The organism is Streptomyces sp. NPDC087845 (genome assembly GCF_044742755.1).
Classification (GTDB): Bacteria; Actinomycetota; Actinomycetes; order Streptomycetales; family Streptomycetaceae; genus Streptomyces.
Window position 1 is genome coordinate 1 of record NZ_JBIUVC010000030.1, and the last position, 54,229, is coordinate 54,229.

General features: G+C 68.3%; 59 protein-coding genes and 9 pseudogenes (1 of these 68 cut by a window edge). 35 read left to right on the forward strand and 33 right to left on the reverse strand.

Annotated elements, in window-relative coordinates:
- Positions 1-605 precede the first annotated feature (605 nt).
- Positions 606-998 carry a transposase gene (locus tag ACIOMQ_RS38960; protein WP_402192502.1) on the forward strand — a complete coding sequence of 131 codons (393 nt, stop codon included), beginning with the start codon at positions 606-608 and terminating at the stop codon, positions 996-998.
- A 31-nt stretch (positions 999-1,029) separates the two neighbouring features.
- On the opposite strand, the gene ACIOMQ_RS38965 is transcribed toward ACIOMQ_RS38960, so the two are convergent.
- Both ACIOMQ_RS38965 and ACIOMQ_RS38970 read right to left on the reverse strand, forming a co-directional pair.
- On the reverse strand, positions 1,030-1,614 hold the full coding sequence (locus ACIOMQ_RS38965) for a hypothetical protein (RefSeq protein ID WP_402192505.1): 585 nt from the start codon (positions 1,612-1,614) through the stop codon (positions 1,030-1,032).
- Positions 1,611-1,916, reverse strand: coding sequence for a transposase (locus ACIOMQ_RS38970; protein WP_401988802.1), 306 nt, complete (start codon positions 1,914-1,916; stop codon positions 1,611-1,613). Before ACIOMQ_RS38970 ends, ACIOMQ_RS38965 begins: the two co-directional genes overlap by 4 nt.
- A gap of 248 nt (positions 1,917-2,164) precedes the next feature.
- On the opposite strand from ACIOMQ_RS38970, the gene ACIOMQ_RS38975 reads away from it, so the two are divergent.
- A complete protein-coding gene (locus tag ACIOMQ_RS38975; RefSeq protein ID WP_362212538.1) occupies positions 2,165-2,428 on the forward strand; it encodes a hypothetical protein in 264 nt (87 codons plus the stop codon).
- Between the two features lie 88 nt (positions 2,429-2,516).
- Positions 2,517-2,723 (forward strand): hypothetical protein, encoded by a 207-nt coding sequence (locus ACIOMQ_RS38980; RefSeq protein ID WP_401760275.1) that lies wholly within the window; start codon positions 2,517-2,519, stop codon positions 2,721-2,723.
- A gap of 544 nt (positions 2,724-3,267) precedes the next feature.
- Here ACIOMQ_RS38980 and ACIOMQ_RS38985 read toward each other — a convergent pair.
- The 3 genes from ACIOMQ_RS38985 to ACIOMQ_RS38995 are packed head-to-tail and all read right to left on the reverse strand — an operon-like array spanning position 3,268 to position 6,351.
- Positions 3,268-4,383 carry a hypothetical protein gene (locus ACIOMQ_RS38985; protein ID WP_389986798.1) on the reverse strand — a complete coding sequence of 372 codons (1,116 nt, stop codon included), beginning with the start codon at positions 4,381-4,383 and terminating at the stop codon, positions 3,268-3,270.
- Positions 4,380-5,579, reverse strand: coding sequence for an MFS transporter (locus ACIOMQ_RS38990; protein ID WP_362212530.1), 1,200 nt, complete (start codon positions 5,577-5,579; stop codon positions 4,380-4,382). Before ACIOMQ_RS38990 ends, ACIOMQ_RS38985 begins: the two co-directional genes overlap by 4 nt.
- Positions 5,580-5,625: 46 nt before the next feature.
- On the reverse strand, positions 5,626-6,351 hold the full coding sequence (locus ACIOMQ_RS38995) for a FadR/GntR family transcriptional regulator (RefSeq protein WP_362212527.1): 726 nt from the start codon (positions 6,349-6,351) through the stop codon (positions 5,626-5,628).
- 378 nt (positions 6,352-6,729) lie between these two features.
- On the opposite strand from ACIOMQ_RS38995, the gene ACIOMQ_RS39000 reads away from it, so the two are divergent.
- From ACIOMQ_RS39000 to ACIOMQ_RS39010, 3 genes are all read left to right on the forward strand, one after another.
- The gene (locus tag ACIOMQ_RS39000) at positions 6,730-7,308 is read left to right on the forward strand and encodes a carboxymuconolactone decarboxylase family protein (RefSeq protein WP_401941688.1); all 579 of its coding nucleotides are present in this window, start codon (positions 6,730-6,732) and stop codon (positions 7,306-7,308) included.
- A complete protein-coding gene (gene sigJ / locus ACIOMQ_RS39005) occupies positions 7,305-8,165 on the forward strand; it encodes an RNA polymerase sigma factor SigJ (RefSeq protein WP_402192507.1) in 861 nt (286 codons plus the stop codon). Before ACIOMQ_RS39000 ends, sigJ begins: the two co-directional genes overlap by 4 nt.
- Positions 8,166-8,891: 726 nt before the next feature.
- Complete coding sequence (locus ACIOMQ_RS39010) at positions 8,892-9,449, forward strand: hypothetical protein (RefSeq protein WP_402192509.1); 558 nt, start codon at positions 8,892-8,894, stop codon at positions 9,447-9,449.
- Positions 9,450-9,492: 43 nt separating this feature from the next.
- Here ACIOMQ_RS39010 and ACIOMQ_RS39015 read toward each other — a convergent pair.
- Positions 9,493-9,603: pseudogene (locus ACIOMQ_RS39015) on the reverse strand (serine/threonine-protein phosphatase); the annotation flags it as partial.
- 32 nt (positions 9,604-9,635) lie between these two features.
- Positions 9,636-9,782, reverse strand: coding sequence for an SDR family NAD(P)-dependent oxidoreductase (locus ACIOMQ_RS39020; RefSeq protein WP_401988733.1), 147 nt, complete (start codon positions 9,780-9,782; stop codon positions 9,636-9,638).
- A 216-nt stretch (positions 9,783-9,998) separates the two neighbouring features.
- Between ACIOMQ_RS39020 and ACIOMQ_RS39025 the strand changes: the two genes are divergently transcribed.
- From ACIOMQ_RS39025 to ACIOMQ_RS39035, 3 genes are all read left to right on the forward strand, one after another.
- The gene (locus tag ACIOMQ_RS39025; RefSeq protein WP_402192511.1) at positions 9,999-11,426 is read left to right on the forward strand and encodes an erythromycin esterase family protein; all 1,428 of its coding nucleotides are present in this window, start codon (positions 9,999-10,001) and stop codon (positions 11,424-11,426) included.
- A gap of 205 nt (positions 11,427-11,631) precedes the next feature.
- Positions 11,632-12,141, forward strand: coding sequence for a hypothetical protein (locus tag ACIOMQ_RS39030; protein ID WP_402192513.1), 510 nt, complete (start codon positions 11,632-11,634; stop codon positions 12,139-12,141).
- A protein-coding gene (locus ACIOMQ_RS39035; RefSeq protein ID WP_402192515.1) for an IS5 family transposase occupies positions 12,026-12,843 on the forward strand; the annotation gives its coding sequence in 2 pieces (ribosomal slippage) (positions 12,026-12,368 and positions 12,368-12,843; 819 coding nt in all). Before ACIOMQ_RS39030 ends, ACIOMQ_RS39035 begins: the two co-directional genes overlap by 116 nt.
- Before the next feature lie 219 nt (positions 12,844-13,062).
- On the opposite strand, the gene ACIOMQ_RS39040 is transcribed toward ACIOMQ_RS39035, so the two are convergent.
- The 3 genes from ACIOMQ_RS39040 to ACIOMQ_RS39050 all read right to left on the reverse strand — a co-directional run bounded on the left by ACIOMQ_RS39040 (position 13,063) and on the right by ACIOMQ_RS39050 (position 18,323).
- Positions 13,063-14,337 (reverse strand): hypothetical protein, encoded by a 1,275-nt coding sequence (locus tag ACIOMQ_RS39040; protein ID WP_402192517.1) that lies wholly within the window; start codon positions 14,335-14,337, stop codon positions 13,063-13,065.
- Between the two features lie 15 nt (positions 14,338-14,352).
- On the reverse strand, positions 14,353-17,718 hold the full coding sequence (locus ACIOMQ_RS39045; protein ID WP_402192519.1) for a PQQ-binding-like beta-propeller repeat protein: 3,366 nt from the start codon (positions 17,716-17,718) through the stop codon (positions 14,353-14,355).
- 251 nt (positions 17,719-17,969) lie between these two features.
- Positions 17,970-18,323, reverse strand: a complete 354-nt coding sequence (locus tag ACIOMQ_RS39050) for a hypothetical protein (protein WP_402192522.1) — start codon at positions 18,321-18,323, stop codon at positions 17,970-17,972.
- Positions 18,324-18,609: 286 nt separating this feature from the next.
- On the opposite strand from ACIOMQ_RS39050, the gene ACIOMQ_RS39055 reads away from it, so the two are divergent.
- Together ACIOMQ_RS39055 and ACIOMQ_RS39060 are read left to right on the forward strand one after the other, a co-directional pair.
- Positions 18,610-18,936, forward strand: a complete 327-nt coding sequence (locus ACIOMQ_RS39055; protein WP_362210605.1) for a hypothetical protein — start codon at positions 18,610-18,612, stop codon at positions 18,934-18,936.
- A gap of 191 nt (positions 18,937-19,127) precedes the next feature.
- Positions 19,128-20,186, forward strand: a complete 1,059-nt coding sequence (locus ACIOMQ_RS39060; RefSeq protein WP_402192525.1) for an aminoglycoside phosphotransferase family protein — start codon at positions 19,128-19,130, stop codon at positions 20,184-20,186.
- A 156-nt stretch (positions 20,187-20,342) separates the two neighbouring features.
- Here ACIOMQ_RS39060 and ACIOMQ_RS39065 read toward each other — a convergent pair.
- Positions 20,343-20,423: pseudogene (locus tag ACIOMQ_RS39065) on the reverse strand (VOC family protein); the annotation flags it as partial.
- A gap of 126 nt (positions 20,424-20,549) precedes the next feature.
- Between ACIOMQ_RS39065 and ACIOMQ_RS39070 the strand changes: the two are divergent.
- Positions 20,550-21,035, forward strand: a complete 486-nt coding sequence (locus tag ACIOMQ_RS39070; protein ID WP_401988746.1) for an NUDIX domain-containing protein — start codon at positions 20,550-20,552, stop codon at positions 21,033-21,035.
- A gap of 631 nt (positions 21,036-21,666) precedes the next feature.
- Complete coding sequence (locus tag ACIOMQ_RS39075) at positions 21,667-22,341, forward strand: hypothetical protein (RefSeq protein WP_401941662.1); 675 nt, start codon at positions 21,667-21,669, stop codon at positions 22,339-22,341.
- Here ACIOMQ_RS39075 and ACIOMQ_RS39080 read toward each other — a convergent pair.
- Positions 22,268-22,570: pseudogene (locus ACIOMQ_RS39080) on the reverse strand (hypothetical protein); the annotation flags it as partial. The gene ACIOMQ_RS39075 and the pseudogene ACIOMQ_RS39080 overlap by 74 nt on opposite strands.
- 179 nt (positions 22,571-22,749) lie before the next feature.
- On the opposite strand from ACIOMQ_RS39080, the gene ACIOMQ_RS39085 reads away from it, so the two are divergent.
- A complete protein-coding gene (locus ACIOMQ_RS39085; protein ID WP_401941659.1) occupies positions 22,750-23,088 on the forward strand; it encodes a hypothetical protein in 339 nt (112 codons plus the stop codon).
- A 100-nt stretch (positions 23,089-23,188) separates the two neighbouring features.
- Here the strand turns inward: ACIOMQ_RS39085 and ACIOMQ_RS39090 are convergent, their stop codons facing one another.
- From ACIOMQ_RS39090 to ACIOMQ_RS39100, 3 genes and pseudogenes are all read right to left on the reverse strand, one after another.
- Positions 23,189-23,581, reverse strand: coding sequence for a hypothetical protein (locus tag ACIOMQ_RS39090; RefSeq protein ID WP_362210611.1), 393 nt, complete (start codon positions 23,579-23,581; stop codon positions 23,189-23,191).
- Between the two features lie 205 nt (positions 23,582-23,786).
- The gene (locus ACIOMQ_RS39095; RefSeq protein WP_362210614.1) at positions 23,787-24,110 is read right to left on the reverse strand and encodes a hypothetical protein; all 324 of its coding nucleotides are present in this window, start codon (positions 24,108-24,110) and stop codon (positions 23,787-23,789) included.
- A 171-nt stretch (positions 24,111-24,281) separates the two neighbouring features.
- Positions 24,282-24,410 (reverse strand): annotated as a pseudogene (locus ACIOMQ_RS39100) (IS5/IS1182 family transposase); the annotation flags it as partial.
- 258 nt (positions 24,411-24,668) lie between these two features.
- Between ACIOMQ_RS39100 and ACIOMQ_RS39105 the strand changes: the two are divergent.
- The 4 genes and pseudogenes from ACIOMQ_RS39105 to ACIOMQ_RS39120 form a co-directional block, all read left to right on the forward strand.
- Positions 24,669-25,106, forward strand: a complete 438-nt coding sequence (locus tag ACIOMQ_RS39105; RefSeq protein WP_401271321.1) for a hypothetical protein — start codon at positions 24,669-24,671, stop codon at positions 25,104-25,106.
- 314 nt (positions 25,107-25,420) lie between these two features.
- The gene (locus ACIOMQ_RS39110; RefSeq protein WP_401941654.1) at positions 25,421-25,663 is read left to right on the forward strand and encodes a hypothetical protein; all 243 of its coding nucleotides are present in this window, start codon (positions 25,421-25,423) and stop codon (positions 25,661-25,663) included.
- A gap of 248 nt (positions 25,664-25,911) precedes the next feature.
- Positions 25,912-26,088, forward strand: a complete 177-nt coding sequence (locus tag ACIOMQ_RS39115; RefSeq protein ID WP_362210623.1) for a hypothetical protein — start codon at positions 25,912-25,914, stop codon at positions 26,086-26,088.
- Positions 26,079-26,234, forward strand: a pseudogene (locus tag ACIOMQ_RS39120) (transposase family protein); the annotation flags it as partial. The gene ACIOMQ_RS39115 and the pseudogene ACIOMQ_RS39120, both read left to right, overlap by 10 nt.
- Here the strand turns inward: ACIOMQ_RS39120 and ACIOMQ_RS39125 are convergent.
- The 4 genes from ACIOMQ_RS39125 to ACIOMQ_RS39140 form a co-directional block, all read right to left on the reverse strand.
- Positions 26,165-26,497, reverse strand: coding sequence for a hypothetical protein (locus ACIOMQ_RS39125; protein WP_402192528.1), 333 nt, complete (start codon positions 26,495-26,497; stop codon positions 26,165-26,167). The pseudogene ACIOMQ_RS39120 and the gene ACIOMQ_RS39125 overlap by 70 nt on opposite strands.
- Before the next feature lie 388 nt (positions 26,498-26,885).
- Positions 26,886-27,440 carry a telomere-protecting terminal protein Tpg gene (gene tpg / locus ACIOMQ_RS39130; protein ID WP_401941648.1) on the reverse strand — a complete coding sequence of 185 codons (555 nt, stop codon included), beginning with the start codon at positions 27,438-27,440 and terminating at the stop codon, positions 26,886-26,888.
- 3 nt (positions 27,441-27,443) lie between these two features.
- Complete coding sequence (locus ACIOMQ_RS39135) at positions 27,444-27,839, reverse strand: hypothetical protein (RefSeq protein WP_402192530.1); 396 nt, start codon at positions 27,837-27,839, stop codon at positions 27,444-27,446.
- Between the two features lie 52 nt (positions 27,840-27,891).
- Positions 27,892-28,341, reverse strand: a complete 450-nt coding sequence (locus tag ACIOMQ_RS39140; protein WP_402192532.1) for a hypothetical protein — start codon at positions 28,339-28,341, stop codon at positions 27,892-27,894.
- Positions 28,342-28,412: 71 nt separating this feature from the next.
- Between ACIOMQ_RS39140 and ACIOMQ_RS39145 the strand changes: the two genes are divergently transcribed.
- Complete coding sequence (locus ACIOMQ_RS39145) at positions 28,413-28,637, forward strand: hypothetical protein (RefSeq protein ID WP_402192535.1); 225 nt, start codon at positions 28,413-28,415, stop codon at positions 28,635-28,637.
- On the opposite strand, the pseudogene ACIOMQ_RS39150 reads toward ACIOMQ_RS39145, so the two are convergent.
- A pseudogene (locus tag ACIOMQ_RS39150) lies at positions 28,634-28,798 on the reverse strand (hypothetical protein); the annotation flags it as partial. The gene ACIOMQ_RS39145 and the pseudogene ACIOMQ_RS39150 sit on opposite strands and share 4 nt — an antisense overlap.
- Positions 28,799-29,014: 216 nt before the next feature.
- Here ACIOMQ_RS39150 and ACIOMQ_RS39155 point away from each other — a divergent pair.
- The 5 genes from ACIOMQ_RS39155 (at position 29,015) to ACIOMQ_RS39175 (ending at position 34,269) form a co-directional block, all read left to right on the forward strand.
- Positions 29,015-29,767, forward strand: a complete 753-nt coding sequence (locus tag ACIOMQ_RS39155; protein WP_390940671.1) for a TnsA-like heteromeric transposase endonuclease subunit — start codon at positions 29,015-29,017, stop codon at positions 29,765-29,767.
- Positions 29,767-31,833, forward strand: a complete 2,067-nt coding sequence (locus ACIOMQ_RS39160; protein ID WP_402192538.1) for a Mu transposase C-terminal domain-containing protein — start codon at positions 29,767-29,769, stop codon at positions 31,831-31,833. Before ACIOMQ_RS39155 ends, ACIOMQ_RS39160 begins: the two co-directional genes overlap by 1 nt.
- Positions 31,818-32,873 carry a TniB family NTP-binding protein gene (locus ACIOMQ_RS39165; protein ID WP_390940667.1) on the forward strand — a complete coding sequence of 352 codons (1,056 nt, stop codon included), beginning with the start codon at positions 31,818-31,820 and terminating at the stop codon, positions 32,871-32,873. Before ACIOMQ_RS39160 ends, ACIOMQ_RS39165 begins: the two co-directional genes overlap by 16 nt.
- Positions 32,870-33,514: a hypothetical protein gene (locus ACIOMQ_RS39170; protein WP_390940665.1), complete on the forward strand. Its 645-nt coding sequence runs from the start codon at positions 32,870-32,872 to the stop codon at positions 33,512-33,514. The genes ACIOMQ_RS39165 and ACIOMQ_RS39170 overlap by 4 nt, the downstream gene beginning before the upstream one ends.
- A 110-nt stretch (positions 33,515-33,624) precedes the next feature.
- Positions 33,625-34,269 (forward strand): methyltransferase domain-containing protein, encoded by a 645-nt coding sequence (locus ACIOMQ_RS39175; protein WP_390940663.1) that lies wholly within the window; start codon positions 33,625-33,627, stop codon positions 34,267-34,269.
- A 161-nt stretch (positions 34,270-34,430) separates the two neighbouring features.
- Here the strand turns inward: ACIOMQ_RS39175 and ACIOMQ_RS39180 are convergent, their stop codons facing one another.
- The 3 genes from ACIOMQ_RS39180 to ACIOMQ_RS39190 all read right to left on the reverse strand — a co-directional run bounded on the left by ACIOMQ_RS39180 (position 34,431) and on the right by ACIOMQ_RS39190 (position 36,628).
- Positions 34,431-34,604, reverse strand: coding sequence for a hypothetical protein (locus ACIOMQ_RS39180; RefSeq protein ID WP_362210629.1), 174 nt, complete (start codon positions 34,602-34,604; stop codon positions 34,431-34,433).
- A 97-nt stretch (positions 34,605-34,701) separates the two neighbouring features.
- On the reverse strand, positions 34,702-35,301 hold the full coding sequence (locus ACIOMQ_RS39185) for a cysteine hydrolase (protein WP_362210632.1): 600 nt from the start codon (positions 35,299-35,301) through the stop codon (positions 34,702-34,704).
- Between the two features lie 82 nt (positions 35,302-35,383).
- On the reverse strand, positions 35,384-36,628 hold the full coding sequence (locus ACIOMQ_RS39190) for an MFS transporter (protein ID WP_401988756.1): 1,245 nt from the start codon (positions 36,626-36,628) through the stop codon (positions 35,384-35,386).
- Between the two features lie 126 nt (positions 36,629-36,754).
- Between ACIOMQ_RS39190 and ACIOMQ_RS39195 the strand changes: the two genes are divergently transcribed.
- A complete protein-coding gene (locus tag ACIOMQ_RS39195) occupies positions 36,755-37,690 on the forward strand; it encodes a LysR family transcriptional regulator (protein WP_362210638.1) in 936 nt (311 codons plus the stop codon).
- Between the two features lie 484 nt (positions 37,691-38,174).
- Here ACIOMQ_RS39195 and ACIOMQ_RS39200 read toward each other — a convergent pair.
- Positions 38,175-38,721: pseudogene (locus tag ACIOMQ_RS39200) on the reverse strand (GNAT family N-acetyltransferase).
- Positions 38,722-38,875: 154 nt separating this feature from the next.
- Here ACIOMQ_RS39200 and ACIOMQ_RS39205 point away from each other — a divergent pair.
- The 4 genes and pseudogenes from ACIOMQ_RS39205 to ACIOMQ_RS39220 all read left to right on the forward strand — a co-directional run.
- Positions 38,876-39,322, forward strand: a pseudogene (locus tag ACIOMQ_RS39205) (maturase); the annotation flags it as partial.
- A gap of 27 nt (positions 39,323-39,349) precedes the next feature.
- Positions 39,350-39,634, forward strand: a pseudogene (locus ACIOMQ_RS39210) (GNAT family N-acetyltransferase); the annotation flags it as partial.
- Between the two features lie 251 nt (positions 39,635-39,885).
- Entirely contained in the window at positions 39,886-40,017 is a 132-nt protein-coding gene (locus tag ACIOMQ_RS39215) for a hypothetical protein (protein WP_362210641.1), read from the forward strand.
- Positions 40,014-40,574 carry an isochorismatase family cysteine hydrolase gene (locus ACIOMQ_RS39220; RefSeq protein ID WP_362210644.1) on the forward strand — a complete coding sequence of 187 codons (561 nt, stop codon included), beginning with the start codon at positions 40,014-40,016 and terminating at the stop codon, positions 40,572-40,574. Before ACIOMQ_RS39215 ends, ACIOMQ_RS39220 begins: the two co-directional genes overlap by 4 nt.
- Positions 40,575-40,659: 85 nt before the next feature.
- Here ACIOMQ_RS39220 and ACIOMQ_RS39225 read toward each other — a convergent pair whose 3' ends face one another.
- Complete coding sequence (locus ACIOMQ_RS39225; protein ID WP_402192542.1) at positions 40,660-40,998, reverse strand: hypothetical protein; 339 nt, start codon at positions 40,996-40,998, stop codon at positions 40,660-40,662.
- An 84-nt stretch (positions 40,999-41,082) separates the two neighbouring features.
- Here ACIOMQ_RS39225 and ACIOMQ_RS39230 point away from each other — a divergent pair, with 84 nt between their 5' ends.
- The 3 genes from ACIOMQ_RS39230 (at position 41,083) to ACIOMQ_RS39240 (ending at position 43,076) form a co-directional block, all read left to right on the forward strand.
- Positions 41,083-41,415, forward strand: coding sequence for a Tn3 family transposase (locus tag ACIOMQ_RS39230; RefSeq protein WP_402192544.1), 333 nt, complete (start codon positions 41,083-41,085; stop codon positions 41,413-41,415).
- Positions 41,416-41,520: 105 nt separating this feature from the next.
- Positions 41,521-41,910, forward strand: coding sequence for a hypothetical protein (locus ACIOMQ_RS39235; protein ID WP_401941625.1), 390 nt, complete (start codon positions 41,521-41,523; stop codon positions 41,908-41,910).
- Between the two features lie 251 nt (positions 41,911-42,161).
- Complete coding sequence (locus ACIOMQ_RS39240; RefSeq protein ID WP_402192547.1) at positions 42,162-43,076, forward strand: serine protease; 915 nt, start codon at positions 42,162-42,164, stop codon at positions 43,074-43,076.
- Positions 43,077-43,153: 77 nt separating this feature from the next.
- Here the strand turns inward: ACIOMQ_RS39240 and ACIOMQ_RS39245 are convergent, their stop codons facing one another.
- The 4 genes from ACIOMQ_RS39245 to ACIOMQ_RS39260 form a co-directional block, all read right to left on the reverse strand.
- Positions 43,154-43,495 (reverse strand): group II intron maturase-specific domain-containing protein, encoded by a 342-nt coding sequence (locus ACIOMQ_RS39245; RefSeq protein WP_402192570.1) that lies wholly within the window; start codon positions 43,493-43,495, stop codon positions 43,154-43,156.
- Between the two features lie 334 nt (positions 43,496-43,829).
- Positions 43,830-44,609 (reverse strand): class I SAM-dependent methyltransferase, encoded by a 780-nt coding sequence (locus tag ACIOMQ_RS39250; RefSeq protein ID WP_402192550.1) that lies wholly within the window; start codon positions 44,607-44,609, stop codon positions 43,830-43,832.
- Between the two features lie 625 nt (positions 44,610-45,234).
- The gene (locus ACIOMQ_RS39255) at positions 45,235-45,696 is read right to left on the reverse strand and encodes an NUDIX hydrolase (protein WP_402192552.1); all 462 of its coding nucleotides are present in this window, start codon (positions 45,694-45,696) and stop codon (positions 45,235-45,237) included.
- Between the two features lie 97 nt (positions 45,697-45,793).
- Positions 45,794-46,909 carry a DUF6923 family protein gene (locus ACIOMQ_RS39260; protein WP_362210668.1) on the reverse strand — a complete coding sequence of 372 codons (1,116 nt, stop codon included), beginning with the start codon at positions 46,907-46,909 and terminating at the stop codon, positions 45,794-45,796.
- Positions 46,910-47,364: 455 nt separating this feature from the next.
- On the opposite strand from ACIOMQ_RS39260, the gene ACIOMQ_RS39265 reads away from it, so the two are divergent.
- Positions 47,365-47,538: a hypothetical protein gene (locus ACIOMQ_RS39265; RefSeq protein WP_362210670.1), complete on the forward strand. Its 174-nt coding sequence runs from the start codon at positions 47,365-47,367 to the stop codon at positions 47,536-47,538.
- Positions 47,539-47,850: 312 nt separating this feature from the next.
- Here the strand turns inward: ACIOMQ_RS39265 and ACIOMQ_RS39270 are convergent, their stop codons facing one another.
- From ACIOMQ_RS39270 to ACIOMQ_RS39285, 4 genes are all read right to left on the reverse strand, one after another.
- Complete coding sequence (locus ACIOMQ_RS39270) at positions 47,851-48,249, reverse strand: DJ-1/PfpI family protein (protein ID WP_402192555.1); 399 nt, start codon at positions 48,247-48,249, stop codon at positions 47,851-47,853.
- A 26-nt stretch (positions 48,250-48,275) separates the two neighbouring features.
- A complete protein-coding gene (locus ACIOMQ_RS39275) occupies positions 48,276-48,821 on the reverse strand; it encodes a hypothetical protein (RefSeq protein WP_402192557.1) in 546 nt (181 codons plus the stop codon).
- A gap of 268 nt (positions 48,822-49,089) precedes the next feature.
- A complete protein-coding gene (locus ACIOMQ_RS39280) occupies positions 49,090-51,183 on the reverse strand; it encodes a DUF6351 family protein (protein ID WP_402192559.1) in 2,094 nt (697 codons plus the stop codon).
- Between the two features lie 298 nt (positions 51,184-51,481).
- On the reverse strand, positions 51,482-52,624 hold the full coding sequence (locus ACIOMQ_RS39285) for a mandelate racemase/muconate lactonizing enzyme family protein (protein WP_362210682.1): 1,143 nt from the start codon (positions 52,622-52,624) through the stop codon (positions 51,482-51,484).
- Positions 52,625-52,858: 234 nt separating this feature from the next.
- Here ACIOMQ_RS39285 and ACIOMQ_RS39290 point away from each other — a divergent pair, with 234 nt between their 5' ends.
- Together ACIOMQ_RS39290 and ACIOMQ_RS39295 are read left to right on the forward strand one after the other, a co-directional pair.
- Positions 52,859-53,860 (forward strand): LacI family DNA-binding transcriptional regulator, encoded by a 1,002-nt coding sequence (locus ACIOMQ_RS39290; RefSeq protein WP_362210685.1) that lies wholly within the window; start codon positions 52,859-52,861, stop codon positions 53,858-53,860.
- A 114-nt stretch (positions 53,861-53,974) separates the two neighbouring features.
- A protein-coding gene (locus ACIOMQ_RS39295; protein ID WP_402192561.1) for an ABC transporter substrate-binding protein crosses the window boundary here: on the forward strand, positions 53,975-54,229 show its start. It continues 1,086 nt past the right edge of the window; the window shows 255 of its 1,341 coding nt (coding positions 1-255); the start codon lies at positions 53,975-53,977; the stop codon falls past the right edge of the window.

Sequence of the window (54,229 nt, forward strand, 5' to 3'; positions counted from 1 at the left end):
CCGGGCAAGGACGAGGACGAGGACTTCGAGAAGGGCGAGCACCACAAGAACAGGCACCACGAGAAGATGAATGACGGCGTGAAGGTCAAGAACGGAGTCGTCGCCAGCTTCCGCGTCATCAAGCGCCACCACGACGAGAAGGGCGAGGGCGGCGAGGGCGGCGATTACTAAACCAGCAACCGCCTGAGACGCATGCTGGAGAACTCCGGCCCGCCGTAATCAGGCCGCGGCCCTCCGGCCAGGCGCACAACACAGAATCCCGGCCCGCCGTAATCGGGCCGGGATTCTCGTCTGGCCCCCAGCCGGAGGATATCCCTTCCCGGAACATCCAGCTCGGGACCGCGGCGTCCGGGTGTACTGGGTGTCCCCGCCCGAACGGCCGCCACATGGATCAGCGCGGTGCCGGCGATTCGGGTCCGTGCTCCGGAAGAACGAAAGCAGCCCTGGGTGGTGGACGACGGCCTCGCCGGGTTCGACTTCGCCGCCGGCCGCTGGACGTTCCGTCAGGCTCCGCTGTCTCAGTTCGTGCGCCGGCGCTGCACGAGCAGCTCGTCCCTGCGTCAGTCCTGCCGCGGTACCGGCGGGTCTACCTGGCCACCGGCAAGATGTACTACCGCGTACGGCCCCGCAAACGGTGGCGCGAGTTCCTGGCGCTGCTCAATGCCCTGTGTGCCCGCTGGCCCGGCGAGAAGCTGTACGTCGTCCTGGACAACTTCTCCCCGCACAAGCACCCCAACGTGCGGGCCTGGGCGGCAGCGAACGACGTCGAGCTGATCTTCCTGCCGACCTATGGATCGTGGCTGAACTGGATCGAGTCCGAGTTCGCCGCCCTGCGCTACTTCGCCCTCAACGGCACCGACCGTCGCAACCACGGCGAACAGAACGCCGCCATCGCCGCCTACGTCCGCTGGCACAACTCCCATGCCGAACCGAAGACGAACTTCGCCCCCGACTCACCGATCCGCACCTGGACCGACTACCCGACGAAGGCAGCATGAGAGGACCGCAGCGAGCCGACCAGGGCACGGATCACAAGGCCCGGGGGGCCAGTCCACCGTCCAAGACGATCCCCGAGCAGGGATTAACGAACACTGGGCAAGAGTTCCATAGCTCCACCCCGGCCCTGATCAACTCCAGTACCGCGCGTTGTTCATGGGGAGTCCAGGTGGCGCACTCGCCTTCGAACAGCTTCTCGTATGCGCTGTTCTGTACTCTTCCCTGCTGGGGCAGCTGGTGGACCGCGTCGAGGCCTCGGGCCAGATCCTCGAAAAAGTTCCAAGCCTCCAGCACCGCGCCTGGCGGAATTTTTCGATGCACCGGATCCTCCAGCCAGTGCTGGACACGGGAGAGCTCCAGCGTGTTGGCCTCAGAAGTGGCGAGCTCCCGGCCTCGTCGGCGCACGTACACCCGCGCCTGCCGAACAGTCACAAACACCGGCAGTTGCCAGCGGCCGGCTTCTGGCACCGCAAACACCTGGTCGGGTTCGTCGCCCCGCCCACCGATCCACAGAACTACGGCGCTGCGTGCGCGCCCACGCACCCGGTACGCATAGAGACTCCCACCTCCACCGCGGCGTCCGGTCGCGAACACGTCTGCCATCTCGATCTTTGTCACGCCCTCACACTGACAGGACCCGCAAGAATCCGTCGCGGCATTTCTCTGCAGAGTCCGGCGGATCGGACCTGAACCGCGTCACCACCAGGCTGCGGCGCCGCCGCGGGCGTGGAGTGAGCGCCGGACCGGCGTCCGTCAGCGGCCCGGATCCAGTTCCGCAGCGTCTGGGTGTTCACTCCGAGGTCGGTGGCAACCGACTTGATCGTCGCCCCCGGACGCGACCGATACAGCGCGACCGCATCCGCCTTGAACTCGGCGGGGTAGTGCTTCATCCCCACAGGGACTCCGTTCTCCTGGACCATCAAGATCCAAGTCTCTCCGGTGTCCAAAACCCGGGGTCAGGGCCCCCTCCGTCGCCTTGAGCTCCCTGTCTCTCTCTAGGCTCGGAATGCGCCAGGCGCTCGCCCGGCTACTCCGTCGGGACCAGATCCAGCGGGCAAGGGCGTTCGTGTACGGACTCAAGGGGGAACCAACCACCGTGGCTAACCCTCGGGCAATTATCCGAGACGACGTGGTCTACGGGCTCCCGGCCGGACTCATGGCCGGACACATGGATGGGCTCACGGACGACCGCATGGGTGGGCTCACGGGCAGGATCATTGTTGGACTTGTGGTCATGCTCGCGGGCGGGTTTGTGGGTGCGGCGCGGAGGTACGGGGTATTCCTGCTGTGCTCACGCGGCAAGCTGCCCTTCCGCCTCGGCGTCTTCCTCGACTGGGCCGTCACCGCCGGTCTCCTTCGCTACAACGGGCCCGGCTACCAGTTCCGCCACCGCGAACTTCAGCAATGGCTCACCCAACACCCCCACGCCTGAACTCCGGCGCCAGGCATTCACACCGCCTGTGGCCCCAGGCTGCCGAAGTGGCCTGGGACCTACGGCACGTGCCGACACCTACGAAACCGTGCCCCAGAAGGGGGTGGCCCCCGCAGCCATCAGGCATGACCAGGAGACGACGGCGCAGGCCACCGTGGTATCGAGGCCGGCCGCCTTCCGTTCCACGGTGAAGCTCGGGGTGTTCTTGAGTAACAGCAAGAGCAGGCGTGCCAAGCTCGCCGCCGACAAGCTCCAGGCGCTGGCCGACCTCCGTCTTGCCTGGGCGGCGGTGTGATGCCGACATCGCGAAGTTGTTGAACAGGACGAAGCCCTGAGAGGGCGTACAGGGGGGATGCGTGTGCCGTGCGGCAGAGCACCACCTGGCCGTGACCCGTCCCTGCTGAGGCCACGGCAGCGGTCGTCGGCCAGACGGTGCCCTGGTGCAGGATCACCGACCACAGGTGCGTGTAGGGCGCTGTTCTCCTGGCGCGCCTGACAGACTCCGGGCCCCAATGCCTCGCAAGCCCTGCACAAGGCACGGCGTGTTCTGTGCTGGGCGCTACGCACGGGCCCACGGGCAGAGCACGAGAATCGCAATTCGGCGGTGTGGGTTTCGTGCCGGGCAGCGGTCACCCGAGCTGCATGCTCTTGCTTGTTTGGTCGAAGGGGCGTCAGGCCGGCCAGCAACGCGACCGCGAGGGGTGGCCCTCGCGGTCGCGTTCCCCAAGGCCCATGTCCAGGGCGTCCAGGACGAGTTGGGTTTCCTTGGACGTCGATGCGGACAAGAGTTCAGCCTCGGCAGCCATGCACAAGGTCTTGGGGCTACCGCAGGGGGTTAATTAATACCGCGTGTATCTGGCAGGTAGCACCATTCGGGGATTGGAGTCGAGGAGCACATCGGCGGGACCGAACCATGCGGCCAGTTCGCGGATTTCGGGATCTTCGAGAAGGCGGAGGCGGCCGTCTTCAATAAAAGGTGTGCCGTCGATGGTGATGGTCGGCTTGTCGAACTGGCAGTCGCAGTGGGCGTGTCCTGGCCCGCTACGGTCAGGCTCCCCCTCCTCGGTCAGGGCGTCCAGGCCAAGGTAGAACGCACCGGCGTGCTTCTCCCGTTCGAACTGGGTGCCACCGCTTGAGCGCACTTTCGGGTTGAGTCCGATCAGGGCGTGCCGCAGGTAGTAGCCCCTTGGTGAATAGTGACGTAGCTCGGTGGCGGCAGTCGCGCCCTCGATCGCTGTTACCACGTTGTTGGTGAGTTCGATCGTGGTGGGCTCGGCCGGTGTGCCGGTGACCGTGGACTCCTCGATGACCAGCAGCCCGTCGGTGCGGTTGGGGTAGAAGTTGACGCCACCGTAAGGGAAGGGCCGCCACATTCCAGCGATGAGAGGAGCGTGATGGCCACTGGTGGCGAAGTCACGGAAGGTCACATCGGTGCCTGCAGCGGTGGTTACCCGGATCTCGCTGGCTGCGGCGAGTTGTGCGGTCGCCTTAGCTTCCAAGGCGAAATACAGCTCCAGCGGGAAGCGGGCGCCGGTGGCCAGAGCCGATGCGGTCGCGGTCTGGTGCAGTGAGAGGAACCGGGCCTTGCGCTTGGCAACCTCGTCGAAGAACAAGCGGTCGCTGTGCACCTCACCCCACCATGTGCAGGACAGCACCACATCAGCCTCGGCGTGGATGGCCGACAGCATTGGTGATGGCCGCTCGGAGTCCCAGCCACCCGCGCTGAACGGGGGAACGGCCAGAACGTGTACCTCGGCGTTGCGATAGGCGGCTGCTGCCGCCAGTGCCTGCACCACCACAGGGTCCACCGAGTTCTCCGTCAGGATCAGCACCTGTTCGCCGGCGGCAACGGCGGTGTACTCCATGACGTTGTAGGCGCCGGGCATGAGTTCGGTGATGGACAGCGGTGCTGCCATGGGAGTGTCCAAGTAACTGAAGCAGGTCGTTCCGTTCATGCGGATCGAATCCTTTCCGGTGCCAGCTGGGCGGTCGTTGATTGCGGGAGGCGGACCGCGCGACCAGCTCCAAGGCCGAAGAGGCCCTGAACGAGGGTCAGCGCGACAAGAAGGCCGAGCGGGACAGTCCACCCACCGGCGAGGTCGTGGGCTGAGCCGAACAGCAGAGGCCCAACGGCGGCTAGGAGGTAGCCGACGCTTTGGGCCATGCCGGACAGCGCGGCGGCCTGGGATGCGTCGGCCGCACGCTGGCCTTGGAACGTCAGCGCCAGCACCAGGCAGGCGCCGCCGCCAAGGCCGATCAGCACACTCCACGCGGTCGCCATCTCGGGGGCCAGGAGCAGCCCCAGGTATCCGGTGGCGCACATCAATGAACCGCTGACGGCCAGCAGCCGTTGGTCAGTGAGTTTTCGGGCGAGTATCGGCACAGTACTGCTGGAGACCAGACCGGTCACCTGGAGCAGGAACAGCTGCCAGCCGGCGGCGCCTTCGGAGGCGCCGTGGTCGTGCACGATGCTGGGCAACCACGCGATCGTGGTGTAAAAACCGAGGGACTGCAGTCCCATGAACGCACTGACCTGCCAGGCCAGTGGGTAACGCCACAGAGTATGCGCCTGCCCCGCTCCGGGGGCGGTGGATGTTGCGGGCCGGCGACGGGCCAGTTGCGGTGCCCAGGCCAGGACCCCGAGTAGCGCCAGCACCGCCCAGCAGCCCAACGCGGTATGCCATCCTCCGGGAAGATGGTCAGCCAGGGGCACGGACACCCCGGAGGAGACCGCGGCTATCAACCCCATGACAGTGACGTAGAGCCCGGTGACTGCGGCGATCCGCCGTTCGGGAACAGTGCTCTTGACCAGCGACGGCAGCAGCACGTTGCCGTAGGCGATCGCTGCTGCCATGACCACGGTGCCGGCGAACAAGGTCACCACGCCTGGCAGCGAGCGCAGCACAATGCCGACCGTCAGCACCAGCAAAGCGATCCACAAGACACGCTCGGTTCCGTGGCGCTGCGCACTCCTGCCAACCAGCGGTGACGTGGCCGCGAAAGCCAGTAGTGGCAAAGCGTTGAGCAGTCCTGCCGCGGTGCTGGACAAGCCGGTGTCGTGTTCGATCATCGGCAGCACCGAGCCGACGCCTGTCAGCGGCGCCCGCAGATTCGCCGCAACAAGCAAGATCCCAACCAGGAGCAACCCCACGCGAGGCGCTCCGCCCTGGTGACCGTCGGATTCGACCCCGGGAGCGTCAGCGCCCTTCGGAACAGTCACGCTCATGCACCCCCTCTTGCCCCAGCGCGGCGCGACGGCTGATCCGCACGAGCGTGGAGGCGGCGGAGCGGGCAGTCACCGCATCTCCCGCCGCAATGGCCTCTACGAGGGTGGTGTGCCAGTGGTCGTGTTCGGCGGCGATATCCCTGCCCCAGGTCAGCCCGGCGACCACTGAGGCCAGCGCGCTCCCCAAGTGCTTGTAGACCTCGGCAAGCAACCCGTTCCCGCCGGCTTCCACCACCGCCAGGTGGAATGAGCCATCGACGTCAGCCAACGCGGTCATCTCACCGGCACAGTTGGTCTCCTGCGCCTTGTGCAGCAGCTCCCGCAATCGCTTCACGTCTGCGCTCGTCCGACGCTGCGCGGCCAGCCCCGCAGCATGCTCCTCCAATACCGCGCGCAGCTCGAAGACATCGGACAGGTGTGCCGTTGCCGCCCTGCGCACCAGCACTGCCTCCAACTCGCTGGTGACCCGGACGTAGGTGCCGTCTCCGGCACGGGCTTCCAGCAGGCCCAGATGCACCAAAGCGCGCAAGGCCTCTCGCACGGTGTTGCGACTGATTCCGAGAATCGCGACCAACTCGTGTTCGGGAGGTATGCGACTACCGACCGGCCAGCGGCCGGAGGCGATCTGCTCCCGTAGTTGATCAGCGGCCTGGGCGGACAGGGTCGCTGCACGGCGCGGCTCTCTCAACCCCTCCATACAAACCTCCAAATGTTGGACAGCTGTAGATAAACACATGACGCCCCCAATGTGACAAGGTGACCTATGTCACATCACGCGATGTGTGGTCGACGTACACCTCTCGGTGCCCCAGCCAGGCACACGGGAACGTGCCCATGCGGCCGGGGCGGCGGCATCGCCGGCCCCTCGCAGGGGTTCGGTGTCGCAACGGGGTTCATGAACGCATGCCCGATGAATCGAACCTGTTGTCAGGCCTGGGTGCAGAAGGCCATGTACGAGCAAGAACAGCAGCCCGGCCGGGGCACGCCGGGGCGGCGGTGGTTGTCACATGCGTGGGCCGGGCGGTGTCTTCATGCCGAACAGCCCCACAAGGGGCGCATAGCAAGGAGAGACAGCATGACGCTGCGCCTGCCGAAGGCCGAGCTCCCCGCCGAGCTCAAGGAGAACATGATCAAGCAGCTGGGCGTCGTGCCCGAGAACGTCGAGGTGCTGTGGCACAGCCCCCGAGTGACCCAGGACAACCTGGAGTTCGGAGCCAGGGTGGGAACGTGGGACGCGGTCGACCCGGGCCTGAAGTCGTTCGCGCACATGGCCGTCGCGTCGCAGGTCGGCTGCAGTTGGTGCCTGGACGTCGGCTATTTCCAGGCACGGAACGAGAACCTGGACCTGGCCAAGGCGAGCCAGGTGCCGCGGTGGCGGGAGGCGGACGTGTTCACTGCGCTGGAGCGCGACGTCATGGGGTACGCCGAGGCGATGACCAGCACCCCGCCGACCGTCACCGACGAGCAGTACGCCGCCCTTCTTGAGCGACTCGGGCTGCCGGCCATGGTGGAGCTCACCGCGTTCATCGCCTACGTCAACCTGGCGACCAGGGCCAACGTGGCGAACGGGGTCACCTCGCAGGGCTTCTCCGACGCCTGCGAGATCCCGCTGGCCAACCGCCCGGCGACATCCCGCGTCGGGTCCACGGCGTGATCGTGGACCCGTGCGTCGCCCACCGCAGCCTGCTGTTCACCGTCGCCTACGAGATGCTCGGCTCCGCGGCCGATGCGGAGGACGTACTGCAGGAGACCTGGCTGAGGTGGGCCGACGTCGACCGGTCACAGGTCCACGACCCGCGGGCGTACCTCGTCCGGGCCGTCACCCGGCAGGCACTCAACCGCATACGCACACTCTCCCGCCGCCGCGAGGACTATGTGGGCGAGTGGCTGCCGGAACCCCTGCTGACCCACCCCGACGTCGCCGACGACGTCGAACTCGCGGAAAGCGTCTCCATCGCGATGCTGACCGTCCTGGAATCGCTCGGCCCCACTGAGCGGGCCGTGTTCGTGCTCCGCGAGGTCTTCGACGTCCCGTACGAAGAGGTCGCCGAGGCCGTGGGCAAGACCCCCGCTGCGGTTCGGCAGATCGCCCGGCGGGCCCGAAGCCACATCGCCGCTCGGCAGTCACGCGTCAGCGTGAGCCGGTCGGAGCACAAGGCCGTGGTGGCCCGGTTCGTCACCGCGCTGCACACCGGGCGCATCCAGGACCTGATGGAGATCATGGCGCCGGACGTGGTCTTCATCGCTGACGGCGGCAGGCTTGCCGGCGCCGCACTGGCCCCCGTCCACGGGGCCGACCTCGTGGCGACGATGCTCGCCGGCACCGACCGGGCCGCCTTCGAGACCACGGCGGTGTGGCTCAACGGCGCCCCGGCGATCCGGATCGAATCCGACAGCGGGCGGGCCGCGGTCAGCCTTGTGGTCGAGAACGGGCGCATCACCCGGATCTACGCGACATCCAACCCAGAGAAGCTGACGCGACTCGACAAACCGGCCGACCTCACCAGGTAGACCGCAGCGCGGGTGTTCCGGGCATGACGTACCCGGAACACCCGCGCCGCGGCGGCATCAGTCGAGGATCGTCACTGGCCCAATGAGAAGGCGCGGGCGTATCCCGAGGCGATCGAGGCGGCTCACGCCGCCTTCGTTGTCCTCCAGGACGCTGCCGATGTCCCGCACCCCCGTCCGGCCCGCACCCTCACGCCGGACGCCGAGTCGTAACGAGCCGCCCAGGCTCCAAGATCATCCCGCGGCGGGATTCTGGCGCCTCTGGGTCACACCCCTACGACGCCCGGGAGAAGACCGTTCAGCAGATCGCCGACATGTTCAACGTGCCCCGTTCCACCGTGTACGGACATCTCGACAAGACCCCAGCGACGTTACCCTCCTGCTCCTGGCCAACAACGGCGTCGTGCGAGAGTCCCCGGCGGCCTCCATGGCCACATCCCGCCGCCTGCTCGCCTACTTCCTCCAGTCCTGCCTGCCGACGGACGGCACACCCCTGCCCCAGCCCGCGCCACTCCGCCTTGACGACCTCTACAAGCCACTGCATCGAACGGGGTGACCGCCGGCGTCCGCCCGGGGGCACGTGCCCCTGACGTGGATGTTCCTCAGACCCCACCACCGCACTGCCGTCATTTCTGCTCGACATTTCGGAGCCTCGTGATCGCCAACCGCCTCCGAAGACCGTCGACAAACGCTTTCCTAGAAAACAACGAAGCCAACTGGGAGGTGCTGTTGTACGGGCACCTACTCAAGGACCGCTCCACGATGTACGACCTGACCAGCCACCTGGAACTTACGGCGACCTCCGAGGACAGCCGCGTCCTGGACGCGCTCGGGCACGCCCGCCGGTACAAGACCTCCCGCGACTACATCCCGGAACGGCACGAGAACGGCCGCACGGTCGATATCTCCTTCGCCACGCTGAACTGGCAGAAGACCGTCCGCGACAAGAACCGGCCCGGCGCCTTTGTCCGCAAGCACTTCGAGGCGATGGTCTTCGCCGCCCTCGCCGAGGAACTGCGCACTGGTGACGTCGCGGTGGCCAGCTCGGAAGAGTACGCCGACTGGAGCGAGCAGCTGCTCCCCTGGGAGGACGTCGAGGCGAAGCTGGGTGCCTACCTGCTGGAGGTCGGCCTCGCCGAGCCCCGGCGACGCGGTGCCGTACGACGCGGTCGCCTTCCGACGGCAGCTGGAGGACAACTGCTTGAGCAGTCGGGACGGGGAGCCCGCGTCCCACTGTCTCGCGTGCTGCACCAGCGGGAAGAATGCGCCGGTGCGGTCGTGGGGTGACCTCGCGGACCGCTCCCGCGTGGAACAGCAACGGAGGAGGGTGTCCGCAGTTGACGATCCCGACGGCCGATCCGTCGTCGGGAATCTCGGCGAGCACGGCCGTGGCGAAGGACTCCGTGTGGTCGCCGGGCAGCAACGCGGTGTAGCGGCCCATGCTGACGACGGGTTCGGCGCCGGCCAGGCAGGTCAGGGTCTTGTTCCGGTCCCGCGGAGGTCGTTCACCACCACCCGGGCACCCTCCGCGGGGAATCGGCGGGCCAGCGCGGCACCGATCCCGCTGCCCGCCCCGGTCACCACAACTCCCGCACCTCGCAGCGTGTCCACTGTCGGCACTCCCTTGGCCGGACGACGTCACCGAGGCGCGTACTAAGCGGTCGGTTATCCTCCCTGGAAGGGGGCGTACCGGGGTGTCGGAGGCGCGGGGGGCGTCACGCGCACAGCAAGCAGCGGGGTGGGGCTGCCTCCACCCCGCGGTGGACCCAGCCCCACCCCCGGATCCGGGGGTGGGGTGGATGGATCATCACCGGGCCGCTCGCCACGCTGGAAGCCATGACACGACTAACGCGAAAGCAGAACAGGCTCCTGGTCTCCGCGGCCCTGTGCACCAGCGCACTGGTGGTGGCCGCCGCCCCGGTCCAGGCGATGGGGCCGGCACCGACGCACGCCCCCGCCACCACCTCCGCGGCTCACCTCCGCGGCCCGGCCACCCCCGGCGATCCGCAGGAGAAGGACGCGGTGCGCGCCATCGAGCGCGCCGCGCATTCGCTGCTGTCCGCCGAACCCACCGGCGGCTTCCGCGATCTGCGCCCGTTCGGGCGGATGGTGGGGAACGCCACCATCGTGGGCGTCGGCGAGGCCACCCACAGTTCACACGAGTTCTTCTCCTTCAAGCACCGCGCGTTCCGCTATCTGGTTCAGGAGAAGGGCTTCCGCACCTTCGCGCTGGAGGCGCCCTGGAGCACCGGTCAGCGACTCAACGACTATGTGCGGTACGGCAAGGGTGACCCGCGGCAGATCATGCGGGACGAGTTCCGCAACTCCTACCAGGTCTGGCAGAACCAGGAATACCTGCGGCTGATCGAGTGGATGCGCTCGTGGAACGTGGCGCACCCCGGCGACCCGGTGCAGTTCATGGGCAATGACTTCGGCTACGCCGGGCCCGACCTGTACGACCGGGTGACCTCGTACGTCGGGCAGCGCTTCCCCGCACTACTGCCCCAGTTCACCGCTCTGTACCAGGGGCTGCGCCCGACCACCGACGTGGACACCTATGTCCACGCCTATCTGGCCAAGCCGATCGCCGAGCGGAAGGAGATGGCGCAGCGCACCGGGCAGGCGTTGGCACTGTTGCAGGGCCAACGGCCGGGCGGCGGGAAGGCCGAGCAGGAGGCGTACACCTGGGCGGTGCAGCATGTCCGGGCCATCGACCAGACCGCCACCGGGTACAGCTACGACTTCACCAAGCCCACCCAGGGCGCCGCGGCCATGCGCTACCGCGACCAGGTGATGGCGGACAACACGGTGTGGTGGCAGCGGCACACCGGGGACCGGGTGCTGCTCTCCGCGCACAACGCCCATGTCGCCTACGGCACCTACTCCCCGAATGAGTACCCGAGGATGCAGGGCGCGTTCATCCGCGACAAGATCGGCTCGTCCTATTTGAGCGTGGGGTTCACCTTCGACCAGGGCTCGTTCAACGCCGACGGGCCGAACGGCGCGCTGACCCGGTACACCGTCGGTCCCGCCGAGCGGGGCAGCAACGAGCGCACCCTGGACGCGGTGCGCTACCGGGACTACATGGTGGACCTGCGCACCGCGCCGGCGGCGGCCCGCAACTGGCTGGCGGTCGCCCGGCCGACCCGCAGCATCGGCACCTCGTACCCGGATCACGCGGTGTACGCCGTATCGCTGCTGCCCTCGCACGATGTGCTCATCCATCTGCACCGGATCAACGCGGCCGGTCTGCTGGACCACTGAGCTCGGCGCCCTGGTGGCGGGCGTGCTCGCGGCGCAGGGCCGCGAAGTACCCTGCACACGGCGCCCCCGCCGCTTCGGTTCCGGCCGCCGCGCCGCAGCCGAAGCTGCCGGAGACGTTCACCGGTTCTGCCACCCCCAGGCCACCGAGACGGAGACCGCCGCACCGGTTCAGGCCCCGGCCTTCCAGACTGCTCCCGAGCGTCCGGTGACATCGCGCCGCCCGGCGGCGAAGAAGGCGGTGAAGCCCGCGACCGATCCGCGGTTCCCGCACGGCCCGCTCGCGGTGCTGGACGGTGACGGCTCTGCGTACGGCGTCGACGGCATCGTGCTCGACTGCCCGGCCACCACCGTGCCGGAGCTGGTGGAGTGGACCCTCAAGGAGTCCGGCCTCGGCGCCGCGAAGCTCAACCGCTACGGCAAGGACTCCGACCCGCTGATCGTGCTCACCACCGCGGCCGCCGTGAAGCTCGGCCTGCCCGAGCGCCTGGTAGTCCACGAGCAGCGCCGCTCCCTGCGTCTGCCCGAGGGCCACCCGGTCGTCAAGCAGGTCACCAAGGCCAAGAGCGTGTCCTATGTGGGGTTGGCTCGTTGGGCTGGTCATGGGGCGGGATACGTGGAGTTGGATTGTTCCGGACGGGCTGTGGGAGATCGCGAAGCCGCTGGTCCCGCCGTCGAAGGTGCGGCCGCAGGGCGGTGGAACGCAGGACACGCCTGATGAGACGCTGTTCGCGGCCATCGTCTACGTGCTGGTGAGCGGGTGTGCCTGGCGGGCTCTGCCGCCGTGCTTCGGGATCTCGAAGTCCACCGCCCACCGGCGCTTCGTCATCTGGTCCAGAGCCGGTGTCTGGGGCCGGCTGCACGAGGCCGTCCTCGACCGTATCGACGAGTGCGGACTGCTCGACCTGTCACGCGTGGTCCTCGACTCCGCCCATGTACGGGCGAAAAAGGGGGCGAACACACAGGCCCGAGCCCCGTGGACCGGGGTAAACCCGGTTCCAGGATGCACGTCCTGTCGGACGCGGCCGGACTGCCCCTGGTCGTCGGGCTCTCCGCCGCCAACACCCACGACAGTCACGGTCTGAAGCCCATGGTGGGCGGTCTCCAATCGAGACACGATCCCCACCACGGCTGGAACCACAAACCCGGCAAACTCCACGCCGACAAGGCTTACGACCTACCTGACCTGCGGAGATGGCTCCGCGGTAAACGGATCGGCGTCCGTATCGCCCGCAAAGGAATCGAATCCAGCGAACGGCTCGGACGCCGCAGATGGGTCATCGAGCGCACCATGTCGTGGCTGACCGGCTACCGCCGACTCAAACACCGCTACAAACGCCACCCCCGCAACTACCGGGCATTCCTCAGCCTCGCCGCCACCCTCTGCTGCTACAAACAACTCCTCCGACTCACCACATAGGACACCGTCCAAGCCCCGTCGAATACGAGACCGCACTCGCAGCCTGACCAACACACCAAGGATGTCCGTCAAAGCGGAACAAGCTCGCTCCGAGGCCGTCCTGGTTACCGGTCTCGCGCCGTCCGACCTGCCGGAGCAGGTCGCCCCCGCCCGGTTTCAGGCCGGACGGGGGCGCCTTTGCCGTACGGGGACGTCACGGAACTCACAGAGCTACCGAGATCACGGAGCGAGGAGGTGGCCTGCGGCAACCGCCGACGCCACCGTCCCTCCGGCCACCACCGCCGAGGCCGCGAACAGCGGAACCCTCGGCGCCCACGTCCGCAGCGTCCTGGAGCGGGAGACGCGGTCCAGTAGGGCGTCCCGGCCACGCAGCACGATCAGGCCGACGCCCGTGAGCGTCAGCGCCATGCCGAGGCCGAAGGCGACAACCATCGCAAGGGCGATGCCGACCTTGTCGGTCAGCAGGCCGGTGAGCAGGACGAGGAAGGCGGATGGCGAGGGGAGCAGGCCGCCCGACGCGCCGAGGAGCACGAGGCCTCGCCAAGTGAGGAGGGACGGGGCATCCGGGATGTGATGGCTGCGATCGTGCCCGTGGTCCTGCCCGTGGCCATGGCCGTGATCGTGATCAGGCCCGTGATGGGAATGGTGATGGCTTCGGTGACGCAGATGCCGCCGCAGCAGGCTCACCCCCACCCCGGCCACCACCAGCGCCGCGATCAGCTGGAGCCACCCCGTCAGCGCCGCGATGTCCGGCGTGCTGTTCGCCGCCAGCCACCAGCCGACCGCCAGGGCGGCGACCGAGAACGTGTGCATCACTGCGACGATCCCGCCCAGCCACACCGCGTCGCGCGGCCTGCCCTTGGCGCCCACCAGATACCCGGCGGCCAGCGACTTCCCGTGCCCCGGAGCGCAGGCGTGGAGCGCACCCACGGCCGCGGCCGCGAGCAGAGCCAGCGGGAGGGCCGCTCCGTGGTCGAGCAGTGAGGTCAGGTCGGTTGTCCAGGCCCGCCAGCCCGAAGCGGCCGGTGAGGCCACGGCGGTCCCCGCGGCCGCCGGTTTCAGGGTCAGCGTCCGCGTCGGCTCCTGTGCCGTGTGCAGCCCGCCGGAGCCCGTGCCCGTCACCGACAGTGTCCGGTACGCCGGGTCGACGTCCGTCAGCGCCGTGACCGTCAGTTCGATGCGGTCCACCGGCCGCGGGCAGACGAAGTGGAGCTTCACGCCGTCCGCCCGGTTCACACGGCAGGGGCGGCCGTCCTGGCGTACGACGATGTGCGAGCGCAGATAGCCCGCCTCGTCACCGCCGGACTTCTTCTTCAGGACGGCGATGTCGTCCCGCTGCGCGGACCAGGTCGCGTCGACGGCGGCGCCCGCCGCCTCGATCTTCACGACGGGAGGGGCTCCGAAGGGGTGCGCCTGCGCCGTCCCCGCGCTGCCCAGGAGCAGCGCGAGGACGGCAGCCAGCAGGAGCAGCACCCCGCTGCAAGGTGATCGCACGGTGGTGCTTCCCCTCTACTTCCGGCGTGCGGCGAGCGCGTGGACTGTGCCGTCGTCCGTGAGGGCGAAGACCCAGTCACCGCTCACGGAGAGGGCCGAGGCCACTCCCGCGCCGAGGTTGTACGAGGCGACCTGCGCCCCGCTTGCCCGGTCCAGGACGAGCAGGCGACCGTCCCACGTCCCGACGTACACATGGGACTTCGTCACCAGCGGGTGCATGGTCGGCGAACCGGCACCGGCCGAACAGCCCATGGCGACCCGCCACTTGTCGTCCAGCGGGCTCTCCCCCGCCAGATAGCCGGACTTGGTCTCCCACACCGGCTTCGACGGATCGGTCGCGCTCGTGTCGTACGCGCGTACGACACCGTCCCGGCCCGCGGCATAGGCGATGTCGCCCCACACGGCCGGACTGGTGAGCGGAGCGCGCCCCGGCTCGCAGGTGCTGCCGCCGCCCAGCTTGGACTCCCAGGTCACCGCGCCCGTCTTCGGGTCGTGTCCGCGGACGCCGTACGCCGTGAACGTCACCAGCTTCGCCTCGCCCGTGGCCGGGTCGGTCAGGACGGGCGAGGAGTGGCTGTCGATGTCGCCCGCGGTGTCCTTCACCCACAGCTGGGTGCAGGTCTCAAGGTTCATGCCGATGACGGTGTTGCTCGACATGGACTGCAGGTAGGCGGTGTTGGAGCCGGGCTCGCGGATCACCGTGCTGTGGGCCTGCCCCCAGGAGAACGCGGCGTCGAAGCCGCCGGGCAGCATGCCGCCGGTCTCGGCGTCCCGGCAGCGGACCGCGTAGGCGTCCTGGTAGACGGCGACCGAGCGGCTCTCCGCGCCCGCCAGCGCGAAGACGCTGACAGGTCCGCCCGCGCGGCCGTAGCGGCGCACGGTGTCCCCGTGAGTCTCCTCTCGGTCGATCGACTGCCAGACTATGCGGCCACTCGCCGCGTCCAGCGCGTAGATCCGGCCGACGCCGGTGGTCAGATAGACCATGCCGCCGTGGAGCGTCGGCGCCGACTCGGCATCACCGTCCAGGTACGTACGCCACAGCTCACGCCCGGAGGCGATGTCGTACGCGAGCATCATGCTGTACGGCGAGTCGAAGGCGCGGGACGAGACAATGAGCTTGTCGTCCGCGACCACCGAGCCGTTGAGGTTGAACTGCTCGCCGGTGTGGCGGGCCCACCTGAGGTCGAGCTTCGCGCCGGGTTCGTCGCCGCTCGCGGACCGCCCGGCCTCGTCGCCTCCCTGCCGCAGCCAGTCCTGCCCGGTCCTGGGCTTCGCGAGCTCGGAGTCGCGCACGATCTCGAAGGTGTTCTTCACGACGGGGAACCGCTTGCCCCGGGTGTCGTACGCGACCGACTCGGCGGTGTACGTGCCGGGCCGCAGCCCGCGCAGTGTGCCGCTCGCCCGCGTCCAGGCCCCGCGTGCGTCGGGGCAGGGCTCCGGCGTGCCACCGGCCGGGGTGTAGCAGTTCTCGATGCCGGGTCGGGACGCCCCCTTGCCGAAGCGCACGTCCTGACGCTTCACCAGGTGCCCTCGGCTGTCGCGGACGGTGAGTACCGCCTTGACAGGCGTGCGGCCGTCGTCCTCCGCGTACACCTCGACGGGCACTGCGGCCTTGGCGCCGTGCACGCTGCCCTGCGCGGGGCTGACCAGCGCGGCGTCGTCGTCGATTTCGAACTGCCGGTGGATGCCGGTCACATGGCCGGTGTCCTCGTTGCGGTGCGTGCGCCGATCGTCCGTGATCGCGCTGAAGTCGAGCACCTTGTAGTCGGGATGGGCACCGTCGATGCCGTACGTGCCCTGGTTGTTGATCTCGACGGACCGTTCGAAGGCGCCGCGCCGGAACTCGGCCTGCTGGTTGTGACCGGCGGCGACCATCCGTACGTCGTACTTGGCGAGCTCGTCGATCGTCGGCTGCATGCCTGCGCCCGGGCCCCACTGGGTGAACAGAGAGCGGTGAGCGAAGACGAACACCTGCTTGCCGACCGCGTGCCGGGCGAGGTCCCGACGCAGCCACTCCAGCTGCGGCTTCAGCCCGCTCGCGTCGTAGTTGTCCTCAAGGACGACGATGTGGCGGCCGTCGCGATCGAAGCTGTACCACTCGGGGGCAATGTTGCGGCGGTAGTACTCCATGCTGCCGGCGTATCCCTGAGAGGTCGCCGTGCCTCCGAAGTCGTGGTTACCCATCACCGGATAGAAGGGGTGACCGAGCCGCCCTTCCTCCAGGCCCTTGCTGAACATGTCGTACCCGCCCTGGCGGCGCGGCTCGTCAGCGTAGTCCGTGACGGTGAGGTCACCGGTCGCGATCTGCATCGTCGCGCCGTCGACTTCGGACATCGCCTGGACCTGGCCGGTCCACTGGGGCAGGGCGCCCCGGGCCTGGGCGTCGGAGGTGTTGCTGATCTCGGGGTCGGAGTTCATGACCCACTTCTCGGTGGGGTTCGAGGCGTTGCGGTCGGGTACGAGCGCGAAGTCGACGTCTCTGCCGCCGGTCTCGGGGACCTTGTGGAAGAACTGCGGGATGTAGTCCTTGCGCAGCGCGGGCGTGTATCCGTCGGGCGAGACGATGCTGACGAGGTCGGTCTCGCGCCGCTTCGGGTCGATCTGCAGGCTGTATGAGCCGTCCGCGCCGGTCGTGGTCCACACGGCGCCGTCGGTGACGTCGATGCCGGGCATGGGCCACTCGCCCCTGTCCCGCTCGCCGTTGCCGTTGCGGTCCTTGAAGACGGTGCCCGCAACGGTGACGGTGTCGACCGGATCCGCACTGTCGTCGGCGAAGGCCGCCTGGGGCGCGAGGAAGGACAGCGCGACGGCTCCGGCGGTCGCCAGCTGCCAGCGCCGCCGGTTACGGCGCAGTCCGCGGACGAGGAACGGCAGTCGCCAGGCAACGAGCAGCAGTACGACACCGGCGGCCGTGACAAGCGCGACGGTGAGCCAGGGGAACGACGGCAGGGCGTGCGCGCCGCGGACGTCGACGAGCGGGGCGGCGGCAGAGGCGTCGACCGCCGTGCCGTCGAACTCGACGACGACCTGGGTCAGTCCGCCCTTGGCGAGGAGCGGGCTCAGGTCGAGCGAGTCGACGTGGCAGCTCCACGCCAGCTCGATGACGACTCCGCCGGGCACGCCGCCGTTGTCACCGGGCACGCCCGAGCCGGTGGCCGGGCAGGGGGCCGAGAGCAGCCCGGCCGCCCACGCGCCGGCCTGCTCGGGAGCCACGACGGCGTTGTGCACGATGAGGCGACCGCTGGTGACGTTGTCACCGGGCGCGACTACGAGTTCCGCATGCTCGCGCGTGACATGCGCGGACGCGGCCTGGGCGCCGATGCCCAGCACGAGGAACAGCAGCGCGAGGGCGAGCCCGGCTGTTCTGCATATGTGTTTCATAAAGCGGACGTTAATGATCCGCTGTTCGGTTACCGATCGGTCCTGAGTGACTTCACGGAGCCGCCCGGAAATGTTCAGCGTCCCGTTCATGGCTGTTGGGTCACGCGGGGCGCTTGAGACGTGCCACCAGCGCTTTCATGTCCTCGATGACAGGGGGGCCTTGAGAACGGAGAGGTCGACGGGATCCTGCGCCTGCTGCGCGACTTCCCGCTCACCTCGATGTTTCGGTTGGGGTGAAGAGACGTTTCCGGTCATCGGCTGTCGGGTGGGCAAAGTGATTTCGCTGCTTGGGCATGGCGGAGCTCCGGCGCGGTGGTCAGGCTCTCCGGGGTCCTTCGGATCGTGGAGGGGGCGACCACCGCTCGGCCCGCGGCCGCACTGGTGCCGGCCTCCCCCGCGCCGGCCCACGCCGCTCCGCCACCGCTGCGGCCGGGCAACGTGGGCGCGAGGATGCTGACGTTCCAGCCGGCCTTTGACCACGGCAGGGAAGGCTGTTGCGCGAGCCCGGCCATCTGCCCCGACGGCACGATCGCGCCCGGGCTGAAGAACGGTGCTCCCAGCCGGCACACCTTCAGCGTCCGGCGCCACAGAATGATCGCCCTCACGATCGCTCTCGTCCTCCTCGGGCTCGGGTCTGCCGGCCCGGTCCTCGCGATCGTCGCACTACGGCTGATCAGTCTGACCGGGGTGCCGCGCCGAGGCCGTCCCTCACCACCAGCTCAAGGCCGAGCAAGACCGCATCGCCGACCCGCTCGACACCGCGACCGCGAACTGCGCCGAAGGACGAACAGAACTCAACGAATGCCTCGGCCTCCCGGCCAACTGCCACGTCGTCTACCAGCAAGTTCCCGACCTCGTCCGGCGCCTTGTTTGGGCTTTGCGCTCGACTGTGTGGTGTTTCTACTGTCGGCGCTCGTGATCCTGAACTTCTTCTCGTCCCGGGGCCGGCAGTCCTGGGACGTTGAGCATCGGCCGTTGATCCCCGAGGGGATGCCCATGCTCGTCGACGACGACTTGCGCTTCGAGGACGGCCCGGCCGCGCCGCGTCCGACGGCGGCAGTGAACCAGTGGCTGCGTGAGCTCCCGGCCAGCGGGGCGCCGGCGCCGAGCTCGTGGGAGAACTACGCACGGGTGGTCAAGGAGTGGATCGAGTTCCTGGCCGAGCACGAGGTGGGCCTGTTCGACTCGCGGGCAGCAGCAGAACCCTCACTGCTCTGAACAGTGGTGAGTAACCCCCACGGCGGCCGAGATCCGGGCTTGTCGGTAAGGCATCCAGTTCTCGGCCCTCGACCCGCTGTCCACCCCGCCGGAAAGCAGTGACCACACCTGTTCGGCCCCGTCCGCGGCGAGGGCGAGAGCGACCTGGATCGTGCTGGTGCCATGGGTGACGCTGCCCTACGCTGACCACCATGCCGACCCGGGTGCCGATCAGCGACGAGCTGCGCTCCGCGTTGGGCTCCCCCACAGAGGCCACGCTCCTGGACAGCAGCCCGCGCTCCCGGGTGTGGCGGGCCGAGCTGTGCGACGGTAGCCGGGTGATCATCAAACAGATCGCCGACGGAGGTGGAACCGGGCCCGACGGGGATGCGCGCTATGCGCGAGAGGTCGCCGCGTTGCGGCTCGCCGCACGGGCGACCCGGCCGACCATCGCGCCCGCACTGCTCGGAACGGACACAGCGTCACGCGTGATGGTCCTGGAACACCTGGACGACCTCGGCGCGGCCGACGACTGGATGCCCGGCTACGCCGAGTCCCTCGCCCGTCTGCACGCGCTCACCGGGCCCGCCGACACGGGAACGCTCCCCGCCTGGTCCGGACCGACAGCCACCGACGCCGAGTCCTTCCTCACACTCGCCAGGGCTCTTGACGTCCCCGTCCAACCCGGAGTGCAGAACGAACTCGGCGGCCTGATCGACCGGCTCGACCCAGCGCCCCACAATGCGCTGCTTCACGGAGACCCTTGCCCCGGCAACGACCTGCACACCGCCGCCGGAGTCCACTTCGTCGACTTCGAGCAGGCGTCGCTGGGCAACGGCCTGGTCGAACTCGCCTACTTCCGCATCGGTTTCCCGACCTGCTGGTGCGCAATGTCGGTCACGGCCGCGCCGCTCGCGGAAGCCGAGGCCGTCTACCGTGCCACCTGGCGCGGCCTCACCGGCAGGGACGTTCCCGGCGATCTTGCCGACGCCTGTGCCGGTTGGCTGATCCGTGGCGACGCACTCGTCGAACGCGCCCACCGCGAGTCCGTCGACCACCTCGCACGGGTACCTGCGGAGGACTTCGAGTGGGGCTACGTTTCGGCCCGAGAACGCCTCGTCCACCGACTTGGTGTGGTCGCCGACCTGACCCGCAACCACGACCATTTGCACGCACTCGGTCACCTCAGCGCGGCTCTGGCCGTAAGCCTGTTGGAACGATGGCCCACACTGCGCGCACTGCCCACGCAGAACACACGGCCCTGGTACTGACAGCCTGTGTGATCACTGAGTGTGGGCGCCGGGGGCGTACTTCTTCCAGTTCCCTCCGGCTTGGGCGACGACGGCCTCGGTGTGGACGGCGTGATAGCCGAGCGTCCCCGCAACGATCGAGGGCGGGCCCGGAGGCGATCTGCCGCACGACGGCGGTCCGGGAGCCGCACGGACGTCGAGGTGGACGCGGTTCTTGGCGACCTTGTACTCCGGTATCTGCTGGAAGAACAACCGTGGGTGCGCAAGGCGGAGCTCTCCGGAAAAGGCACGATCCGCACGTTCGCTGAGACGCCTACGCTCCGATGGAAATCGTCCTCCCTGAAATCATGACCCCACCCGGTGAGATAACAAGGACTCTGAGACATGCGAACTGTTCATAACGGCGGGACCGTCGACGAGGGCGAGTCACCCGCCCACGCCGCTGCGCGCGAAGTGATGGAGGAACTCGGCATCGCCACCGTGGCCGATCGGGGCCTGGCCGTCGACTGGGTCTCCGCCGACGGCTTCGGCGCGCGCCCGTCCCTGCGGTTTCCCGGCGAGATCGTGCACGTCTTCGACGGCGGCACCTGGGACGAGGGCCGGATTGCGGAGTCCGCCTGCCCGATCACGAGATCACCGGTATCGAGTTCGTCGAGCCGGCCCGGCTCCGCGACCGGCTCTCCCCCAGCGATGCACGGCGGGCTCTGTCCGCGCTGCGCGCCCGGATCAACGCCACCGGGACGTTGCTCCTGGAGAACGGCCTCCCGATCGCCCCCACCGTCGTCGACCGCCTCGCCGTCCTGCACACTGTCCGCGCCGAGCTCCACCACCCGTGGCGCGAGGGCCCATCCCCGCACGAGCGGGCGGTGACGCAGGTTCAGGGTTGGCTGTTCGCACCGGACGGGCGCGTACTCGTCCTCCTCGAACCCGAAACCGGCACCGCCTGTCTGCCCGGAGGTGTGCCCGAGCCCCAGGACCAGGGCGACCCGGCGTCAACACTGTGCCGCGAGGCCGTGAGGCATGCTGCGGCCCCGCTCGGAACACCGCTGTCCTCGGGCACCTCACCGATCCCCGAACGCGACACACCCACCTGCGCTACGCCGCGAGGTTCACCGACACCGGTGCCCCACCGGCCGATCCGGACACAGGTCGCAGCCACACCCGCATCCTGGCCACCCCGGAACAGGCCACGCAGCTCTTCGACGGGGGCGAGCAGACCACCGCCCAGCTTGCCGCCGTCCACCGGGGCCGCCGACGCCTCGGCCTACCCATGGCCTCTCCCCAGCCCGTCACCGAACTCCCTGGCCCCACCCGGCTGACCTCTGCCCACTCCCGACCCGCTCCACCGGCCAGAGGTCCATAAACCACCGACCCTGCTCACCGTCCCCCATCACGGAACTCCCCGCCGGGGGATTCGGACTCGCCCCGGCGCCCTACCAGAGGGCCCCGGCCACGATCGGCACCGCCGACGGCCGGCTCGCCCCCGAACTGTGAGGCAGCCGTGATCGTTCTGCACGGCTACCGGCTCGTGTACGTGCGCACCCGGAAGACGGCGTCCACGTCGCTGGAGATCGCCTTGTCCCGCCTCGCCGGCCCCGACGACATCGTCACCGCGCTCTCCCCCCGGGACGAAGCCCTGCGGCGGGAAGCCGGAGGCCGGCCGCCCCAGAACCACTTCCACCCCGGCCTCGTCCCGGGGCCCGGGCCCGTCGCGCAGGGAATCGCCGGACGCGTCCGGTTCCACAACCACATGCCGGCGCGCCACATCCGCGCCGAGCTCGGGGACCAGTGGGACCGGTACGTCACCTTCACCGTCGAGCGCAGCCCGTACGACAAGGCGACCAGCCTCTACTTCCATCAGTACCGCGACCCGTCCGACCGGCCGCCGATCGACTACTTCATCGAGACCGGCGAGTTCGCCGACGCCCTCAACTGGCCTCTCTACACGGACACAGGCAGCCGCGTCATTGTCGACCACGTCCTGCGCGATGAGGCCCTGGACGACGGGCTCGACCAGCTCGTGGCGGCCGGCTTACCGGATTTGGACCTCCCGCGCGCCAAGGCCCATTTCCGACCGCCCCACTCGCACTACCGAGATGTCCTCACGTCGGCGGCCCGCCGCGCGATCGAGGACGTCTACGCACCGGAGTTCGAGATGCACGGCTACACCTGGTAGCCCGAGCCTGCGCAGAAGTACGCTGGGGCGCTCCGCCGGTCTGGCGAGGCGCCCCAGTTGCACGCGCTGCTGCACCTCGTCGGCCGCGGGGGGCGACGCCCGCCCCGGTCAGGCGCACCAGGACCTCCATGAACGCGGGGTATCTGGTGGCCACGGAGTCCCACCCGGTGATCAGTGTTTCGCCCTCGGCGGCACACGCTGCGGCGGCGGCCGCCATCGCGAGCCGGTGGTCTCCGTGACTGCCCGAAGTGCAACGTACCTATCGGCCGCGCCTGCCGCGCCGCCGCCGGTCACCCCACCGACAGGCACCGTGCACGCAGTGACGCCGCAGGGCCGCCACCGTACGGGGAATGGCGGAAGGAAGGACTGTTCCAGACGCCCAGACCGGCAGCGATCCCGGCGATCCTCGTGGACAGCCACACGATGGGCGCCGATTTCGGCGTCGACCAGCCCCTGGGTGACGCCGTAGCAATCGTCAACCACGTCCTGACACACCGGCTCGGCATCGGCCTTGGTGACGATCCCACCCTTGATCGCTTTGATGACGCGGCCCGTGCTCTGGCCCTCGCACGCGGGCCCATAGGGAGCGCTGATCTGGTGACGGTTCTGGCCGCGCAGGTAGCCACCCTCGCCAGCATCATCGCCGGACCGAACGGCGACCCGGAGCCGATGTACACCGCCCTGATCCGCGACCAGGTCGACCATGCGCGCCAACAACGGGACGCGCAACAGAGCGTCTCCGACTAGCCAACCAACCGTTCAGCAGCGTCCCAGTCGCCAACACGTACGCGGGGTGAGGACCACCATGTCCTGCCCCCGCGCCGCCGGTGTGGCCGGCTTGCCCGGGTCAGGCGCGAAAGCGGGAGAGCCAGCTGCCGGCCTGCTGCGCGGTGGCCTGTTCCTCCGCCTCCTGGCGGAGGCGCTCTTGCTCCTGGCGCTCGCGTTCGTCGGCATCGGCCTGCTGCTCGGCTGCGACGGCCCGACTCTGGCAGTCCTCGCACAGGTACGGGTGCGACTGGCGGGTCCTCCAGTCCCGGGTGTATTCGACCGCCGCCCACCGGTCGTCGGTGAACTTGCGCCCGCAGTCCTTGCACACCGGGCGCCGCGCCTCCCGCTCCGCGGCTTCCCGCTCCTCACGGCGCCGCTGCTCTTCTCGGGCGGCTTGGCGGCGGCGGGCCGGGCTCCAGGATCGCGGACGGGCGCGGCGGCGGGAAGGGGCGGATCGGTCGGGTGCGGGCATGGTGGTCTCGGTTTCTCCGGCCTGCTGGCCGGGTCGGCGGTCGTCCGGCCCGCACGCGGATCTGCGTACGGGCCGGGGCCACCATGAGGGAGCACCCCTTGTCCGCGGTCTGTCGGTCACCGCTGATGGGTGTCCGATTTCGCTTTGACCAGTATCGTTCCGGGCGGTTTGCCTATGGCCGACGCCACATCGCCCAGCACCCGGGTCAGCGGGCGGGGCGGGTGCTGGACGGCGAGGCTCCGCGCCGCCAGTCCGAGGGCTTCTGGGCGCGGAACGTCTCGCCGCTCTCGATCCGGGCCTTGTTCCTGACGGACTCCCGCTCGGCTGCCGACAGCTGCCGGGGCGCGCAGCCGGGGTTTCCCCAGCCGTCGGTCACCTTCTTGATGACCTCGCCCTTGCCGTAGTCCTTGAAGCAGGCCGGGCATTCGTAGAGGCGACGTCCGGCGGCCGAAGCGCGCCACGCGCACCGACCACCGGGCCGGTGGCGCACGGATGCGCACCGGTGCGCGCGGCGCGATGAGTTGTGCACGATGGACCGCGCTCCCCACCCTGATGCGCACCGGATGGACTCCACCGCGCACCCGATACGCCCCACATTGAGCCTCCGTCAACTTGAAGTCGCAGGTCAAATGGCTGGTATGACCAGCTCTCGGGGTGCTCACCCTGGTCGTGGGCGGCAGTCTGCGGCGTAGATCGTTTGTCAGCGGTTGACTTCGAGGTTCGTCAGGACGAGCAGAGCGCGCAGGAGGTGGGTGGCGCGGGCGGGGTCGGTGCGAAGTTTGGTGAGGGTCCGCCAATTCTTGAGGTGCGCGAAACCATGTTCGATCGGTGTGACCTATGAGCCCGCCATGCCGTCTCATTGGGTAACAGTCCGCACCCAGGGGGAGTAATGAATCATCGCTCAGGCCGTGTACTCGGTATGACTGCCGCCGCGTTAATCGGCCTAGTCGGTTGCGGCAGCGGGAAGCTCTTCGACGGCCCTACGCCCGAGTCCCGCTCGTCTGCCGTACCTGAGTACGTTGCTGCCTACCGTGCCGGATACACCGCGGGCAAGGCCGTCTACGACTCCTCGGGCAAGGGGGCGGCCGTGCGCGAGACCGTATGGGGCGGCTGTACCCGCCGGGCCCTGCAGGCCGGCAGCGCCGCCGAGATGGATCGTGGCTCCTGGGTGCGAGGCTGCCTCAACGGCGTCGCCAACGCCCCTGAGCAGTTGCCCACCGGCCCCATGACCAAGCGGACCACGGATGCAAAGATGCTGGAGCGGTTCCGTGCCTGGGCTCGCACCAAGGGTGACGCGCAGCAAGTCGACCACGTCCGCTTGCTGGCCACAGTCCAACTGACCGAACAGGACTATGACGTTGAGTTGAGCACGGACTACTCGGCAGGGTCCGGAAATCCTGGATCTGAATCGCTTGCCCAGAGTTTCGTCGAGTGGTGGGACGGCGATCACGGCCGAGACGGTACCGCCAGGAACATTCTGGTCCTTGGGGCAGATGGAAAGAGGCTGACCGCACAGCGCATCTGAGGAGCGTCAACGGCCCCGTAGCGCTGGCTCTTCGGCAGCCGGAAGTGCCGAAGAGCCGGTTCCTGCGCGCTGTAGCGGGGCGGCCTCTACGATCCGGTGCATGCTGGATCCCGAGCTGCTGGAACGGATCACCGCGCGACGCGCGGAACTGCACGAACTCGAAGAGCGGCTGGCCAAGCAGCTGGCGGAGGTACGGGACGGGCGGGACGAACTCGCCGTCGCCGAAAGTGTCCTTGAGCGGATGGGCAAGCAGCTCGCCGACGAGCGCGCCTCGGCCGCGCCAGCGGCCCGGACAGGTCGGCGGACAGGCTGTGATGCTGATCCCGCACCGCGCGCCGGACGTGGAGGAGACCATGCTCCCGCCGGGCTACCAGCGCGTCCTCGCCGCTGTGCGGCGGCCCGCCGGACCGGTCATGGCCCGGCAGGCCGACGAGATGCTGGGAGTGGACGTCAGCGTGCGGGGCAAGCTGGAACCGCTGCGTGCGAAGCTGGTCAGACTGACCGACCGCGGGTGGCTGCGGAAACTGCCCGACGGCCGGTTCACCACCCGCCTGTGACCTGTTCCGCCGCCCGGAGCGGTGCGGCCCGGGCGTAACCGAAGTGCCCCCGGCGGCCGTTGGAATTGTGTGACGAATACCAAAGAACGCGCCGAGGGCACCTGCCCGCTGGTCTACCAGTGCCGTCTGCCGCTGTCCACGAGCACCGTCAACCACCTCGCCGACCTGCTGCGATGCCATCTGAAGGCGATTCGGTCCAGGTGGCGGATCCTGCCGTCCGGAAGGATCGCGGTGATTGTCCTGGCCGGTTGCGTCACGACCAGCGCCTGGCCGACATGGCCGACATGGTCGGCGGCAACAACGTGTCGGAGTCCACCGTCCGCCGTTGGCGGGACGAGCTGATCGCCCTGCTCGCCACGCAGGCCCCGCGCCTCGACCGTGCCCTCAAGAAGATTTCGTCAAGCAGGGCGGCGAGGTGGTTCTGATCGACGGCACTCTCATCCCCACCCAGCGCCGCCCCGGCAAGGCGAACCGCCGCAACTACTCCGGCAAACACCGCCATCACGGCCTGCACTTCCTCGCCATGACCGACGAAAATGGCCACCTGATCTGGATCTCCACTGCCCGGCCCGGTCGCACCCACGACATCACCGCCGCCCGCCACGACCATGTCCTGGCCCACCTGCGCGCCGCCGGTCTCGGCACTCTGTCGACCCCGGCTATCTCCATGACCGGGCGCAGGCCCGGCGTCACCTCGCGGGGCACGGTAGTCAGCCTCAGCTCCTCACACACCTCGGTCGTCATCGTGGGGGTGCAGAGCGTCCCTGCGGCCGCCACATGCTGGAGGAGGCGGCGGGTGTCCAGCGCGTACCAGGAGCCGTCTGGGCGCTGCACCCGGTTCAGGATCAGGCAGTGGTCGTGGAGCAGAGGAAAGCCGTCACAAGACCGACGAGGCCACCAGACGCGGCGAATACGGCGACCTGACCAGCATCTACACCAGCCCCGCCGGAACCACCGAAGTCATCCGACGTGGCAGAAATCCCGGCTGAGCCGAGGACGATGGTTGTCACCAGGATCGGGCGCTGGCTGCGGCTGTCACCGGATCAGCGCGCTGCTTGTCGCCGACCGCCCGCGTCCTCACAGCATCTGGCCAGCCCGTCGAACAGCGGATCTCCGGATACAGCGCTGCGGCGGGGTTCCAGCGACAACAAGCGCTGCCTTGGGGGCAGCAACCATGCTTCGGCTCACAGCGGCGGCGGGCGGCCGCTCGAGCCCGGCCCGGTCAGTAGGAGACGTCGAAATAGTCGATGCCGGTGAGGGCGACTTCGAGGCCCGCGGCGCGGCGTCCGCCGTCCCTGAAGTACACCTCCTGCAGTCCTTCGGCGACGATGTCACGCATCTGCTGGTCGGAGGCGCCCTGCTCGCGGGCGTCGAACAGGCGGCGGGCGTAGTCCGGCGGAAGGTGGACGGTCAGTCGGCGCATCCGTCCGTCGTCGGTGGTGCCGACGGGCGCGGTGTAGCCGAACCGGGCTCGTGCCTCGATGGTGATGCCGGTTGCGGTGGCGGCCTGTTTCCGGTGGCGCCCTCGGACCTGGGGCTGCCAGCGGGCCCGTACGGCGGCGTCGATCCGGTCGGCGATGGGCTTGGGCGGGTGTTTGCGCTCGCCTGTGCGGTAGCGCTCCACCGAGCGCTGGCTGACCCCGAGTTCCGTGGCGACGGCCTTGGTGGTCTTCATCTGCCTCAGCAGGAAGTTGATGCGGGCCTTCAGGCCCTGGGGCGGCTGCCGGGTGAACGCCTCCTGGTCGGCCCGCTCGATCGCGTCCTCGATCTCTCCCACCGGTCAGCTCCCGTCCGTAGGCGCGCCGTGGCCGTAGCGGTGGCGGATCAGGTGGGCGTCGGCGGCCGGGGCGAGGTCCACGACCAGGCGCTCACCCACGCCGGAGGCCGCGGTGGCGTCGGGCGTGAGGTGGCCCAGGCTGCGCAGCTCACCGACCGCTTTACGGAAGGCGTCGCGGCCCTCGGCGGCCCGGCGCTCGTCGCGGGTGAGGGAGACCAGATCGCTGACCGTGGGCTCCTGCCCGGGGGTGTAGCCGGTGGCGAGTTCGGCCAGGACGCCGCGGGCACGCCAGGTCAGACGCATGTCCCGCATCGCCCGCGCGAACAAGGCCGGGTCGTGGACAGGCGAGGCGGAGGGAGCGGGCCACTCCGGGAAGGCCGTGGCGTCGGTGGTGTTCATCGGGTACGGCTCCTTCGGTGACATCTCCAGTGAGGGCGCGCAGGGGTACGGCCTACTCGCCCTCTTCGAGGACGGCATCGCCGCCCTTGATGTGGCGAGCGGGGTTGAGGCCCTTCTCCATCAGGTCGACCGCCCACGCCATCTCCTGGATGCCTTCCAGCTTTGCCAGGCCCGGGCTGGGGCCGAGGCGGAAGCCGCCCGGCTGCGGCTTGCCGGAGGCGGCGTACGGCAGGAAGTCCATCGGCGAGGCCCCGGGTGAGGGGTAGACGACGCAGTCGGACAGCACGGCCAGCGGGTACAGGCCCGCCATCTTGGCCATGTTGCTGAGCTTGCGGTGCACGTTGACCCGGGCCTTGCTGATGACGGCGGCCCGGATGTCCGGGCGCCAGGTCGGCCGCTGAAGGGCCGGCCACGTCTCGCCGTCGCGGTACTGCTTGCCCTGCGGGCCCTCGCGGAGCTTGCCGATGCCGCCCTTGACGGTGCCCTTGAAGGCGGCGAGCACGGCCGCCAGGGCCGGCCTTCTTCGCGGCCGGGCGGCGAGACGACGTCGCCGGGCGGGCGGGGCGCTCCGGCGTGACCGGGGCGGCGGGTGCCTCCGCCGGTGCGACGGTCTCCGCCGCGGGCACTTCGGGCGCGGCCGGGCCGGTGAACGTCTTCGGGGCCGGCTGTGGCGCGGCGGCCGGGATGGGCGCAGCGGCGGGAGTGCCGTGGGCGGGGTACTTCGCTGCCCAGCCGTTCAGCAACCGCTGGTACGCCTCCAGGCGCGGCGACTTCGGCTCGGAGCGGCCGTTCTCGTAGTTCTTGACCGACTGCGTCGATGTCTTCAACGCGACCGCGAGGCGGGCCTGGGTGATGCCGGCGGCCTCGCGGAGTCGGGCGCGCTCCGCCGGGGGCGGGAGCTGCGGCTCCTCCTCCAGCAGGGCGTCGACCGAAGCGAACAGCTCTTCCTCAGAAGCCATGTGTCTCTGCCTCCAGCCTGAGCACTAGCAGACTTTACCTCGGATTTAACTCACATATTTAACCCTTTCGAAAGCCTGTCAATGTGGCGTCAGAGAAGCACGCCAGGAATGAACATTGTCCTGTGCCATCGAAGTTTGATCTTTGCCATCGAAGGTTGATCATCAGTAAGTTCGTGCCACCGAAGTTTGATCGGCACGGCGTGCTGATGGTCAGGGGTGGCGGTGGGACAGCTCGCGGATACGTATGCAGATCCTGACCTTGGGGCGTTTGACCTGGGTTTTCTTGAGAACGGCGTACAGGTTCGGCGGTCGCTTGCCGCCTGCTGGGGTGTCCGTTTCGAGCGGGCAGCGCCAGTGCGTCCGTTCCGCTGGCCCAAGGGCGGGAAGAGCTTCGCGGGCTGGTACTTCTGCGCGACGACGGGCGAGCACATCGGGTATGAGTCGTGGCTAGAGCGGGACCGGCTGACCCTGCTGGACGCGGATCCGCAGGTGACGGGAATCGCGTCACAGCCGTTCTGGCTCCACTGGCACGACGGCCAGCGTCGGCGTCGGCATGCTCCCGACTACTTCGTGCGCCTTGCGGACGGGCGGGGCCGAGTGGTCGATGTCCGGGCCGCCGAACGTGTCGATGAGGCGGCGGCGGAAGCGTTCGCGGCGACGGAGCGGGCCTGCCGGGCAGTGGACTGGGAGTTCGTCCGGGCCGGGGCTTCGGATCCGGTGCTGATGGCGAACATGCGATGGCTGGCGCGCTACCGCAGATTGCGGTGCCTGCGCCGAGACGTGGCCGATCGGCTGGTGCAGGTCTTCAGCGAGCCGCGGCCGTTGCGGCCTGGGGCCGCGGAGGCGGGTGATCCGCTGGTGGTACTGCCGGTGTTGTTCCACCTGCTGTGGTCCGGCGTCCTGGTGACGGATGTGGCCTCGCGGTTGCTGGGCTCCGACTCCGTGGTCCACGTGGAAAAGGGGCGGTAATGGGACGGCTGAAACGGCCGGACGGCCTGGCTGTTGGGGAACGGGTCCGGTTCGACGGGCAGGTCCGGCTGGTCTTGGCGGTCTCGGGCCGGTCGGTGACGCTGTCGAACATGGGCGGCACACCGCGGGCTGTTCCGCCAGCTGTGCTGTTCGTCGACGACGACTTCGAGGTCGTGGACAACTCGGGACGGATGCCACTGCCGCCGATCTCCTTGCTGGAGACGCTGCCGGAGGCAGCGTTGGAGAAGGCTCTGTGGTGGGAGGGCCACATTCTGGAGGTCCTCCATGGCCTGCCGCCAGACGCGGATGCGGGCTCGGAGCCGAAACCCCAGTACGCCCTGTCACGTTCGCTGACTGCGCGGGAGCGGGCGAAGACCGTCGAACTCACTGCGGCGGGGCACAAAGTGACCGCGGGAACGGTGGCGAATTACCGGCGCCGTTACGAGAAGGACGGGGTGATGGGGCTGGCCGATCACCGGCCGGTCCGCAGGACACCGAAGTACGGCACGGTGGACGACGCGGTCGTGGACGCGATGCGCCAGGCGATCAGCGAGGCCACTGACGCCTCGACCCGCACCGGCACGTTCCTGCTCTGGCGGACCGAGCAGATTCTCCAGGCCAGCGAGGCTGGCCTGGAGGCGAAACTGCCTTCGCGCCGCACGCTCTACCGGCTGCTGGACAAGCTCACCACCGGCACCCACACCACCGGGTCGGCAAGAAACCGCAGGTCACGAGCGCACGGGGCGATTGCGCCATTCGGTGAGCTGCCCGCGTTCGCGCCTGGCGAGGTGATGCAGATCGACTCCACTCCGCTGGACGTGCTGGTCCGCCTGGACGACGGGATTGCCGCCACCGTCGAGCTGACGGGCATGGTCGACGTCGCGACCAGGACGGTGACCGCGGCGGTGCTGCGGCCCACGACGAAGGCGGTCGACGCCAGCGTGCTGCTGGCCCGCACGGTCACCCCGGAACTGATGCGGCCCGGTTGGGTCGACGCCTTGCGCATGTCCCGCTCGGTGTTGCCGCACCGGAGGCTGCTGTCTCTGGACGAACGCTTTGAGCATGCCGCCGCCCGGCCGGTGATCGTCCCCGAAATGATCGTCTGCGACCACGGCAAGGCATTCATGTCCCGCAACTTCCTCGCCTCCTGCCGCTTCCTTCAGATCGATCTCCAGCCCGCGCACAAGGGCTCGCCCTTCGAGAAGGGGACGATCGAGAAGACACTCGCATCCGTGGGCACGCTGTTCACCCAGTTCCTGCCCGGCTTCACCGGCAACACGACCGAGCAACGCGGCCGACATCTGGACAAGCAGCCCTTGTGGTCCCTGCTGGAACTGCAGGAACTCCTGGACGAGTGGATCGTCGCGCAGTGGCAGAACCGTCCGCACGACGGACTGCGGGACCCTGCCACACCCGGCCGGTCATTCACGCCCAACGAGAAGTACGCCGCGCTCGTCGAAGCCTGCGGCTACGTCCCCGTCGCGCTCAGCGGTGACAACTACGTCGAGCTGTTGCCCTCACTCTGGCGCGCGGTCAACGACTACGGCATCAAGATCAAACGCCGCACCTACGACAGCCCAGCCCTGGCCGGCCTGCGACGCCAGCACTCCGGCGTCAAGGAAAAGAAGGGGTTGTGGGAGGTCCACCACGACCCCTACGACGTCTCCCGGATCTGGGTACGCGACCACCGCACGGGCAGCGGCTGGATCGAGGCCACCTGGAAGCACCTGCACCGCGTTCCGGTCCCCTTCGGTGAACTGGCCTGGGACCACGCCGCCCAGGGCCTGCACGGGGCGACCGAGACAGAGATCGCCGACGCGGTTGCTGCCCTGTTGGCCAAGGCCCACGCCGGCCCCGGCCAGCCGGTGAAGGCGAAACGGAACGCCCGGGACAAGCGGGTCGCCGCCCGCACCCGTGCCGCCGGGCCTACCACCCCCCTCCCCGCTGCCCCGGCCGAGCCCGAGGCCGCCGCACCGGAAACATCCGGCGAGGACGCTGAGCCGCTGGCCGAGGTGATCCCACTGGGCCTGTTCAACCCGCTCGAAGATCCATGGAGACGCACGTGACCCCTCCCGGCCACATACCCGACGCCGCCGTGAGCACGGCGGATGACCAGGCCGGATACCAGCTGACCACCCGGCAGGGATGGTGCCACTTCACCGCCGAACCTCCCGCACCGCCCACGCTGCTGAGCACGGACGAATACGAACGGCTGGAGCCGTTTCAGCGGCAGCTCTACGACGAGGATCGGCTCGACCACCATGCCCGGCTGCGCGTGGTCGCCACATCCACGGTCCGCCACACCGTCACCTGCGGCCGCCGCCTGGTCCTGCTCAACAAGCACGCGATCAGCGCCCGCCGGGGCCTGATCGTCTCCGGCCCAGCTGGCACCGGCAAGACCATCGCCATCACCCAGCTCGGCAGGGCCCACGAACTCCTCGACCAGGCCCGCCATCCGAACGACCCCAATCGGATCCCGGTCGTCTACATCACCGTCCCGCCCGCCGCGACCGCCCGCATGGTCGCCGCCGAGTTTGCCCGCTTTCTCGGCCTGCCGGTTCGCCGCAGTTCCAACATCACCGACATCATCGAGGCCGTCGTCGGCGTCTGCACCGACACCCGCACCGGACTGATCCTGGTCGACGAACTCCACAACATCTCCCTCACCAGCCGCACGGGAGCCGAAGTCGCCGACACCCTGAAGTACTTCTCCGAGCGGATCCCCGCGACGTTCGTCTACGCCGGCATCGACATCGAGCACTCCAACCTGCTCTCCGGAACCCGCGGCCAGCAGATCGCCGGCCGGTTCACACTCATCCCCACCACCCCGTTCCCCTACAACGCGGAATGGAAGGGACTGGTCGCCACCCTGGAAAGCACCCTGCTCCTGCACCGCCACCGGCCCGGCACTCTCACCCGCCTGGACCGCTACCTTCACGACCGGACCGGCGGCATGATCGGCGCCCTGTCCCACGCGATCCGCGGAGCCGCGATCGACGCCATCCTCATCGGCACTGAGGCCATCACCAAGGACTCCCTCGCCGCCATCCCGCTGGACCACTCCGCGCAATCCTTGCAGCCCACCTCGACGAAGGTCCGCCGGTGACTCTGACGAGGCCGCTTGCTCAGCTGCCGATCAACGTCCGTCCCCGGCTCGGCGAGACCACCGTCCACTACGTCCAGCGCCTCGCCCGCGCCAACCACCTCAAGTCCAGCTACCTCCTTCGCATCCTCACCGGCCCCGCCGCCACACGAACCCTTCACGTGAAACTCGAACGGCTGGCCGCACTCAGCGGGCGTCCCGCGGACATACTTAAGGTCACGCTCGCGGACGCCGGCCCCACCTTGATTCCTGTCCACACCGCCGCCTCGCTCCGCCTGGAACGATTTGCATCACAGAAGTCCCGCCACCACAGTTCCAACCTCATTGGCCAGATCAAAAGGGACGCCCTCAGAAGCAAGGGCACCCTGCGCCAACTTGCAGCCAAGTGGATGTTGCCGCGTTGGCTGATCAAAAAAATCCTCAGCCCCGACTTCCCCGATCGCAGACCCGTGGGACGCTCCCTCATCTCCGAGGAACTGCACTCCAGGCTCCGCGCCTGCTATGAGCAAGGGTTGACTCCAGCGCAGACATGGACCGACCTCGTCGACAACCACGACCTCGATGTTCCAGAAGGCTCAATCCGCCACCGCTTTGCCCTGTTCGACCTGGAACGCGGAGTCGCCCGACTCTCAGAGACAGAGTGACTGTCCTGTCTCGAAGGATCTGGTCCCGTCTCAAGTGACCTGGTCTGATCCGCCGTTGCTCTCAGCTGCCCTGGTTCGTCATCCTGATCACTGCACTACTGTGTCGAGCCATGAACGCGGACCGCTGGTTGACAGACACCCGGATCTCTTACGACACGGTCGCGGTCAGCTATGCCGACCAAATACGCGAGGCTTTGGCCGGGGAACCGTATCTTCGTGCGGCTCTGGCAGTCTTCGCCGACTTGGTGCACGCCGCCGGCGGTGGGCCGGTGGCGGACGTGGGCTGCGGACCCGGACACGTCACTGCTCACCTGCACGAGCTGGGCGTGGACGCTTTCGGCATCGATCTTTCATCCGCGATGATCGACGTGGCTCGGCGTGACCACCCCCGCCTGCGGTTCGAGGTGGGCTCGATGACGGACCTCGACCTCCCCGAGGCTTCAGTCGTCGGCCTGCTCGCCTTTTGGTCGTTGATTCACATCCCCGACGAAGCAGTCCCCACGGTCTTCGGCCACTTCCGCCGCGTGTTGCGTCCCGGCGGACCACTGCTGCTCGGCTTTCACGTCGGCGATGAGTCGAGGCTGAAGACGCAGGGCTACGGCGGTCACCCGATGAACGTCCACGTTCACCGCCGCCAGCCTGACCAGCTGGCGGTCTGGCTACGCGATGCTGGATTCACTATCGAGGCCCAAATGCTGCTCGACCTCGACGAGAGCGTTCCAGGGGCGGTTCTCTTCGCACGCCGCCAGTCCTAGCGTCGGCGGTCCGGTTGCGGCCGACCATATTCGGTGAACCAGAGTGCCCACCGGCTCGGGACAGTGACCTCTGCCACTCAAACTTCGATGGCACGTGATCAAAGTTCGATGGCAGAGGACAAACATCCGTACATCGAGGGCGAGTTGGTTGAGGGTGTCGCCTAGGCGGTGTTGAGCGAGGGGGAGCACCGCGAGGTGCTCGCGGCGGCTGCTTCGATCTCCGCGGCCTCCACGCGGTTGCCTCGGATCTCGAGCTGACGGTCCCTACGGCCCCGGAAGTGCAGCGTGCCGGCCTCGTCGAGGTGGCCGAAGTCGCCCGTGCGGTAGGCGCGCACGGTGGCTCCGGACAGCTCGAATGAGACGAAGGCGCGCGGGCGGCCGCCACACCGGGTGGATGCGGCGGCCGTGGGTGGGGTCGGCTCGTGGTCCGAGTCAGTCGGCCCGGAGCAGGACGTGCAGCTCGGCGGTGTCGATGATGTGGGCCCGTGAGGGAAACACCTGATGGAGCAGGACGTTGTGGACGTCGGCGTCCGGGTCGGCGACGCCGTCGGAAAGGACGCAGAGCCGGTAGTCGCGGTCGGCCGCGTCGATGACCGTGGACAGGACGACGCCGCTGGTACTGATGCCGCACACGACCAAAGCGGTAATGCCGCGTTCGCGCAGCTGCCGGTCGAGGTCGGTGGTGGACATGCCTCCGTAGCGGGTCTTGCGCACGACGATGTCGCCGTCCCGGGGAGCCAGGCGCTCGTGGATGGCAGCGGCAGGGTCCTCGTCGTGCATCACGCGGTGTTGGGCCACTACGGCGAAGGACTTGTTGGTGGCCGGGATCGCGTCCCAGTCGTCCTCGGTGAAGCCGGCGCGTACGTAGGCGATGGTGCCTCCACTTGCGCGGACGTCTGCGATGGCCCCCTCCACGCGATCGAGCAGGGCGTCGCGCTCCCCGCCTTCGGGCAGCACGGCCAATATCACGGGCTGGTAGTCCATGACGAGAAGAGCGGTGTGCGCGGGGTCGAGTGCTGGGGCAGTGCTCACGCGGGTGTTCTCCTTACTTGTGGTGTGCCTGGTCGTCGCAAAGGCGCATCGACGGGCCAGCTGCGGCAAGTTGCGGTGTGGGTCAGGAGTGGTTGCGGGCCGGTTCCGGCTCGTGCTGCGGCGTGTGGTCGCGCCGGGGAAGCAGGAGCGGGGTGATCAGGATGAGCAGTCCCGCGACCGTGATCGAGGTGCGTGGGCCGGTGACGTCGGCGAGCAGCCCGCCGAACGCGGTGCACACCGCGATGGACGCCTGCTGGCCGATCGACCAGGCCGACAGGGTGCGGGCGACGAGGTGCTTGGGGGTGTGTTCGAGCCGGTAGGTGGCGAGCACCGGGGTGTACAGGCTCATGTTGATGATGATCGCCAGCTCGACGGCCATCACGGTGACGAGGCCGACGACGCCGGGACGGACGAAGGCCAGGCCGATCAGCCAGACGGCGCGCAGGGTGCCGACGATCCGGAAGACCCCGTGCCGGCCGTAGCGGGCCACGACCCGGGGGGCCAGTCGGGAGCCGATGAGTCCGCCGACACAAGGGACGGCGAAGGCGAGGCCGTACTGCCAGGCCGGAAAGCCGAGTTCGCGTAGCAGGAGCACGGCCAGCAGCGGCTCGGTGGCCATGATCAGGCCGGAGACGAGCATGTTGTTGAGGTAGAGCGCCCGCAGAACGGAATGGCCCATGATGTGTCGCCAGCCGTCGAGCAGAGCGCCCACGCGGACCGGGCTCCTGTCGGTTGTTGGCGGCGCTTCCTCCCGGCCGCGGATCGCCATGATGCCCAGCGCGGAGAACAGGTAGCTGAGCGCGTCGGCCACCACGGTGGTGACCGGCCCGAACAGGCCGATCGCCGCCCCGCCCAGCGGCGGCCCGACCGCGATGGAGCTCCAGTTCGTGGACTCGAACCGCGCGTTGGCCACGAGCAGGTCATCGGGCCGGACGAGGGCCTTGAGGTAGGCGCCGCTGGCCGCGCTGAAGGCGATCTTGGCCGCGGCGACCACGGCCGAGGTCACGAGAAGCTGGACGAAACCGAGCCGGCCGAAGGCGTAGGCGAGCGGAATCGTCGCCATGACCGCGAACCGGGCCAGGTCCATCGCGATCATGACCGGGCGCTTGCGCCGGAACTCCACCCATGGCGCGAGCGGCACCGCGATCAGCGCGCCCACCGCAGGCCCCACCGCGGACAGCGCGGACACCTCGGCGGGGCTGGCGTGCAACGCCAGCACGGCGATCAGAGGTAACGCTCCGAATCCCAGCCCGGACCCATAAGCGCTCACCGCGTACGCCGCCCACAGCCAGCCGAACTCCCGGCCCAGCCGTCTCCTGCTCACCATGCTCAGCGCTCCCACCCGAACAAACCGACGTTGACCGGTGAGAGCTAAGCGAGCAGCACAACAGCAGGTCAAACAACTGCACTGCCACCTCTTCACAACCATCCGTTGTTCACTAAGGTGATCGGTGTGGATCTCGAAGCAGTACGCACCTTCGTCGCCGTCGCGGAAGCGGGCCAGTTCCAGAAAGCCGCCGCCGACCTGTCGATCACCCAGCAGGCCGTCTCCAAACGCATCGCCGCGCTGGAGCGCAACCTCGGCGTCCGGTTGTTCACCCGCGCCCCCCGCGGCGCCGAGCTCACCATCGATGGGCAGGCATTCCTCCTCCACGCCCGCGAGCTGCTGCGCGTCGCCGAGCGCGCGGTCGCGTCCGTGCGCCCCGGCCGCCGTCCGCTGCGCATCGACGTGATCGCCTCGCGCAGCGCGCAGGCGGGCCTGATGCGCGACTTTCACCGCAAACACCCCGAGATCGACCTCGACGTGGTGATGCTGTTCGAAATCGAGACGGCCGTCACCGCCATCCGCTCCGGTGCGATCGACGCGTCCTTCCGCGCCGTCGCCGCGCCCGGCCGGCCCCTTCCCGAGAACATCGAGTCCGTCCGGGTGCTCGACGAGCCGCTCCAACTCCTCACCGGCCCCGCCCACGCGCTGGCGGGCACCCGGTCGGTAACCGTCGCTCAGCTCGCCGGGCACCGGATCTGGATGCCCGGCATCGTCCCCGGTACCGAGTGGGGCGCCTACTACGACGACCTCGTCGCCGAGTTCGGCCTCACCATCGAGGCGACCGGCCCCAACTTCGGCTCCGACGCACTCCTCGACACCATCGCCGACACCCCGGCCCTGGCCACCTTCATGGGCGAGCACACCCGCCTCATCTGGCCCGCCGGCCACGGCCTGCGCCGCATCCCGGTGACCGACCCGACACCCGTATACCCGCACTCGCTCCTCTGGCGCCGCGACAACCCCCACCCAGCGCTGGCCACCCTCCGCGCCCACCTCGCCGCCACAGCGGCCGACCACGACGCCGCCGGGACCTGGGTACCGGGCTGGGTGATTCGGCGCTGAACGCTGCCATCACACAGCCGCGCGCCGACGGGGCTGGTGACCACCTCGACACCGACCACCACCACGCCACCACCACTGGACGCAAACCCATCCTGACCATCGGCGATGGCCCCACACGATCAATCAGCACCTGATCGTCTCGGAACGCACCGCCCAGTCCGATATCCCCGTCAGCCCGAGGTGGCTCGGCACCCAGTTCCGCGAAGTCGGCGTCACCCTCAACCAGATCCGCCAGGACCGGCAGCCGGAAGAGGCCCTCACCCGCGGACCCAACGCCCTCCACCTGGCCGTCGTCTTCGGCATCAGCGAGCGCGCCGCGATGCGCTACGCCGACGCCGACAGAGCCTTCCTCGAGTCACCGCTTGAGCAGTAGTCCAAGTCACCTGTCGCCCTCGCGCAGCTCTGGCGTATTCGATTGTTGTCCGCGCCGAGGCCGACGACCGATCGGCGGCCTCGTAGATCCGTCGTGCTGCCGGGCACGAGCTCAAGCGGGCGGCGTAACCGAAGACCACACGCCGAACCACTGCTCGGCACCCCACTCCTCGTACCGCTCCACCTCGGTGAACCCGAGCTTCACCGCGAGGCGCATCGAGCGGTCGTTGGCGGTCTGGGTGCAGAGCACCACCGGCCGCCGGGAAACACGTCGGCGAACCAGCCGAGTGCCGCAGCGCACGCCTCGGTGGCGTACCCGCATCCCCACGCCTCCGGCAGGAACATGTAGCCGAGCTCGGTCCCCCCGGCCTCCGGACGGCGGTAACCCGGACGTTCCGGGTCGCGCGGGTCGAGCTGGATCGTGCCGATCATCGCCCCGTCGAGATCGAACACGAAGAAGCCAGGGCGTCGCCCGGGTACCTCGGGCACCGCGCGCTCGAGCTCATTACGCGGTCGAGGGCCACCGAGGTAGGTGCCACCTCTGGCGAGGCGAACAGCTCGATGACCCCCGCACGGTCCCGGGCCTCGGACTCACGGAGTACGAGCCGCTCGGTCTCTATCGGGGCAGGTGGCCAGGCGACGGGTCTGAGGTCAGTCATGCCAGCCGACCTAGCCAGCAGGCTCGACAGCGATCAAGAAGGAGGCCCCGTAGTAGTCGCCGGAGTTACGACCGGCCAAGGAGGACGGGAAAGCCGTCTGCATCGGACGAAGGGGGCCAGGTAATCGGACACCCGAAGTCGGGAGGTATGCGAAATGCAGAGCGCCGAAACGGTGCTTGGTGTCCTGCGTGAGCGCGGCAGGCGTGGTCTGCCGAGTGAGGAACTGTATCGACAGATGTTCAATCCGCAATCCGCAGCTGTATCTACTGGCCTACGGTCGTATCTACTCCAACAAGGGGACGATGACGCCGGGGCCACGCAGGAGACCGTGGATGGTATGTCAACGGGACGGATCGATCGCATCATTGATGCGATGCGTCACGAGCGCTATCGCTTCCGCCCCGCGAGACGAGTTTATATCCCGAAGAAACAGAGCGGAAAGACTCGGCCTCTCGACCTGCCTACCTGGTCGGATAAGTTGGTTGGCGAGGTGGTGCGACACCTGTTGGAGGCGTATTGCGAGCCGGTCTTCTCCAGCCGGTCCCACGGATTCCGTCCCCGGAAAGGCTGCCACACCGCGCTGCGCGAAGTGGCCAACACCTGAACGCGGACGACCTGGTTCGTCGACGAGCGTCCAGGTCACGTCCGTCCGGATGCCGGGGAGGCCGAACTCGGCTACATGTTCCTGCCGGAGGCATGGGGATGCGGGTACGCCACCGAGGCGTGCGCTGCGGCACTCGGCTGATTCGCCGACGCGCTTCCCGGCGAGCCGGTGGTGCTCTGCACCCAGACCGCCAACGTCCGCTCGATGCGCCTCGCGGCGAAGCTGGGGTTCACCGAGGTGGAGCGGTACGAGGAATACGGCGCCGAGCAGTGGTTCGGTGTGTGGTCCTCGGTCACGCCCTCCGGTTGAGCTCGTGCTCGACAGCGCGGATCCACGAGGCCACCGAACGCCCCCTGCTGGCGCGTGGACTGGGTCGAGGAGCTCCACAACGACCCCGAGGCGATGCGCCGCCTGGCTGCCTCCGAGAGCGCAGCCATCCGACGCACCGTCGTGCACGCCCGTCACCTGCCCCCGACGTCCTGGACCGCCTCTCGCACGACCCCGACCCCGACCCCAACCCCCAAGTGCATTCCAGCCTCGCCTACTTCTGCAAGGACGCCATGGCAGTCCGCCTGGCGAAACTCGTCCCCGGCAGGCACACTGCCACGGTGCGGGCGGCCGCGCACCACCCGAACATGGAGAACCCGGTCCGCTTCAGCACCGAACCGACATCGTTCCTGGAGACCGTATGAACAGCGCCCTTCTCGTGATGGACGTCCAGCGAGCCGTCGTGGACATTGTCGACGACGGCTCCGGATACCTGCCCCGCCTGCGCAGGGCGATCGATGGTGCCCGGGCGGCAGACATACCTGTCATCTACGTGGTCATCGCACTACGCCCGGGCTTTCCGGAAGTCGGCCCGCACAACAGGGCACTCACCGCCGTCGCGCGAGCCGGACTCCATGTCGAGGGAGACCCCGGCACCGAAATCCACCCCGATGTCGCGCCCCGGCCGGGCGAGGTGGTGGTCACCAAGAGACGGGCGAGCGCGTTCTCGGGCAGCGACCTCGACGTGGTGCTCAGAGCGCACGGCATCGACAGCCTCGTCCTCACCGGCATCGCCACCAGCGCCGTGGTACTGCACACCCTGTGCCAGGCCAACGACCTGGACTTCGATCTCACCGTCCTCGCCGACGCCTGCCTGGACACCGACGCCGACGTTCACCGGTTCCTCACCGAGAAACTGTTCCCGCAATGGGCGGACGTCGTCACCGTCGACAACTGGCTCAATGCCACCACACCCCGTTAGCGGCAGACCAGGGAGAAACTGGTGTGTGGTGGCACATGTCGACGCATTGCTGCTGCTTCGGGCATGACCTCGTCATGACACTCCGTCACGGCACGTGAGAATCCTTGTAGGCAGCGATGCCGCCTTCGACGAGCCGGGCAACAGCGCCGGCCGAACGGGCGATCGTCGCGGCGTGCGAGCTGGCTGGCTGGCTGGCTGGCTGGCTGGCGAGTACACCGATGTCTCTGCCCTTGAGGACGAGCTTGTCCGCCGGGCTGAGCCGCACGCCCGAGCGTCGCTGCCCCGTTGGTGTTCGTCGGCCAGACCGACACCGCTGCACGACGGCCGACGGCCCCGTCGGCTTCGGGCCGTAGCACTTCTGGACCGCCTTCATCGCATCCGCCGTACGCTGCCCGAACGCCCCGTCCGCGGTGACCGTGTGCACGGCTGCTGAGCGGATGCCGCACGGTACGGACGTCCGCTCCCCGGGGATCCGGCCTTCAGGCAGCGGCTATGCCATCGCGGCGGCGTGGATGAAGACGCCCAACCCGCTGACACCAGCCCACGAGCGCATCGACGTGACGCCCTTCAGCGTTTCTTCCTGCTGGCGCTGCTCGCGCTGGACACGAGCATGGGCATCCGCGCGACCGTGGCGACCGGCGAGCACGGCGAGAGCGAGGCCACGCTGCGGCACGCGAGCCGGCACTCCGTCACCGCCGACAACCTCCGCGCCGCCGTGGCCACGCTCGTCAACGCCACCTTCGCTGCCTGCAGCACCGCCTGGTCGGGTCCGTGGCAATGCCTGCACGTAGAAGTCGAAGAAGCTCGGATCCTGTCAAAAAGTTACCGAAAGCGGTGGTGAGCGCGCCGGAGTCTGCGATGGCGAGTGCGCCGCCGAACTGGCGAGAGGCGTTGAGTACACCGACTCTCCACCCGAGCCACCAAGCGCCCCGAGCTGGAGGCCGCCGTGAGGCTCGCCGGAGAGATCCGCTCCCCCCACGTCGCCGTCACCCTCGTCGTCCACGAGCACAAGCGACTCGGCCGCGGCATCGAACTCGCCATGCTCGCCGAGGAACTGAAGGCCGGCGACGTCGGCCTGAAGTTCCTCACCAGAGACCTGACAGGCCACGAGTCCGCCCGCAAACGCGGCAAGACCACCGGCGGCGCCGGCGTCACCGACAACGACATGCCGTCCATGGCCCTCCACTTCCGCAACCAGGAGATGAGCCTGCGCGACATCGCCAAGCGCCTCGCCATCACCACAGGCACGAAAAAGGGCCGGCATCCCTCCCCCGCCACCGTCATACAGATGCTCCGCGAACACGACGAGCAGATGGCCACCGCGATGAGTACGTGATCCCCCGCTACCTTGCGGCTGATGCCTGAGAGAGGACACCGGGGCCAACTCAAGGCGCCGGGACGGTCGGCCTTTGTGTACCCATGGCCAAGGAAGACAGTCCCGGTGCGGCGGCCGTCAAGGGAGCGAAAAGAGCCAGGACGGAGCTGCGGGGTAGCGGAGAACTTGGCTGTACGCCGACAATGCGGTCACCCTTCACCGTCCAGGGGCCACCGCGCTCCCGGATCGAACCGAGAGGACCGACCATCACCATGCGCAAGCCTCTCCTCGCCACCCTCACCGCCGTGGCCCTTGGCGCCGCCGCCTTGATAGGCACCACGGGCACGGCAGCCGCAGCACCCAACCGCGTGGGCGGGGCGACCCCCACTGCCGCGACGGCCGCCGCGCACCCTGACAGTACGCCCGCCTCAGTGACAGCCTCCTCCTTCGCCGGCACCGTGGCGCTTAGCAACTGCTCAGGCTCCCTGATCCGCATGCCGAACTCGCAGGCGACGGACCCGGGGCTGGTCATGACGAACGGCCACTGCCTCGAAACCGGCTTCCCGAGCGCAGGTCAGGTCATCACCAACCAGTCCTCCACCCGCAGCTTCACGCTGCTCAACGCCTCGGCAGGCACCGCAGGAACACTCAAGGCGAACAAAGTCGTCTACGCGACGATGACCGACACGGACGTCACGCTCTACCAACTGACCAAGACCTATGCCCAGATACAGCAGTCCACGGGAATCGCGCCACTGACGCTGTCCGCGACCCACCCGGTGCAGGGGCACGCGATCGACGTGGTCTCCGGCTACTGGAAGCGGGTCTACTCCTGCTCCGTCGACGGATTCGCGTACCGCCTGAAGGAGGACCAGTGGACGTGGAAGGACGCCGTCCGCTACACCCCGGAATGCCAGGTCATCGGGGGCACCTCGGGCTCTCCGGTCATCGACACGACGACCGGGCAGGTCACAGCGATCAACAACACCACCAACGAGAACGGCGAAAACTGCACCCTTGACAACCCTTGCGAGGTAAACGAGCAGGGAGCCGTCACCATCCGCCAGGGAACCGGGTACGCCCAGGAGACCTACGGCATCCCCGCCTGCTTCACGACGGGCAATAAGCTCAACCTGTCGGCCCCGGGCTGCACGCTCGCGAAGCCGACAGCGGTAACAGCACGCTGAGTTGACACCTGCTGGAACTCCGACAGCACCAAAAGACACACCAACCGCATCAAAACGCTGTCGCGCAGCCGGGGGCATCACAGCCCCCGGCCCTCACGGAACCGTACGTAACGATCCTTCGTTGTACGGCTCTTGCCGCCCCGGTCACCAGACGACGGGCACCGTGGGCACCCAGGCCCAGTGGGCGAAGGACCGGGCCGCTGCGTGACGGTCCTGTTCCACGCTTTCTGCGCCTCCTCTCGGCCCCGCAGCCGCTTGTATTTCTTGCGAATCCAGCGCATCAGACAGGAATTGATGCACCCCAGGAGGGGATAAAGCGCCGATTGGCAGAAGGCGCCGTAGCAATACATCCACCCTCGCACGACTGGATTGATCAGCCTGGCGAGGTCCGCTTCGGAGACCTCGGTGTGCGGATGCAGTCTCCAGAACTACATCCGCATACTTATCTTGCTTGTTCAGGGCATCGTTGCTGACCGCTGGATTGAAACCGGTGACCGGATTCCCAGTCTTCAGCCGCATCTGACGGGCCCGGAATGTGAACCCAGGAACGTGAACTCGGGATGCTCGTAGGAGCCGTGCCTGTTGCTGTCCCTGCTGTACACAACCCTGGTTCTGTTCAGGGTGCGGCTCCAGCCCGACCTCACGCATCCGTCTCTGGAGAGCCGCGATCCGGTGCGATCGCCTTGCCCCTTGACGTCCATTGACGCTTCGTAGCTCGCCCCGACGAGCGTGGGAGGGAGCCGGACAGCAGAATCACCTCTCGCCGACGCGCGCCACGAGCAGCGGTTGGAAGAAGCCTGTCTCCTGCGGCATTCGCCACCCGAGGTCCACAAACCCCGCGTCGGCTGCGAGGCCGGTCAGCCGGTCTCGGCCAAGCGCCCAGTACGTGGTCCGGCGGACCTGGACGCGCCAATCTCCGCCTGCCGGGAGAAGCTGGAAGTGCTCCAAGTCGTAGTGCTCGCCATCGTCGTGCCAGTGCCAGAGCTGAAAGGTGACGGTCCGTTCCCTGCTGTCGGCGCAGGTGGTGGGCCGGTGAACTTGAGGAGGCGTCGAAGCGGGGCGGTCACGCAGCAAGTCGTCGTAGGAGCGTGTGCTGACCAGCAGCAGGCCGGCGGGACGCAGCACGCGGCGCATCTCGGCCAGGGCGGCGACCACATCCTGCTCCGTCAGAAGATGGGGCAGCGCGTTGTCGGCGCAGACGACGGTGTCGAACCGGCCGTCGGGAAACGGAAGACGTCGCATATCGGCGGCGGCCGTGTGCAGCGTCAGGTTCCGGTGAGCGGCCTCATGGGCTGCGCGAGCGACGGCGCGGGAGCTGAGGTCGGTCCCCGTGACGTGATGCCCGCGCAGCGCCAAGCCGATGGCCTGCGTGCCGATGCCGCAAGAGCAGTCGAGCACCACCGCACGGTCCTGGCCGATCAGAGCATCCAGGGCGTCCCCCTGCCGACGGACGCTCGCGTCCCAGTCTTCGTAGACCAAGTGGTAGTCGTCGGCCAGCTCGTCGTAGAACTGTGTCACCGATAGCCCGGGCATGTCCCGAAGGCTATCGTGTCTGATCTCCGCATGGCACCGCAGGCACTCAGCACCTCGTAATCGGCGCAACGCCCTCACTGACGACGGGGCCGTCATTTTCTCCTGCAACATCTGCGAGCGCGCTGGTCGCTGGCTGCTGCTGCTTAAACACATCGACAAACGCCGCTGCTGGACGGTTCTGGCACACATGCCGTGAGCGATCTTGAGTCCGGCCTCACCGGACCCCGGTGACGTGTGGTCCGCGCAGCTCACCTGACACGCGTGCCTCCTGCCGGCGAGAGCCAGCGAGATCTTTCACGGAATGTGTGCCAGCACCTGCTGGACATGAACGAAGCCAAAGACTCGTACGTCCAGGTTCAGGCGCCCAGCAGCACGCGACGAGTCACTACAGGTTGCTCACGTTCATCTTGTAGGTGAGGCCCCGCGGCCGGTGGCCTTCGCGCCGGCCGCGTACCCACAATCGCACCAGGGTGCCGACGTACCGACTGCGCGAGGACGCGCCATTGCCCCAGGCGGGGGCGGAGGACTGCTCCAGGCAGGCTTGCGCCGCTCGCCTGGAGCCTGTCCCGCCGATCATGTGAGCCGGATGACGGTCGAGCGCAGGAGGTAGATGTTGGTGGCGGCCTCAGTGCTGGATCAGGCCTCCGACCTGGACGGGAGCGACGTGGCCGGTTTCCGGAACGGTCTGCGCCAGGGCGAGGCCGATGTCGACCAGCGACGACCGGCGCAGGCAAGCGACGTCGGGGATCGGGGTCCAGACCGACTCGACGCTTTCGCCGTTTGGCTCAGTCCGGAGTTGGCCGCCCGTGATGTGAACCTGGTAGAAGACACCGACATTCTGGTGTTCGGGTCCGCCGGGGATGGCGCGTTCGGCCGCAGGGATCACCCTCGAGTCCACACCAAGCAGGCGTTCGACCACCGCGTCGCAACCGGTCTCCTCAGCAACCTCCCGGATCACCGCGTCGAACGGATCCTCCGCGTGCTCGACCCTGCCGCCCGGAAGAGTCCAGTTTTGGGACACGTGATGGGCGAGCAACACCCGCCCGTCCTCGATGCATACGGCGTACGCCGCCAGCCGGAAACTCATCCCCGCACCTCCCACCGGACCTTATCCCGGCCCTGGCGGCGCCACCGGGCCACCCTGGACATGACAGCGCGCTCCATGCGATGGCCCGGGACAGGTGTCAGGCCAGACGCGTAGCCTTCAGCCCGTCGAGCGGATACTCGGGCGGGAGCTTGGCGGGGTCGCCCGGCACAGTGACCTGCACAGCGACGGGGCGCGAATTCCCCGCTTCCAGCAGTTGATCGGTCTGGGAGTCGATGTACACTTTGCCGTCCTCATACGTGACATCGACACCCGACGCCTCGACCTTCGCCCCGTGTGCCGTCCTCAGGTCGAACGAGATGCGGAACCTTCTTGTCTGCTTGCCCTCGCCGCCGGCCTTGCCGACGGCCGTGACGGTCAGCTCAATGCTGTACACCCTGCCCTGCGGATCGTAACTCTGCCACGAACTGATGGACTTCTTCGTCGTGACGATCTCGTCGTAGCTCGGTGGGATCGGCATCGGCGTGATGCGCCCGGCCCCGTTCACGACCTCCAAGCCGTCGACGGGGATCTTCCCGTTCCCGATCCGCTCGGCACGGTCGGGAACGGAGCTGCCGCTCAGGTCGAGGTGGTTGACGTTGCCTGCCGAGTCAACGGCGTAGAAGTGCCCGGCCGAGTCGAAGAACGTGGCCGAGTACGACTTCCTGGAACCGCTGGAGCTACTGGCCTCGGCGGGCAGGAAGACCCTCCTCCTGAGCACGGTCTTCATGGGGTCCCTCCGGGGATCCACATGAAGCAGGTCGCCGTTGTCGCCCTCGACCGAGATCAGACGTCCGTCCTTCGGATGATGGGCGAAGTCGTCCCAACGCCCGGAGCCCGGACGGTGTCCGGCGGTCGCTGTCCGGGTCACCACATCAATCGTGTAGCTGGGCACGTCGGGGCCACTCGCTACCAGCAGCTTCTTCCCGTCGACGTCCATGTCCCCGTCGTACCACTTCAGGCCGCTCGGCAGTCCGTCGACTACCGCGTCCGAGACCGTGCCGGCCTCCACGTCGATGGCGACCAGCCGGTTGTCACTGACGGCGAAGAGCAGTGGCTCCTTGCCATCGCCCCGATACTGTGCGCCCATGGCGGTGTAACCGGCCTTGTACGCCGACACGTTCTCGACCACACGGGTGTCCCCATCGATCGGGTCGAAGCGGTAGATCCGCGTGTTCGTCCTGCCGACCGCCAGATAGACCTTACGGTGCGCCATGAAACGATTCCTTTCGGTAATGCAGTGGGTGCCGCCCCAGATTCGGGGCGCTACGCATTTCTCCGCAAGGTCACGAAGTGGTCGACCGACGACAAACGGTCATTCCTGGTTGCCGGGTGCGCATTGGGCGCGTCTGCTGGACGGGCGTCGGAAGCCGATGCAGCCGATGGCCGAACGGCTCGGTGTGGGCCATCAGCAGTTCTTGGCCTCGTCGACCTGACGGTTGTGGAAACGGTTCGTATCAATGTGGCCCGCCGGGCGGTGGCCCTCGTAGGGCCGGGACGAACCGGCGGCCGCGAATTGGCGAGCCCGCTACCGGATCCCCGAATCTCGATCTCAACCGCGTCCAGACGCCCCAGCGCAGGCGGTCCCGCAAACATCAGCATCAGACCGGCTTCGTCAGTGGCTGGTCCGAATGGGGTGATCCTGACGGCAAGCACGGGGGTCGTCTCGTGATGCCGACGCTCCCCGCGCTGGTCCTCGACGGTGCCACCGGGTACCAGTCCACTGTCGGCGAACTGATCACACGCTGCGGACCGGGCTTCCAGCCCAAGACAGTGGGACGCGCACGACAACTGGCCGATACCGGCGCCTACATGAACTGCGACTTCGAACAACCGGCCGGGTAGGGGCAAATGGCCTCGCGCGGCGTGCGACGGACCGGCGGGCCACACGAGCACCGTCCCGTCAGGGCACCCACACCGACCCTACGAGCATGCGAATCTGACCGCCCGTCGAGATCAGTCGGCCGGAGGCTCCCGACCGTCGCGGGGAGGGCTCCAGGTGCTGGTGGTGCTGGGCGGTGCGAGGAAGTACATGGTGCGGGCGACGGGGTCCATGATGACGGGTGAGGCTGCGGCGCCCAGCACTGCTTCGTTGGGTTGGGTCTGCCTCCGGCCGGATGCCCACCACCAGACAGGATCCCCCGACGCAACGAAGCACTACTGGCCGAGAGTGCGGGCCCGTTCGAGCACCTCGACCGGAGCCTTGGCCACCGAGCCGGTGCCGAAGGGGGGTTGCGGGTCGTACTCGGTGTAGAGCTGGATCGCCTGGGCGGTCACCTCGTCGGTGAGCAGGGCGGCCAGCCGAACGGCCATGTCGATGCCGGAGGAGACCTCGGCCGAGGTGATCACCCGGTCGTGCCGGACCACCCGCTCGGGGGGGTAGACGGCGCCGTACGACTCCAGTTCGGCGGCCGCGTCCCAGTGAGTGGTGGCGGTCAAGCCGTCGAGCAGACCGGCCGCACCGAGCACCAGAGAACCGGTGCAGACCGATGTGGTGAAGCGGGTGCCGTCGTGGATCCGGCACACCCAGCCGAGAAAACCGGGGTCGTCCACCATCGTCCGGAAGCTGCCTCCACCCGGGATCAACAGGACGTCGCAGCGTTCCACCTCGGAGTACCTGGTCGGGACGTGCACCGGCAGGGACCCAACACGTCCTGCACCAGGCCGGGTTCGGCTGCGACGAACCGCACGGTGGCGCCGGGCACGTACGCGAGGATCTCGTACGGCCCGATCGCGTCGAGCGGCTCGAAGTGGTCAAAGAGCGGGATCACTATGTCCATGCGCCGCAGAATAACCATCCCCGGTCGGACCGCGCCGCGCCGGTGAGGCAGGCATGGCCGTCCCGTCGATGTCAACCTCGATGGTGCACCGGTTGGGCGGCCAATGATCGCCGCGGGCCGCAGCGGTGCGGCGAGGCGGATCACGCCGTCGGCCACGTACAGGCCGAACAGCGGCCATCGCCTGGGCAGCTCGACAGGAAGCTCGGTCAACTGTGCAGCTCCGCCAGTCCAGTTAATTCTACTTGCCACTGTCGGCAGATCCCGAGCTTCAGCCCGCATCAGGGTCCAGGTGGGAACGGACGAGGAATCCAGTTCCCAGACCGAATGGAGGAAGTGCTTCCCGGCCATCGGACCCGCGCTCCCCTCGTCCGCCGTGTCCGGTCCCCGGCCGGGCGCTGGACACAGCCCGCCGGGGCTGGGAAAGCCGCCAGCCCGCCCCCACACCCCGATGCTCTCCTCCCCCACTGACGACAAGGAGGGGAGGAGAGGAGGGGTGACGATGCTTCAGCGGACCGGAAACAGATGCTGCCCTGGACGAATGCGGGAGCTCACCATCACTGAAACCAAGGCGGGAGGTCGCACCTGCCCCCGTTTTGGCTCACCTGCCGCGATCCCGTCACTTCGGGTCGAAGGAGAGCCATGTACCGGCGAGGCCCTGCTGACCCGCCCCGGGCTGGGACCAGTCGCAGACACCGGTTCGGAAGATCGCCTTCAGATCCTCGAACTGGCCGTCGGTCACCGGCACTCGGTAGTCGGTGCGGATCACGGGACGCTTGCGGCACTTGACGATGTCGTTGGCCACATCGGCTCCGGCGACCATCCGCGGCGATGTCCACACCGGGTAGAGGGTGTTGCACTCGGTGTTGTCGATGCCCTCGACCTGGGGCTCCGCGATCTTCTTCGCACCGATGCCACGGGTCCAGCAAGCGTCTGTGAGACCCTGCGGCTGGTGGCGGACGACCTTCACGATGGGGGCGTCGTTGCCGGCGTCTCCCTTGATGCCGGTGAGCCACTGGTCCATGTCGGCCAGCATCCCGGCGAGAGTGAATCCGTGCCCGTTGGAGCGGGTGAGCATGACCTGGTTGGCGTGGGTGCCGTTGGCCTTGTCCAAGCGCGCCCGGGTGGAGAAGGATTGGAAGCGCATGTGCATGTCGCCGGCCGCCGCGTCGTCCGTGTAGTCGCGGTAGTCGATGATCGGAACGTCGGCGAGGCCGCCACCGCCGTTCAGCATGCGGCCCGTGCGGTAGGCGAGCCGTACCGCCTTGAGATCGGCGACGGTGCGCTCCGCGGCGGGCTTGGCGTCGTCGTCGAGGCCGCCGATGCGCCGGTTCAGGTCGATGAACTGGTCCATGCCGATGGTCCCCTTGTTCAGGGCCTCGAGTCCGTACTGGATACCGGTGTTGTCGAGCGGCCTGCGCGCCTTCCCGGTCTCCGGTACCTCGCCGTAGACGTTCACGGTGTGGCTGTAGACGTCACAGCGGGCACCGTCCGGGTTGGTGTCGGGGTCGTAGCGCTGTCCCTCGGGCAGCTGGGCCGGACAGAACACCGTGGGGTCGATACGGCCGGCGGCCCTGGCCAGGCTGCCGATGCTCTCCCACTTGCCGAACCCGGAGACCGCCCTCTGCTGCTCCTTGGTGAATGCGTCCGGCGCGACGTCCTTGAAGTAGTGGTTCAGGAGCTGGGCGTCGCTGAGCGTCTGAATCGTCCCGAAGGCGACGTCGGGAAAGCTGCAGCCGGAGAGGATGCCGTCCAGCAGACCCGGGTAGTTGTCGGCGATCTGGTGGGTCTGGTACGAGCCGCCGGAGCAGCCGTTTCCGATGGTGAAGGCCGGGACACCGTACGTCTCCACGAAGCGTTCCTTGACCATGCTCATGGTCTCGGCGGCCAGCACGTCGTTGCAGTTGTTGCCGAAGACGTTCAGCGTGGACGATGCGACACCGTAGCCCTTGCTCAGATACGTGTCGTTCATGATGCCGACGGTGTTGCGGCCCTGGACGTACCAACCGCCGTTGCAGCCCCCGCCGAAGCCGTACACGAGGCGCCCGTTCCAGCCCGGCCCACGCTGCAGCGGGTCGGGGGTACCGGCGTTCGGGTCGTGCAGCACGGCCGTCTCGTAGATGCCGCGGTTGATGGTGCCGGTCTCTACACGGACGATGTACGGCACCTTCTTGCCCGCGCTCGTCGTGGCGGTCGCCAGGTCGGCGGGCCGGACGTTCTCGTCGGGCAACGGAACGAACGTGCCGGCCGTGGTGCGATACATGTAATCGACGCGGGTCTTGACCGAGCAGTCCTTGTCGATCGGCTGCCCGAGGGTGGCGCCGGTGACCGTCTTGAACTCGGCGGTGTCACAGACGAACGGCTGCTCGTGCGGCCCGGCGAACACCGGCCCCGTGATCGGGTGGTTCTTCAGGGTCAGCTGTCCGGAGTCCGCGCCCTGGGCCCTGGCCGTGAGCCCGTTGTCGCCCTGGGACAGCTCCTTCACCACGCCCATCAGCGCATTGTCACCGGAGGGCCGGAAGCTCGGGGTCACGTCCCGGCCCTCCACCTCGACCCGGACTGTGTCGGCCGCTACGGAGGCGGGCACCTCGACACGTATCAGGGCGTCGTCTCCCGACACCGTGCCGGGCCGCGACGACACCACCGTCACCTGCAGCTTCTCACGTTCCTGGCTGCCGGCCGGCGTCGCCGACACGCCTACCAGCACGCCCATGAACGCTATACCGACAAGGCCCAGTTGGACCGGCCTCGCGGCTCTTCTCAACGACACGACGGAACTCGCCTCACTTTCTGGAGTCGGAGATCGTGCTCAGTGTGTGAATGCGGGCCATGGGCCCGCCGGGACGGTGATGCGAATGTCCCGTTGTCATGGTGCACGGCTTCCCAGCCAGTAACCGGAAGGGACCCGCTCCTCGTCCGGCGTCCTCTTCGGTACCGGATGGGACACAAGGGTTGTCAGCGGCTTTCGATTCCGCAGGGGCGGGCCCGCGCGGCCGACCGGCCCTGCCCGGCTACCAGTTGGTGAACGCCCCGTCCGCCGTGCGCAAGTGCGGGCGCTCGGCCGCCGCGGCCTGGTACCGGCGCGCCGCCTCCCGGTCGATGTCGACGCCGATGCCGGGCAGTTCGCTCAGCTCCACCCGGCCCGGCAGGATCGTCGGCCGCGCGGTGAAGAGGTCGGCGATGGCCGGATCGGGGTCGGTCTGGTGCTCCTGGATCGCCACATTGGGGCAGGCCAGGTTGAGTTGGAGCGAGGAAGCGGCGGTGACCGGGCCGAGCGGGTTGTGGGTGGCGAGCTTGATGTGGTGGGTCTCCGCCATCGCCGCGATCTTCTTCGCCTCGGTCAGGCCCGCGGCCACCCCGATGTCCACGCGCGCGTAATCGATGAGGTCGTCCTCGATGAGTGTTCTGAACTCCCATTTGGAGCCGTACTGCTCGCCTGCGGCCAGTGGTACACCGGTACGGGTCCGCAGCATGCGGTAGCTGTCCGGGTTCTCACAGCGCAGCGGGTCCTCGACGAAGTACGGGCGGGCCGCCTCGACCTCCCGGCACAGGGTCAGCGCCTCCGGCGGATCCAGGCGCGTATGGACATCAAGGATCAGCTCCACCTCGTCGCCGACCGCGTCCCGCACCTGGTGGAAGAGGTCGACCGAGTCGCGCAGGCAGCAGCGGGCGTCGAGCGTGCCGTCGGCGTCGTACGGCGAGGCGAACCGCAGATGACGCCAGCCCTCGGCGACCAGGTCGCGGCAGCGGTCCAGGAACCACGCGCGGTCGTGGTAGCCGTCGCCGACATGCACATAAGCGGGCACGTGATCACGCACCCGGCCCCCGAGCAGTTCATGCACCGGTACGCCGAGCGCCTTGCCTCGGATGTCCCAAAGCGCCACGTCCACCGCTGCGATGGCGGCGCCGAGTATGCGGTCGGCGGGGAAGAACCCGCGCCGGAACATGACCTGCCAGAGGTGCTCGATCCGTCGCGGGTCCTCGCCGACGATCAGCTCCGCGAGGTGTTCGAGACCCCCCGCGACCGCCCGTTGGCGCGACCTGATGCCGACCTCGCCCAGACCGTGGATGCCCTCGTCGGTGTCGACCACGACCAGCATCATGCTGTCGCCGTGGTCGGGGAGAGTCAGCACTTCCAGGCCGGTGATCTTCATTCCACTCCTCTATGAAAACGTTCCCGCAATTTCAGTGCCGTTCTTGAGAGCACATCATCGGCAGCAGTCGAGCCGAAGCGCAAGACCCATGCATGCAGAAGGTTTCCCTCGATGAAATACTCCGGACACATGTCTTGACACGCCATGGGAACGTTCGCAAACATCAACCGCATTCGCAGGATCCAGATGCGAGACGACCGGGTCCCCCGGCTCACAACGACGAGGAGGCCGTCCGTGGCAGTAACGATCCGGGAGGTGGCGAGCGCCGCGGGTGTCTCGGTGTCGACGGTGTCCCGTGCGTTCACCGCACCCGACCAGGTGCAGCCGACGACGCGGCAGCGCATCCTCGACGCCGCGACCAAGCTCGGCTACTCTCCCAACCCGGCGGCCCGTTCACTGCGCGGCGGCGGCACCGGAACACTCGGCCTGATCGTCCCGGACATCGCCAACCCGTTCTTCCCGCCGATCATCAAGGCGATGCAGGCCCGCGCCCGGCACCTGGGCTATACGGTCCTGGTCGCCGACAGCGACGAGCGCGAGGCGGACGAGCTGGCCGCCATCGCGGCCGTATCGAAGCGGGTCGACGGCCTGATCCTGTGGGCCTCCACCCTCACCGAGGACCAGCTCCACGAACTCGCGGGCCGGATGCCACTGGTGGTGGTGAACCGTCATGTGCCGGGCATCCCCGAGGTCCGGATCTCACTGTCCGCCGGCATCGCACAGGCCGCCGAGCAATTGAAGGCGTACGGCCATCGGCGCTGCGTCTTCATCAACGCGTCCCGCACCGAGCTGAGCCGCGGCAAGTCCATCCAGGAGTCCTTCGAAGCGCTCGACCTCTCCCTGTCCGAGCTCGGCCCGTACGAGCCGCGGTTCGAGACGGGCGTGCACGCCGCCACCCTCGTCGCCGCCCACGACGCGACGGCCGTGATCGCCCACAACGACCTGGTCGCCCTCGGCGTGCTGCACCAGATGGCCAACCTCGGCGTGAGCGTGCCGCGCGACGTCAGCGTCATCGGCATCGACGACACGCTGCTCGCCTCCGTCTCCACCCCCAGCCTCACCACGATCAGGATCGACCCCGAAGAGATCGCCACGCGCGCGGGGGACCTCCTGATCGAGACGATCGCGAGCACAACAGGCCGTGCTGGACAAGGACGTGAAGCCACTTCCCCCTTCGTGGAGATCGGCTCCCGCCTGATCCCCCGCGCCTCGACGGGCCCCGCACCCACCCACTGATCCACGGCACACACCACCACAACGAGCAGAGCACCGCTCGACAACGCACCCACTCCTGCCCTTCTTGGAGCCGTTATGCCCAGAAACTTCCACTGTGCGGCCATACTTGGCTGCATGGCGCTGACCGCGACCCTCGCGGGCTGTTCCTCCCTCACCCCGAGCAGCGCCGGCGGGGACGGCGATCTCGTGCTGCGGGTGCAGGGCATGCCGCCGGCCACCGACAAGCCGGGGGTCGCCCTGTTCAAGAAGCAGGTGGCCGACTTCGAGAAGGCCAACCCGGGCATCAAGGTCAAGGGTTCGACCACGGTCTTCGACCCGCTGACCTTCTCCGCGAAACTGTCCGGCGGCAATGTCGAGGACGTCATCAAG

Bases quoted from the DNA above. Each gene is read 5' to 3' on its own strand.
- ACIOMQ_RS38960 (WP_402192502.1), top strand. From the start codon at position 606: ATGTACTACCGCGTACGGCCCCGCAAACGGTGGCGCGAGTTCCTGGCG.
- ACIOMQ_RS38970 (WP_401988802.1), bottom strand. From the start codon at position 1,916: ATGGTCCAGGAGAACGGAGTCCCTGTGGGGATGAAGCACTACCCCGCC.
- ACIOMQ_RS38975 (WP_362212538.1), top strand. From the start codon at position 2,165: ATGGATGGGCTCACGGACGACCGCATGGGTGGGCTCACGGGCAGGATC.
- ACIOMQ_RS38985 (WP_389986798.1), bottom strand. From the start codon at position 4,383: ATGAACGGAACGACCTGCTTCAGTTACTTGGACACTCCCATGGCAGCA.
- ACIOMQ_RS38995 (WP_362212527.1), bottom strand. From the start codon at position 6,351: ATGGAGGGGTTGAGAGAGCCGCGCCGTGCAGCGACCCTGTCCGCCCAG.
- ACIOMQ_RS39000 (WP_401941688.1), top strand. From the start codon at position 6,730: ATGACGCTGCGCCTGCCGAAGGCCGAGCTCCCCGCCGAGCTCAAGGAG.
- ACIOMQ_RS39025 (WP_402192511.1), top strand. From the start codon at position 9,999: ATGACACGACTAACGCGAAAGCAGAACAGGCTCCTGGTCTCCGCGGCC.
- ACIOMQ_RS39045 (WP_402192519.1), bottom strand. From the start codon at position 17,718: ATGAAACACATATGCAGAACAGCCGGGCTCGCCCTCGCGCTGCTGTTC.
- ACIOMQ_RS39060 (WP_402192525.1), top strand. From the start codon at position 19,128: ATGCCGACCCGGGTGCCGATCAGCGACGAGCTGCGCTCCGCGTTGGGC.
- ACIOMQ_RS39070 (WP_401988746.1), top strand. From the start codon at position 20,550: ATGCGAACTGTTCATAACGGCGGGACCGTCGACGAGGGCGAGTCACCC.
- ACIOMQ_RS39090 (WP_362210611.1), bottom strand. From the start codon at position 23,581: ATGCCCGCACCCGACCGATCCGCCCCTTCCCGCCGCCGCGCCCGTCCG.
- ACIOMQ_RS39110 (WP_401941654.1), top strand. From the start codon at position 25,421: ATGCTGATCCCGCACCGCGCGCCGGACGTGGAGGAGACCATGCTCCCG.
- ACIOMQ_RS39135 (WP_402192530.1), bottom strand. From the start codon at position 27,839: ATGAACACCACCGACGCCACGGCCTTCCCGGAGTGGCCCGCTCCCTCC.
- ACIOMQ_RS39160 (WP_402192538.1), top strand. From the start codon at position 29,767: ATGGGACGGCTGAAACGGCCGGACGGCCTGGCTGTTGGGGAACGGGTC.
- ACIOMQ_RS39165 (WP_390940667.1), top strand. From the start codon at position 31,818: ATGGAGACGCACGTGACCCCTCCCGGCCACATACCCGACGCCGCCGTG.
- ACIOMQ_RS39175 (WP_390940663.1), top strand. From the start codon at position 33,625: ATGAACGCGGACCGCTGGTTGACAGACACCCGGATCTCTTACGACACG.
- ACIOMQ_RS39190 (WP_401988756.1), bottom strand. From the start codon at position 36,628: ATGGTGAGCAGGAGACGGCTGGGCCGGGAGTTCGGCTGGCTGTGGGCG.
- ACIOMQ_RS39215 (WP_362210641.1), top strand. From the start codon at position 39,886: ATGGCAGTCCGCCTGGCGAAACTCGTCCCCGGCAGGCACACTGCCACG.
- ACIOMQ_RS39220 (WP_362210644.1), top strand. From the start codon at position 40,014: ATGAACAGCGCCCTTCTCGTGATGGACGTCCAGCGAGCCGTCGTGGAC.
- ACIOMQ_RS39240 (WP_402192547.1), top strand. From the start codon at position 42,162: ATGCGCAAGCCTCTCCTCGCCACCCTCACCGCCGTGGCCCTTGGCGCC.
- ACIOMQ_RS39250 (WP_402192550.1), bottom strand. From the start codon at position 44,609: ATGCCCGGGCTATCGGTGACACAGTTCTACGACGAGCTGGCCGACGAC.
- ACIOMQ_RS39255 (WP_402192552.1), bottom strand. From the start codon at position 45,696: ATGAGTTTCCGGCTGGCGGCGTACGCCGTATGCATCGAGGACGGGCGG.
- ACIOMQ_RS39260 (WP_362210668.1), bottom strand. From the start codon at position 46,909: ATGGCGCACCGTAAGGTCTATCTGGCGGTCGGCAGGACGAACACGCGG.
- ACIOMQ_RS39265 (WP_362210670.1), top strand. From the start codon at position 47,365: ATGCCGACGCTCCCCGCGCTGGTCCTCGACGGTGCCACCGGGTACCAG.
- ACIOMQ_RS39270 (WP_402192555.1), bottom strand. From the start codon at position 48,249: ATGGTGGACGACCCCGGTTTTCTCGGCTGGGTGTGCCGGATCCACGAC.
- ACIOMQ_RS39275 (WP_402192557.1), bottom strand. From the start codon at position 48,821: ATGGCCGGGAAGCACTTCCTCCATTCGGTCTGGGAACTGGATTCCTCG.
- ACIOMQ_RS39280 (WP_402192559.1), bottom strand. From the start codon at position 51,183: ATGGGCGTGCTGGTAGGCGTGTCGGCGACGCCGGCCGGCAGCCAGGAA.
- ACIOMQ_RS39285 (WP_362210682.1), bottom strand. From the start codon at position 52,624: ATGAAGATCACCGGCCTGGAAGTGCTGACTCTCCCCGACCACGGCGAC.